The 57,671-nt window shown below is 36.3% G+C and carries 59 protein-coding genes, 1 other RNA gene and 1 pseudogene (1 of these 61 running past the window's edge); 41 read left to right on the top strand and 20 right to left on the bottom strand.

The genetic code is table 11. The annotated features are described in order from the left end of the window. A protein-coding gene (locus HX062_RS12075; RefSeq protein WP_182626960.1) for a hypothetical protein crosses the window boundary here: on the top strand, positions 1–5 show its end. It extends 232 nt beyond the left edge of the window; the window shows 5 of its 237 coding nt (coding positions 233–237); its start codon lies beyond the left edge, outside the window; its stop codon occupies positions 3–5. 787 nt (positions 6–792) lie between these two features. Continuing rightward, complete coding sequence (locus HX062_RS12070; RefSeq protein WP_182626958.1) at positions 793–1,566, top strand: hypothetical protein; 774 nt, start codon at positions 793–795, stop codon at positions 1,564–1,566. A gap of 41 nt (positions 1,567–1,607) precedes the next feature. Here the strand turns inward: HX062_RS12070 and HX062_RS12065 are convergent, their stop codons facing one another. Further along, positions 1,608–2,594, bottom strand: a complete 987-nt coding sequence (locus HX062_RS12065; protein ID WP_182626956.1) for a PhoH family protein — start codon at positions 2,592–2,594, stop codon at positions 1,608–1,610. 96 nt (positions 2,595–2,690) lie between these two features. On the opposite strand from HX062_RS12065, the gene HX062_RS12060 reads away from it, so the two are divergent. The 6 genes from HX062_RS12060 (at position 2,691) to rfbB (ending at position 8,588) form a co-directional block, all read left to right on the top strand. Then, complete coding sequence (locus HX062_RS12060; protein WP_182626954.1) at positions 2,691–3,518, top strand: SAM hydrolase/SAM-dependent halogenase family protein; 828 nt, start codon at positions 2,691–2,693, stop codon at positions 3,516–3,518. 16 nt (positions 3,519–3,534) lie between these two features. Continuing rightward, positions 3,535–3,831, top strand: coding sequence for a putative quinol monooxygenase (locus HX062_RS12055; RefSeq protein ID WP_182626952.1), 297 nt, complete (start codon positions 3,535–3,537; stop codon positions 3,829–3,831). Between the two features lie 13 nt (positions 3,832–3,844). Further along, entirely contained in the window at positions 3,845–4,564 is a 720-nt protein-coding gene (gene gldF / locus HX062_RS12050; RefSeq protein WP_182626951.1) for a gliding motility-associated ABC transporter permease subunit GldF, read from the top strand. Continuing rightward, the gene (gene gldG / locus HX062_RS12045; protein ID WP_182626949.1) at positions 4,564–6,252 is read left to right on the top strand and encodes a gliding motility-associated ABC transporter substrate-binding protein GldG; all 1,689 of its coding nucleotides are present in this window, start codon (positions 4,564–4,566) and stop codon (positions 6,250–6,252) included. The genes gldF and gldG overlap by 1 nt, the downstream gene beginning before the upstream one ends. An 80-nt stretch (positions 6,253–6,332) precedes the next feature. After that, complete coding sequence (gene dnaN, locus HX062_RS12040; protein WP_182626947.1) at positions 6,333–7,451, top strand: DNA polymerase III subunit beta; 1,119 nt, start codon at positions 6,333–6,335, stop codon at positions 7,449–7,451. Between the two features lie 111 nt (positions 7,452–7,562). After that, positions 7,563–8,588, top strand: coding sequence for a dTDP-glucose 4,6-dehydratase (gene rfbB, locus HX062_RS12035; RefSeq protein WP_182626945.1), 1,026 nt, complete (start codon positions 7,563–7,565; stop codon positions 8,586–8,588). A gap of 4 nt (positions 8,589–8,592) precedes the next feature. Here the strand turns inward: rfbB and rfbA are convergent, their stop codons facing one another. Beyond that, entirely contained in the window at positions 8,593–9,474 is an 882-nt protein-coding gene (gene rfbA / locus HX062_RS12030) for a glucose-1-phosphate thymidylyltransferase RfbA (RefSeq protein WP_182626944.1), read from the bottom strand. Between the two features lie 145 nt (positions 9,475–9,619). Beyond that, positions 9,620–10,024: a hypothetical protein gene (locus tag HX062_RS12025; protein ID WP_286467585.1), complete on the bottom strand. Its 405-nt coding sequence runs from the start codon at positions 10,022–10,024 to the stop codon at positions 9,620–9,622. 130 nt (positions 10,025–10,154) lie between these two features. Between HX062_RS12025 and HX062_RS12020 the strand changes: the two genes are divergently transcribed. Both HX062_RS12020 and HX062_RS12015 read left to right on the top strand, forming a co-directional pair. Further along, positions 10,155–11,633 (top strand): hypothetical protein, encoded by a 1,479-nt coding sequence (locus HX062_RS12020; protein WP_182626940.1) that lies wholly within the window; start codon positions 10,155–10,157, stop codon positions 11,631–11,633. Between the two features lie 15 nt (positions 11,634–11,648). Further along, the gene (locus HX062_RS12015) at positions 11,649–12,620 is read left to right on the top strand and encodes a DUF4421 family protein (protein WP_182626938.1); all 972 of its coding nucleotides are present in this window, start codon (positions 11,649–11,651) and stop codon (positions 12,618–12,620) included. Here the strand turns inward: HX062_RS12015 and HX062_RS12010 are convergent. The 4 genes from HX062_RS12010 to HX062_RS11995 form a co-directional block, all read right to left on the bottom strand. Then, on the bottom strand, positions 12,617–13,573 hold the full coding sequence (locus HX062_RS12010; protein WP_182626936.1) for a metallophosphoesterase: 957 nt from the start codon (positions 13,571–13,573) through the stop codon (positions 12,617–12,619). The genes HX062_RS12015 and HX062_RS12010 overlap by 4 nt on opposite strands. 167 nt (positions 13,574–13,740) lie before the next feature. Next, positions 13,741–14,574, bottom strand: coding sequence for an OmpA/MotB family protein (locus HX062_RS12005; protein ID WP_182626934.1), 834 nt, complete (start codon positions 14,572–14,574; stop codon positions 13,741–13,743). A 74-nt stretch (positions 14,575–14,648) separates the two neighbouring features. Further along, entirely contained in the window at positions 14,649–15,656 is a 1,008-nt protein-coding gene (locus HX062_RS12000; protein WP_182626932.1) for a glycosyltransferase family 2 protein, read from the bottom strand. Between the two features lie 4 nt (positions 15,657–15,660). Then, positions 15,661–16,119 carry a type I restriction enzyme HsdR N-terminal domain-containing protein gene (locus tag HX062_RS11995; protein WP_182626930.1) on the bottom strand — a complete coding sequence of 153 codons (459 nt, stop codon included), beginning with the start codon at positions 16,117–16,119 and terminating at the stop codon, positions 15,661–15,663. A gap of 52 nt (positions 16,120–16,171) precedes the next feature. Between HX062_RS11995 and holA the strand changes: the two genes are divergently transcribed. Next, entirely contained in the window at positions 16,172–17,176 is a 1,005-nt protein-coding gene (holA, locus tag HX062_RS11990; RefSeq protein ID WP_182626928.1) for a DNA polymerase III subunit delta, read from the top strand. A gap of 6 nt (positions 17,177–17,182) precedes the next feature. Next, complete coding sequence (locus HX062_RS11985; RefSeq protein WP_002986661.1) at positions 17,183–17,371, top strand: CAL67264 family membrane protein; 189 nt, start codon at positions 17,183–17,185, stop codon at positions 17,369–17,371. A 182-nt stretch (positions 17,372–17,553) separates the two neighbouring features. Here HX062_RS11985 and HX062_RS11980 read toward each other — a convergent pair whose 3' ends face one another. Beyond that, positions 17,554–17,742 (bottom strand): hypothetical protein, encoded by a 189-nt coding sequence (locus tag HX062_RS11980; RefSeq protein WP_182626926.1) that lies wholly within the window; start codon positions 17,740–17,742, stop codon positions 17,554–17,556. A gap of 447 nt (positions 17,743–18,189) precedes the next feature. Continuing rightward, the gene (locus HX062_RS11975; protein WP_286467582.1) at positions 18,190–19,404 is read right to left on the bottom strand and encodes a hypothetical protein; all 1,215 of its coding nucleotides are present in this window, start codon (positions 19,402–19,404) and stop codon (positions 18,190–18,192) included. Positions 19,405–19,805: 401 nt separating this feature from the next. On the opposite strand from HX062_RS11975, the gene ettA reads away from it, so the two are divergent. The 5 genes from ettA to HX062_RS11950 all read left to right on the top strand — a co-directional run bounded on the left by ettA (position 19,806) and on the right by HX062_RS11950 (position 24,887). Further along, a complete protein-coding gene (gene ettA, locus HX062_RS11970; protein ID WP_182626922.1) occupies positions 19,806–21,494 on the top strand; it encodes an energy-dependent translational throttle protein EttA in 1,689 nt (562 codons plus the stop codon). 308 nt (positions 21,495–21,802) lie between these two features. Next, the gene (locus tag HX062_RS11965; protein WP_286467581.1) at positions 21,803–22,228 is read left to right on the top strand and encodes a hypothetical protein; all 426 of its coding nucleotides are present in this window, start codon (positions 21,803–21,805) and stop codon (positions 22,226–22,228) included. Between the two features lie 126 nt (positions 22,229–22,354). Beyond that, entirely contained in the window at positions 22,355–22,753 is a 399-nt protein-coding gene (locus HX062_RS11960) for a hypothetical protein (RefSeq protein ID WP_182626919.1), read from the top strand. 287 nt (positions 22,754–23,040) lie between these two features. Further along, positions 23,041–24,291 (top strand): site-specific integrase, encoded by a 1,251-nt coding sequence (locus HX062_RS11955; RefSeq protein WP_286467580.1) that lies wholly within the window; start codon positions 23,041–23,043, stop codon positions 24,289–24,291. A 95-nt stretch (positions 24,292–24,386) separates the two neighbouring features. After that, the gene (locus tag HX062_RS11950) at positions 24,387–24,887 is read left to right on the top strand and encodes a GNAT family N-acetyltransferase (protein WP_286467578.1); all 501 of its coding nucleotides are present in this window, start codon (positions 24,387–24,389) and stop codon (positions 24,885–24,887) included. A 94-nt stretch (positions 24,888–24,981) separates the two neighbouring features. On the opposite strand, the gene HX062_RS11945 is transcribed toward HX062_RS11950, so the two are convergent. From HX062_RS11945 to HX062_RS11935, 3 genes are all read right to left on the bottom strand, one after another. Next, positions 24,982–25,263 (bottom strand): helix-turn-helix domain-containing protein, encoded by a 282-nt coding sequence (locus HX062_RS11945; RefSeq protein WP_286467577.1) that lies wholly within the window; start codon positions 25,261–25,263, stop codon positions 24,982–24,984. Positions 25,264–25,311: 48 nt separating this feature from the next. Further along, on the bottom strand, positions 25,312–25,608 hold the full coding sequence (locus tag HX062_RS11940; protein WP_076752779.1) for a helix-turn-helix domain-containing protein: 297 nt from the start codon (positions 25,606–25,608) through the stop codon (positions 25,312–25,314). Between the two features lie 386 nt (positions 25,609–25,994). Then, the gene (locus tag HX062_RS11935) at positions 25,995–26,489 is read right to left on the bottom strand and encodes a DUF3408 domain-containing protein (protein ID WP_286467576.1); all 495 of its coding nucleotides are present in this window, start codon (positions 26,487–26,489) and stop codon (positions 25,995–25,997) included. 517 nt (positions 26,490–27,006) lie between these two features. Between HX062_RS11935 and mobA the strand changes: the two genes are divergently transcribed. Further along, complete coding sequence (mobA, locus tag HX062_RS11930; protein WP_286467574.1) at positions 27,007–27,441, top strand: conjugal transfer protein MobA; 435 nt, start codon at positions 27,007–27,009, stop codon at positions 27,439–27,441. Between the two features lie 4 nt (positions 27,442–27,445). Then, on the top strand, positions 27,446–28,708 hold the full coding sequence (gene mobB / locus HX062_RS11925) for a conjugal transfer protein MobB (protein WP_286467573.1): 1,263 nt from the start codon (positions 27,446–27,448) through the stop codon (positions 28,706–28,708). Between the two features lie 21 nt (positions 28,709–28,729). Here mobB and HX062_RS11920 read toward each other — a convergent pair whose 3' ends face one another. After that, positions 28,730–29,362 carry a response regulator gene (locus tag HX062_RS11920; RefSeq protein ID WP_286467572.1) on the bottom strand — a complete coding sequence of 211 codons (633 nt, stop codon included), beginning with the start codon at positions 29,360–29,362 and terminating at the stop codon, positions 28,730–28,732. Further along, complete coding sequence (locus HX062_RS11915; protein ID WP_286467571.1) at positions 29,355–31,316, bottom strand: tetratricopeptide repeat-containing sensor histidine kinase; 1,962 nt, start codon at positions 31,314–31,316, stop codon at positions 29,355–29,357. The genes HX062_RS11920 and HX062_RS11915 overlap by 8 nt, the downstream gene beginning before the upstream one ends. A 163-nt stretch (positions 31,317–31,479) precedes the next feature. Here HX062_RS11915 and HX062_RS11910 point away from each other — a divergent pair, with 163 nt between their 5' ends. The 10 genes and pseudogenes from HX062_RS11910 (at position 31,480) to HX062_RS11865 (ending at position 39,985) form a co-directional block, all read left to right on the top strand. Beyond that, entirely contained in the window at positions 31,480–31,941 is a 462-nt protein-coding gene (locus HX062_RS11910) for a hypothetical protein (RefSeq protein WP_286467570.1), read from the top strand. Between the two features lie 54 nt (positions 31,942–31,995). Next, the gene (locus HX062_RS11905; protein WP_286467569.1) at positions 31,996–33,003 is read left to right on the top strand and encodes an OmpA family protein; all 1,008 of its coding nucleotides are present in this window, start codon (positions 31,996–31,998) and stop codon (positions 33,001–33,003) included. A 168-nt stretch (positions 33,004–33,171) separates the two neighbouring features. Further along, positions 33,172–33,711 (top strand): hypothetical protein, encoded by a 540-nt coding sequence (locus HX062_RS11900; protein ID WP_286467568.1) that lies wholly within the window; start codon positions 33,172–33,174, stop codon positions 33,709–33,711. Between the two features lie 56 nt (positions 33,712–33,767). After that, positions 33,768–34,709: a hypothetical protein gene (locus tag HX062_RS11895; protein ID WP_286467567.1), complete on the top strand. Its 942-nt coding sequence runs from the start codon at positions 33,768–33,770 to the stop codon at positions 34,707–34,709. Between the two features lie 11 nt (positions 34,710–34,720). After that, positions 34,721–35,011, top strand: a pseudogene (locus HX062_RS11890) (YggS family pyridoxal phosphate-dependent enzyme); the annotation flags it as partial. 319 nt (positions 35,012–35,330) lie between these two features. After that, positions 35,331–36,008, top strand: coding sequence for an RteC domain-containing protein (locus tag HX062_RS11885; protein WP_286467565.1), 678 nt, complete (start codon positions 35,331–35,333; stop codon positions 36,006–36,008). Positions 36,009–36,338: 330 nt separating this feature from the next. Further along, complete coding sequence (locus HX062_RS11880; protein ID WP_286467564.1) at positions 36,339–37,133, top strand: HipA family kinase; 795 nt, start codon at positions 36,339–36,341, stop codon at positions 37,131–37,133. Further along, positions 37,120–37,494 carry a DUF3037 domain-containing protein gene (locus HX062_RS11875; protein ID WP_182626915.1) on the top strand — a complete coding sequence of 125 codons (375 nt, stop codon included), beginning with the start codon at positions 37,120–37,122 and terminating at the stop codon, positions 37,492–37,494. Before HX062_RS11880 ends, HX062_RS11875 begins: the two co-directional genes overlap by 14 nt. Before the next feature lie 2 nt (positions 37,495–37,496). After that, a complete protein-coding gene (locus HX062_RS11870) occupies positions 37,497–39,287 on the top strand; it encodes a TrkH family potassium uptake protein (RefSeq protein ID WP_286467562.1) in 1,791 nt (596 codons plus the stop codon). Positions 39,288–39,301: 14 nt separating this feature from the next. After that, positions 39,302–39,985 carry a potassium channel family protein gene (locus HX062_RS11865; RefSeq protein WP_182626911.1) on the top strand — a complete coding sequence of 228 codons (684 nt, stop codon included), beginning with the start codon at positions 39,302–39,304 and terminating at the stop codon, positions 39,983–39,985. Between the two features lie 187 nt (positions 39,986–40,172). Here HX062_RS11865 and HX062_RS11860 read toward each other — a convergent pair whose 3' ends face one another. Further along, entirely contained in the window at positions 40,173–41,357 is a 1,185-nt protein-coding gene (locus tag HX062_RS11860) for a serine hydrolase domain-containing protein (RefSeq protein ID WP_286467561.1), read from the bottom strand. Between the two features lie 313 nt (positions 41,358–41,670). On the opposite strand from HX062_RS11860, the gene HX062_RS11855 reads away from it, so the two are divergent. Together HX062_RS11855 and rnpB are read left to right on the top strand one after the other, a co-directional pair. Next, a complete protein-coding gene (locus tag HX062_RS11855; RefSeq protein ID WP_182626907.1) occupies positions 41,671–42,510 on the top strand; it encodes a 1,4-dihydroxy-2-naphthoyl-CoA synthase in 840 nt (279 codons plus the stop codon). A 63-nt stretch (positions 42,511–42,573) separates the two neighbouring features. Next, an RNA gene (gene rnpB / locus HX062_RS11850) (RNase P RNA component class A) lies at positions 42,574–42,889 on the top strand. Positions 42,890–43,126: 237 nt separating this feature from the next. On the opposite strand, the gene rsmD is transcribed toward rnpB, so the two are convergent. Together rsmD and HX062_RS11840 are read right to left on the bottom strand one after the other, a co-directional pair. Further along, a complete protein-coding gene (gene rsmD, locus HX062_RS11845) occupies positions 43,127–43,699 on the bottom strand; it encodes a 16S rRNA (guanine(966)-N(2))-methyltransferase RsmD (RefSeq protein WP_182626905.1) in 573 nt (190 codons plus the stop codon). Further along, a complete protein-coding gene (locus tag HX062_RS11840) occupies positions 43,696–44,487 on the bottom strand; it encodes a DUF3822 family protein (protein WP_182626903.1) in 792 nt (263 codons plus the stop codon). The genes rsmD and HX062_RS11840 overlap by 4 nt, the downstream gene beginning before the upstream one ends. Before the next feature lie 132 nt (positions 44,488–44,619). On the opposite strand from HX062_RS11840, the gene HX062_RS11835 reads away from it, so the two are divergent. Continuing rightward, a complete protein-coding gene (locus HX062_RS11835; protein ID WP_182626901.1) occupies positions 44,620–46,071 on the top strand; it encodes an ATP-dependent DNA helicase in 1,452 nt (483 codons plus the stop codon). An 80-nt stretch (positions 46,072–46,151) separates the two neighbouring features. Next, on the top strand, positions 46,152–46,877 hold the full coding sequence (kdsB, locus tag HX062_RS11830; protein WP_286467560.1) for a 3-deoxy-manno-octulosonate cytidylyltransferase: 726 nt from the start codon (positions 46,152–46,154) through the stop codon (positions 46,875–46,877). Positions 46,878–47,514: 637 nt separating this feature from the next. On the opposite strand, the gene HX062_RS11825 is transcribed toward kdsB, so the two are convergent. The 3 genes from HX062_RS11825 to HX062_RS11815 all read right to left on the bottom strand — a co-directional run bounded on the left by HX062_RS11825 (position 47,515) and on the right by HX062_RS11815 (position 50,054). Next, complete coding sequence (locus HX062_RS11825; protein ID WP_286467558.1) at positions 47,515–48,666, bottom strand: SRPBCC family protein; 1,152 nt, start codon at positions 48,664–48,666, stop codon at positions 47,515–47,517. A 29-nt stretch (positions 48,667–48,695) separates the two neighbouring features. Next, a complete protein-coding gene (locus HX062_RS11820) occupies positions 48,696–48,881 on the bottom strand; it encodes a hypothetical protein (RefSeq protein ID WP_182626897.1) in 186 nt (61 codons plus the stop codon). A 99-nt stretch (positions 48,882–48,980) separates the two neighbouring features. Next, positions 48,981–50,054 (bottom strand): branched-chain amino acid aminotransferase, encoded by a 1,074-nt coding sequence (locus HX062_RS11815; RefSeq protein WP_182626895.1) that lies wholly within the window; start codon positions 50,052–50,054, stop codon positions 48,981–48,983. A 319-nt stretch (positions 50,055–50,373) separates the two neighbouring features. Between HX062_RS11815 and HX062_RS11810 the strand changes: the two genes are divergently transcribed. The 8 genes from HX062_RS11810 to HX062_RS11775 all read left to right on the top strand — a co-directional run. Next, on the top strand, positions 50,374–50,511 hold the full coding sequence (locus tag HX062_RS11810) for a hypothetical protein (protein WP_182626893.1): 138 nt from the start codon (positions 50,374–50,376) through the stop codon (positions 50,509–50,511). Positions 50,512–50,813: 302 nt separating this feature from the next. Further along, positions 50,814–51,329, top strand: coding sequence for a DUF4920 domain-containing protein (locus HX062_RS11805; protein WP_286467557.1), 516 nt, complete (start codon positions 50,814–50,816; stop codon positions 51,327–51,329). Between the two features lie 10 nt (positions 51,330–51,339). Further along, complete coding sequence (locus tag HX062_RS11800) at positions 51,340–51,807, top strand: hypothetical protein (protein ID WP_286467556.1); 468 nt, start codon at positions 51,340–51,342, stop codon at positions 51,805–51,807. Between the two features lie 4 nt (positions 51,808–51,811). After that, positions 51,812–52,480 carry a tRNA (5-methylaminomethyl-2-thiouridine)(34)-methyltransferase MnmC2 gene (gene mnmC2 / locus HX062_RS11795; RefSeq protein WP_286467554.1) on the top strand — a complete coding sequence of 223 codons (669 nt, stop codon included), beginning with the start codon at positions 51,812–51,814 and terminating at the stop codon, positions 52,478–52,480. Positions 52,481–52,904: 424 nt separating this feature from the next. Further along, positions 52,905–54,218: a T9SS type B sorting domain-containing protein gene (locus tag HX062_RS11790; protein WP_286467553.1), complete on the top strand. Its 1,314-nt coding sequence runs from the start codon at positions 52,905–52,907 to the stop codon at positions 54,216–54,218. Between the two features lie 11 nt (positions 54,219–54,229). After that, complete coding sequence (locus tag HX062_RS11785) at positions 54,230–55,162, top strand: PorP/SprF family type IX secretion system membrane protein (protein WP_430530247.1); 933 nt, start codon at positions 54,230–54,232, stop codon at positions 55,160–55,162. Positions 55,163–55,173: 11 nt separating this feature from the next. Continuing rightward, entirely contained in the window at positions 55,174–57,135 is a 1,962-nt protein-coding gene (locus HX062_RS11780) for an OmpA family protein (protein ID WP_286467551.1), read from the top strand. Between the two features lie 36 nt (positions 57,136–57,171). Then, the coding region (locus HX062_RS11775) for a phage tail-like protein (RefSeq protein WP_502888506.1) at positions 57,172–57,671 on the top strand (500 nt) is incomplete at its 3' end.

Below are 57,671 nucleotides of genomic sequence, written 5' to 3'. Positions count from 1 at the left end.
TATAGCGATGGCATCACTCCTGTATTTTAAAAGACATAATTTATTGTTTTAAACTGTTTCTCCCTTTGGTGCAAACAGTTTTTTTTATTTTATAATAAACTGAAAAAGCAAGCACAACATAAAATAGCAATGTTGAAGAACGAAAAAAAACTTTGCTTTTGAGTATATTATTTCCCTTTTTAACTGTTTGATATCTTGTGTTCTATTACTGCTATATTCTTGCTACAGTTGAGAACAACTGTATTGTTGTTTTCTTCTTTTCTCCCTGGGGCATTCTGACATAAAAACATTATGCACACCCAATACATCGTAAAAAGGCTTTCTTTTATTCAAATAAAAAAAATGATGAAGGTGAAATAATAGCAAGTAGTTCTCGTTATATAAAAAGAAGATTACCCCAACTCCTCTGTTTTAGTTTTTAGTAAAAAATAGTGTAAAATGAGAACTTTGCTTTGCTTTTTTCCCTGTTTTGTAGAAATGCAACAGCTGCCTTAAATAAAAAGAGGATTTCCTTTTTGATTTTATTAAGGGGAACCGTTATAAGCTACGTTAAAATTGTTAATTAGCTAAGAGAGTGGTTTTTTATACTCGTTTACAAGTATTTGTTAAATTATTGATTTTATCTTTTATTTTTAAGTAATATTATTTTTTTATTTACAATAATTTATTTAATTTTATACTTGAAACTCTAAAATAATGAGTAATAAAAGTTAAATTATTACTAAATAAAAAAAGTTGGTTTTTTTTGGTATGTTGTTTGGGTTTATCTTTGTAACGTAAAAGATTGAGAATATGATATTGGCTTTAACTGTTTCGTTATTTCCCTCTTGTGGAAGTGATAATTTAACTGAAAAAGGGCAGAAAGAAAATGATACAAAGCAACTGGATCTCTTGAAAAAAGAAGATTCAGAGGGAGTGTTTTTTAAGATACTAGCACAAGATTCGTTGCAAACGATTACCATCAGTAAAAAGGGAATTGTGTACGCTAGTTTAAAACCCAATGTAAAAATTGTTTTTCCTTATGAGGAACCACTGATTGAAGGTGAGGGTAGGGTGTACCGTTCAGCTAGTGCGAATGAAAAAATTGAGATCGTCATTTACAAAGACGATAGTGCTCGCTCTTTTTTAGACGGTAGATTTGATCATTCGGTGGCCGTGAGTTTAAGTAAGAAAGACGGAATTGAAACTGACTTTGCATGTTTTGGACACTACTTATACGATAAAAAATTATCGGGTAACTGGGTGTTCAAAGCCTTTGAAAATAAGAAAATTGAAGAACTGGGTATTAATCAAATTCCTTTAGTGTGTATTGATGTCAATACGCGTAGTTTTTCTGGCAGCGGTGGCAATCACATGATTTATGGTGATCTGCGCTGTGAAGGCGATAACATCGCTTTCAAAATTGTACTCTCCCCTGATTATGTTTCATTAAACGAGAGCAGAGAAAAAGAATTGTTAGAAATTCTTGAAGAGTGCGATCGCTATGAATTAGATGGAGATGATTTGAATTTATTTATAGGAGAAGATCTAAAATTGCAGTTTTTTAGAGATACCTATAACGTATAACATTGGGAGTAAATAATTTGTAATAAGAAAAGGTTGAAAACTTAATTGTTTTCAACCTTTTTTATATCCTCTGGTTTAACCGCATCTCTTCGGTCTTCCACTATTTTATAAGCATTGACAATGCGCTTCACTAATTTGTGACGAACAATATCTTTATCGTCTAAGTATAACATACCAATTCCTTCAACATCTTTAAGAATTTCGATGGCTTCTTTTAATCCAGAAGAAACTTTGCGCGGTAAGTCGATCTGACCGGGATCTCCAGTAATGATGAATTTAGCGTTTTTACCCATACGCGTTAAAAACATTTTCATCTGAGAATGGGTTGTATTTTGTGCTTCATCCAAGATTACAAAAGCATTGTCCAAGGTTCTACCTCTCATAAAAGCCAAAGGTGCAATTTGAATCACTCCTTTGAAAAGATAGTCTTCTAAGGTTTGAGGGGGAATCATATCGCGCAATGCATCGTATAAGGGTTGCATATACGGATCTAATTTTTCTTTCATATCCCCAGGTAAAAAACCAAGGTTTTCACCTGCTTCTACTGCGGGTCGAGTTAAAATGATTCGCTTGACTTCTTTGTTTTTTAAGGCGCGAACGGCCAAAGCAACACCCGTATATGTTTTTCCAGTACCCGCTGGGCCTATGGCAAAAACCATATCGTTTTTCTCTACAAATTTGACTAGTTTTTGTTGATTGTCTGTCATTGCCTTGATTAGCTTTCCGCCAACGCCGTGCACTAAAACATCATCTAGTGCTGTGGTTTGCTGTAAATCGCTATCCATCACAATGCGCTCAATCGCATTCTCATCAATTTTATTATATCGAGTAAAGTATTTTATCAGACGCACAAATTTGCGTTCGAATTCATCTAAAACCTCTTCTTCTCCATAGATTTTTAACAAAGATCCTCGTGCGATGATTTTAACACGTGGATAAAGCTTTTTTAAGACGTCTAAATGTAAGTCTTGTGGTCCCCAAAACTCTTTAGGGCTAATTTCCGAGAGTTCTATTATTCTTTCGTTCAATACTAATACGAATTAATTAAAAAAATAGTCTAATTTTGTATTTCAAATCTACTATAAAAATTTGATTTTTCTTATAAAAACAGAGACTAAAAAATAATGCAGCGAATAATTACATTAACAACTGATTTTGGATATACCGATTATTATGTAGGAGTTTTAAAAGGGAAGATATATTCTAATATTCAAAATTGTAATGTAGTGGATATCTCGCATGGTGTGAGAAATTATCGAGTGGCCGATGCGGGATTCGTACTTTCTATGGCCTATAGCCATTTTCCGAAAGGAAGCATTCATATTTTGTCTGTTGCATCTGCTATCTTGCCTTTTTCCCCCGCTATTTGCGTAAAATATCAAGATCACTATTTTATTGGAACGGATAATGGCGCAATCGCAGTTACGTTGGGAACACATCAATTTGAACAAGCAGTTGCCATTAATCACGTCGAAGGGATGAGTACTAATGACGTCTTTGTCTATTGCGCTTATCAATTGTGCGAAGGAAAAGAATTACACGCCATTGGTCAGCCTATTGACAGCTTGTATAAAATGAATCTCCTGGTTGAAAATCTAACGATAAAGCCCAATCTGATTATTGGAACCTATGTCTATGAGGATAAGTTTGGTAATCTTGTGAGTAACATATCTAGAGAGGTATTTGAACAAGTTGGGCGTGGAAGAAACTTTGGTATTCGAATAAAAAATCGTACAATTACAAAAATAAATGAATACTATGCCGATTTTAATGCCAATGATCCTAGTGAACTGAGTGGAAAAGCAGGAGAATTACTCGCTTTGTTCAATGAAGTTGGGCAATTGGTAATCGCCATTATGTATTCTACAACTAATGAACCTGGTGGTTCTATTCGAACGCTCTTGGGTGTGAATCTAGAAGATCAGTTGTTTATCGAATTTAGTGAAGCCTAATCTAAAGTAAAAAAATATGTTTGTACGTATAGTAAAACTTACCTTACAAGAGGATAAAATCGATGATTTTTTAAATCATTTTGAAAAATATAAAGATCAAATTCGCAACTTTCCCGGTTGCCAATTCTTAGAAGTCTACCGTGATAAACACCAAACGAATATCTTTTTTACCTACAGCTATTGGTCTGAAGAAGCTGATCTAGCAACCTATAAAAAATCGACGTTATTTGGCGAAGTATGGCCTTATTTTAAAACGTTGTTTAAGGAAAAAGCAGAAGCCTGGAGTGTGGACAAATATGCTACATTAAAATAATCGCATTTACGATATGAAAGCACTGTGTTTGCGCGAAATTAAATCCTTCTTTGGATCGCCCATTGGCTACTTAGTCATCATTGTTTTTTTGATTATTAATGGATTGTTTCTTTGGGTGTTTGACGGAGATTACAACATTCCCCAAAGTGGTTTTGCTGATTTATCTCCTTTTTTCTTTTTGTCTCCTTGGGTATTTTTATTTTTAATTCCCGCAGTGACTATGAGAAGTTTCTCAGAAGAGATCAAACAGGGAACCATAGAATTGCTATTGACCAAACCGTTGTCCCCTTGGCAAATCGTCTTGGGAAAGTTTTTTGGTGTATTGGTGCTGGTGATTTTAGCTATTCTGCCTACACTGGTATATGTTTGGGTGTTGCAAAATAATCTATTAGCAGGACAGACTTTTGATATGGGGAGTGTTATAGGTTCGTACTTGGGACTAGTATTCCTCGGAGCTGCCTATGTAGCTATGGGGATTTTTGCCTCCTCGCTTACTAGTAATCAAGTGGTGTCGTTTATTTTAGCTGTTGTATTCTGCTTAATCGCTTCTTACGGATTGATGATGTTAGATCGCATTCAAGCCATACACGGTATAGGGAAATTTGGAATTAACGCCCATTTTAGCAGTATTTCTAAAGGGGTAATCGATACAAGAGACCTTCTTTATTTCCTCTCTTTCTCTGCTGTATTCTTGAGTTTAACCGTATTTCGAATTAATCAATTGCGCAAATAATGAAAAGAGAAACAAAGAAAAATATTGTTCAGCTCGGAATTTTTATTGCAGGAATTGTACTGTTAAATGCAATTGGAGCTTATGTATATCATCGTTTTGATTTAACGCAAGACAAGCGTTATACTCTTTCGCCTATTACCAATGACATTATTGATCAAGTCACAGAACCAATTTTAATAGAGGTCCTGTTAGAAGGTCAGTTTTCTCAAGAATTTGTGAAGTTACAAGGTGAAACTCGCCAGCTATTGGAGGAGTTTAGTGCTGAAAATCCCAATATTTTATTTCGATTTGTCAATCCTTTAGAAGAAGGAGGTGCAACGGAAGATCAAATTGTCAGTAATTTATACGAACTCGGTGCAAAACCGGTGACTCTCACCGTAAACAATAAGGGAATCCAATCACAAGCATTAGTTTTTCCTTGGGCTTTTGTCAGCAAAGGGGAACAAATGGTCAAAGTGCAATTGTTGAAAAATATGATTGGCGCTAATACAGAAGAAAAAGTATTAACGTCGATTCAACACTTGGAGTATGCTTTTACCGAGGCTATTGCAAAAGTCAACCTACCTAAGTCGAAAAAGATCGCCATTTTAAAAGGCAATGGTCAACTAGAGGATCCTTATCTGGCTGATTTTCTAATTAGTGCCAAAGATAATTATCACCTTGCGCCCTTCACGTTAGATTCGGTGGCTCAATCACCACAAGCAACTTTAGCACAATTGCAAGAATTCGATCTAGCAATTATGGCTAAACCGACGAAGGAGTTTGACGAAAAACAAATTGAAGTGTTGGATCAATTTATAATGAATGGCGGTAAAACGCTGTGGTTGTTGGATCAGGTTCAAGCCGACTTCGACAGCTTACGCGCTAAAGGATCTCTATTTGCTTATCCCAAAGACCAATCACTTGGAGAGATGTTGTTTAAATACGGGGTGAGGATTAATCCCTTATTAGTAAAAGACGAGGTAGCTACTCCTATTAAATTGGCGCTAGGTCGTCAAGGAAGTGAAACGCAATATGGAGAATTTATTTGGAAGTTCGCTCCATTTGTGTATCCAGAATCTACGCATCCAATTGTAAAAAATATAGAAGGCGTTCGCTTGGATTTTGTATCTCCAATCGACACCTTGAAAAATGATATCAAAAAAACAGTGCTGTTGCAATCTTCTGCTTATTCTTTAACCGTGGGTACTCCAACGGAAATTAATTTGAATATGATCAATGAAGAAACTTCGCCTGAACACTATAAAAATAAAGGAAATTACATCTTAGGTGTTCTGTTAGAAGGACAATTTAAGTCTGTTTTTGAAAATAGAATCTTGCCATTTGCATTACCAAATGCGAAAAAAAGAAGCGAAGAAACCAAAATGATTGTCATCAGTGACGGTGATATTATAAAAAATCAACTCGATCAAAACTACCAACCCATGGAATTAGGCTATGATAAATGGACTAATAAATTGTATGGAAATAAGGAGTTTTTGTTTAATGCTGTAAACTATCTTTTGGATGATTCAGGACTGATTAATCTTCGTACTAAGGAAGTTAAAATTCCAGTGCTAGACAAGATGCGTGTTTTTGAACGTTATTCAACGATTCAAATTATTGTTTTAGGAATTCCAATTCTCGTAGTACTCTTGATTGGATTTTTGTTTTCTTTCTTCAAAAGAAAGGCTTTTGTTAAAAAGTAGTGTAGATTCTGCTTTTATTATTGAAGTTAAACGAATATATTTGTAGGTGTAAAGCCTTTTACATATAAAAATATTTTAATATGAAGTTTATAGTATCGAGTTCCTATTTATTGAAGCAATTACAGGTGTTAGGAAGTGTTATTAGTAGTAGTAATACATTGCATATTTTAGACAATTTCTTGTTTGAATTAGATAATAATATCTTGAGAGTTTCAGCTTCTGACTTAGAAACAACAATGTCTGCTAGCCTAGAGATAGAATCAACTAGTCAAGGAAGTATCGCTGTTCCTGCTAAGTTATTGTTGGAAACATTGAAAACATTTCCTGAGCAACCATTGACTTTCTCAGTAAAGGAAAACAATACGATTGAAATTAGTTCTGATGTTGGTAAGTATGTGTTAGCTTATTCAGCAGGAGATGAATTCCCAAAAGCAGAAAGCTTAGAAGATCCATCGAGAACAGAAGTATCTGCTGGCGTATTGGCAACAGCGATCAGTAAAACGATATTCGCAGCAGGAAATGATGATTTAAGACCTGTTATGTCTGGAGTATTCTTTCAGTTTGCTCCAACAGGATTGATTTTCGTTGCTACAGATGCACATAAATTAGTGAAATATTCTCGTACAGATATTACTTCGCCAAGTGAAGCAAGCTTTATCATGCCGAAGAAACCATTGAATATTTTGAAAAATATCTTAATGGCCTCAGGTGCGGATGTTGTAATTGAATTTAATGATTCAAATGCGAAGTTTACCTTTGATAACTACGCTTTAACTTGTCGTTTAATTGACGGAAAATATCCAAACTACGAAGCTGTAATTCCAAAGGAAAATCCAAATAGATTATTGCTAAACCGCGTTCAATTCTTGAATTCTGTTCGTCGTGTGGCAATCTATGCCAATAAAACAACACACCAAATCAGATTGCGTATTGCTGGTACAGAGTTGAATATTTCAGCAGAAGATATCGACTACTCAAACAAAGCGGACGAGCGTCTTACTTGTGATTACCAAGGAGATGATATGCAAATCGGGTTTAATTCAAGATTCTTGTTGGAGATGTTGAACAACCTTCAGTCTGATGAGATTCAATTAGAAATGTCATTGCCAAACAGAGCAGGGATTCTAACACCCGTAGATGGTTTAGAAGACGGAGAAGCAGTTACAATGCTTGTTATGCCTGTTATGTTAAATAACTAATACAAAAGGTCTATGTTTATAGGCCTTTTTTGTTTATATAAAGCTGCGCTTATCTAGGTATGCGTAGTTTTTTTATACCTATATTTGTGATCAATCGCTAGTAAAAAAGGCATGAAAGATTCAAAACGCATATTAATTACCGGAGGCGCAGGCTTTATAGGAAGCCATGTGGTTAGAAACTTGATAGAAACATATCCCGAAGCAGTAATCGTCAATTTAGATTTGTTGACGTATGCAGGGAATGTAGCCAACCTAACAGGACTTGAACAAGCTCCGAATTATCAATTTGTTCAAGGCGATATTCGCGATGAAGCCTTTATTAACCAGTTATTTGCCACATACCAGTTTACGCATATCGTTCATTTGGCAGCCGAATCTCACGTGGATCGATCCATTGTCGACCCGTTGGCTTTTGTCACGACAAATGTTTTGGGAACGGTTGTTCTGTTAAACGCCTTTCGTCAACTGTGGGAAGGTAATTGGAAGGGGAAAGTATTTTATCACATTAGCACAGATGAGGTGTACGGCACTTTAGGCACTGAAGGCTTATTTGTTGAATCTACAGCCTATTCGCCAAATTCTCCCTATTCCGCTTCAAAAGCTAGTTCTGATCACTTTGTCCGCGCTTATGGTGAAACCTATCAAATGCCTTATTTGATTAGTAATTGTTCTAATAACTATGGGCCTAATCAGTACCCTGAAAAGCTGATTCCCCTAACCATCCAATGTATATTACACCAAAAACCAATTCCAGTGTACGGCACAGGCTCTAATATTCGCGATTGGTTGTATGTAGAAGACCACGCTCAGGCGATTCTCTTTATTCTTGCCCACGGTAAATTAGGAGAAACCTATAACGTTGGTGGGAATAACGAAGTGACAAATTTAGAGATTGTTCAACTCTTGTGTGATTTACTAGACACCGCCTTGATGCGCGAAGCAGGAGACAGTAGAAAGCTTATCCATTTTGTGGAAGATCGCAAAGGACACGACTTTAGATATGCCATAGATGCTAGTAAATTACAACAACTCGGATGGATGCCCCAAGTAACACTCCAAGAGGGATTGCATAAAACAATTGATTGGTACTTAGCGAATCAAGCGTGGATTGCTGCCATTGAAAATCGTAGAGCCTAAGGTATTATTTTTGATGTATGCGCAGATTCTCTCGAATGTAGTCGTAATACTCTCCTTTGTATGAGGCAATACTGTGTTCAAGAGTCGCAGCAGACACCCATTGCTTAGAAAGTGCGATTTCTTCTAAACAACCTATTTTAAGTCCCGTTCTCTTTTCAACCGTTTTTACAAATTCGGTAGCTTCAACCAGTGATTCATGGGTACCGGTATCGAGCCAAGCAAATCCTCTACCCAAAAGCTGAACAACTAGGTTGTTATGCGCTAAATACAAGTTGTTTAGGCTTGTGATTTCCAACTCACCTCTTTGAGAGGGAGTTAAGGTTTTAGTATATGCAACGGCGGTGTTGGGATAAAAATACAAACCTACGACCGCAAAGTTAGATTTGGGTTTTACTGGTTTTTCTTCTATTGAAAGCACTTGATGGGAATCGTCAAATTCAACTACGCCATAGCGTTCCGGATCTTTTACAGTATAACCAAAAACTACGGCTTTTTGATCTTGTTCTACGAGATGTATCGCTTGTTGTATTTTCTTTTGTAAGTCATTGCCATAAAATATGTTATCGCCAAGAATTAAACAAACAGGGTCTGAACCAATAAAATTTTCAGCAATGAGTAAGGCTTGGGCGATGCCCTCTGGTGCGGGTTGTACTGCGTATGAAAGTTGTATACCTAGTTGTTCTCCTGTACCGAGGAGTGATTCAAATATCGGCAAATCACGTGGCGTGGAAATTATTAAAATCTCGCGAATACCAGCTAACATAAGTGTCGACAATGGGTAGTAAATCATCGGTTTGTCATAGACAGGTAGCAGTTGTTTTGAAATCGATAAAGTAAGTGGATGTAGTCGAGTTCCTGAACCACCGGCTAGTATAATTCCCTTCATAGTATGGTTTTTTTTGGGAGGGGATAGCTATTGCTCCCCATACAGTGTTGAAAGATAAGTAAAGATTTTTGTTTTAGGTACACCAGCGTTAAAAATATTAGACGAAAAGAACTGTACATTGTCCCGCAGATTGCTGTGATACGCCCTATACGCAATTGATTTGTTTTAAAATGCGTTCAATTTCCTGTCTGATGTGCGCCCTATCTTCAGGACTTTGTCCTATAAAACGCGTTTGCTTGAGAAATTGTTTGTACGTTGTCGTTTGTATTTGGAGTAATATACCTAGTTTTTCCAAGTCTTCTAAGTTGTGTTGAAAGGAGACCTGGTGTTGTAAAGCCGCCAAGCCCAATTCACATAGAATTGACAAGGAAATTTTTTTGATGCTCGTGAGATCGTCAATTGCTAAGTTATCCAAGAAAATGTAAAATCCCAAGGGGGTCATATGCGGATGCTCTAAATAAGTTAAAAGGTTGTGGGTGAACGTGCAATTTGATGTTTCTCTTCGTAGATTGGAAATATTTTGTCTGAATTTGTTAGAAAATAAAGGCATAAATGTGTGAATATTATAATTAAATTTGTATTGAGCTGTTTTTTTAAATAGATGCTCAATTAGTATGCCTTCTATTGTTAAATATGGCACTCGTACGGAGAAAAAATAGTTTTTTTAAAAAAGATAAAAAATGCTAGATATTAAAGTGAGGTCACATGATGCATTTACTTTAGAAATGAAGGTTGGTTTTATTAAAGCCAAAGAGGAGCATCAAAGTGATTTTACCATCAATACTTGGATTTTCGTTCCAAATACGCTAGATCTCAATCAGTCGAATTACTCGAAAGATCAATTCTATTCAGACGTTAAATCCAAGGTTAGATTTATAACACCCATTTACACGCTATCGGCTATTGTAAATGAGGGGGCTGTTCCTTTTAATAATTTGAGCGCTGCAACACATCAATTGCTAGAAGCAGAAACCGAACAGCAAGTAAGGGAAGTCGAATATCAGCTGAAGATGTTTATGGCTATTTTTCGCTCTGCCTTGCGCAATGCAGTTGCGGAGTGCAAACACGCAAAGCCTGGGGATCAGACTCATTTAATTCAGTCGTATATCGAGTCGTGTACCGCCATTCGAACAAAGTTTAGAAGCTTGAAAGAAATGCTGATGGCGAATGAACAAGTTGCAGAAAAAGAGTATTTGAACTACTTTATTTTTGCCGATGAATACTTTTCCTATACCTTATTGCGTTATAGCTTTTTATTACTCGATCGGTTAATGCTTGTCTCTGATGAACAGTTTCAATTATTACAGCAACAAACAAAAGAATTGATTCTATCTGAACAAGCTTATATGAAAAACAGGGGCTATAGTTTTATCAAAGCAAATGAACACGCGACAAACCAGGCCGTAATTTATCGGTATGCCATGCTCAATAAATATGTAGAATCCGATCTGTTGTTGGAATCAAATAAAAAGAAAGATGGGGATGGTGTTTTTGTTCAACAAGTGTATTACAGTATTGCTGCAGGTATATCCATGGTATTTGCTACGATTGTAGCCTTTTCCTTCCAACAGAAATACGGCAATTTTACCATGCCTTTGTTTGTTGCCTTAGTGGTGGGCTATATGCTAAAAGATCGGATCAAAGAACTGATGCGTTTCTATTTTGCAGGAAAGCTTGGAGGAAAGTATTTTGACAACAAAACCTCTATAAGTATTAAAGGAAGAAAAATTGGATGGATCAAAGAAGCCGTTGATTTTATTACCGATGAAAAAGTACCCTCTGAGATTTTAAACATAAGAAATCGATCGGTTCTGTTAGAAGTAGAAAATCGCATTCACAACGAAAAAATACTGCTATATCGCAAAAAAGTTTCGTTGGATCGTGGAGAAATGTTGAAAGATAGTACGTATTTCTTTAAAGGAGTACACGATATTTTTCGTTTCAACTTAACGCGATTGATGCAACGCATGGATACGCCTAAAGTACCGGTTTTGAGTTTAGATGAACAGAACAAACAAGTAATCAGTTTTGATGCAGATAAAGTATATTACATCAATTTTATCTCGCAAATTGAATACGGAGATCATACCGAATACAAGCGCTATCGCATTATTTGTCAACGCGATGGTATTCAGCAGATTGAAGAGCTATTGTCATAGTGTAAAATCAAAGAAGTGAGAAACAAAGTTCGATTTTTTTTAGGAAGTAGTTTGCTTTATTGTACTTGTGGATTGGCCCAAGTCGATTCACTCTACATTGAAAAGTACGCTCATACTTATGGAGCGACGCTTAGTTTAAATCAAGATTTCTTGTCGCTCAAGTATGAACAAGAAAAAGAAGAGTTGGTTTTTGAGCCCAATCGTCCCGTAAAAATAGGGGTAGCCTTTGCGTGGAAGAACTCCTCCTTGAGCTATAGCCATGGATTTTCGGGAATGAGTGATAAAGAGAAAGGGAAGAGCTCAACAGTTGATTTCCAATACCACTTAATTGGCAAGAAGTTTATGGTTGATTTTTATTTTCAACAGTATAAGGGCTTTTACCATTTTAATGAGGAGATGGATATGTATCAAAGTTACAGTGACTTGAGAATCAATTTGTACGGAGGTCGATATACATACGTCTTTAACTCGGATAGGTTTTCCATCGGTGCGGCTCAAAACAAGAACAGCAGACAAAGGAAGTCTGCGGGTGCTCTGTTAATTGGAGGGTCGGCTTTTTTGAGCATCATTAAAAATACGCCAGAACTAGCAGAAGGCGTGCGTGAGCACGACAGTAGACGTTATATTTTTGGACCAACTATAGGGTATGGCTACAATTTGGTGATACGCAAGAAATTCTTAGCTTCCTTATCAGTGAATGTTGGGCTCAACGGTATTTTTGATGAGAATTTAAGCAATAAACACACAGCGTTTTACGTCAATGGACAGATAAGGAGTGACATCAATCTGAGCTATCAAGGTGATGAATGGGGGGGCGGAATGAAATCGTCCCTGAGCGGTTTGTATTTCAACAAAGTCGAAGATTATTCCTCTCAACTGTTGAATACAAGCCTAGTCTTTTTTGTGACGAAGCGATTTTCATTAAAAAAAGATCCAAAAATCTTGCAATATGACTTGATTGATTTGTTGGATCCTTCTATATATTAATTGTACTCTTTGATATAGTTGATTGAAGCGGAATCGAGTTGTTGCTCTCCGCTGTAACGATAGCAAACCAGATGACCATTTTTGGCTACACTGTAATCGAGACAGCAGGTGTTGGGTGTTAATATTTGCGGTTGACCGCCTGTTTGGACTTTCATCCAATAATGGCCAAAGAAGACGGGTTTATCCGTTGGAGGGTAAAAATTTAAGTGCTGAATATCTATAGCATCATTTGCTTGATGCTTGATTACAGAAGCGCTAATGCTATGTAGGGTAGGAGGTAGCTGTGGTTTTTCCCACCATTTTACGCGAAAGGAATGACGTATGATTCCGTCCTTGTCAATAAAGGATTGGTTGTTGGGAAGATCGAGCTCCTTGCCCTTTAAGATAATTTCTAATGCCTCGTATAATGCTGTTCCTGTTGTACTAGCTTCTTCAAGTACTGCACTGTTTAGGCAATGATTGGGGAAACGCGTTTTTAGGTAGGTTACACTATCTTGATCCCAACACGCGTGTATAGCGCGAAAGGTGTCATTTTCATAAAAAAGAGGCAGTGTTTTAAACCATTCTACATACATTTTATACAAGTTGGGTTTTTGCATAAAAGCCGCCATGGTGATGGCGTGTTGATTGAAGTTTTTTTTGCTGTGTTCGCGCAAATAAGTTCCATCTTCCGTTAGGGTGTTGTAACAAATAGCATTGTATTCGTGGTTGCCCATTAAAGCGATGGCTTGACCATTGTCGACCATATTTTTAACTATTTCTAAAACTTCAACTACATTGACACCTCGATCAATGTAATCGCCTAAAAAAAGCACTTTTCGCTCGGGATGATGATAGTAATTACCTTTTAATTTGTAGCCTAGCGCGCCTAATAGTTTTTTTAAGTCATTGCTGTGCCCGTGAATATCGCCGATGATATCAAAATTGTTGAAGTTTGTTGGAATTTCGTTCATAGGTTTGGTAAGAGAAAAGGGTTAATATTGATCTGTAATAGAACAATAAAAATTACTAGTTTTTTGTGAATTAAGCAAAAAAAAAGAAGTCTATTTTGCGAATAAAAGAAGATAGGTATAAAAAAAGCCGTTTGACAAATCAAACGGCTTTTCTTGTATCTAAATGATTATTTTTTCATTTCTTTCATTTCCTTTTCGATCATATCGTAGAACTGATCAATTTTCGGCATTAAGATGATTCTAGTTCTTCTGTTTCTAGCTTTGTTTTCAGCTGTATCATTGTCAACTAGAGGCACATATTCTCCACGTCCTGAAGCTACTAATTGTTTAGGATCTAAACCTAAATCTTTTTGTAACACACGTACAATAGAAGTTGCTCTTTTCACACTTAAGTCCCAGTTATCTTCAAACATTGTGTTTTTGATTGGCACGTTATCTGTGTGTCCTTCAACCATTAATTCAAAATCAGGTTTGCTTTTTGCAATCTTAGCTACTTTTGCCAATACAGCTTTTGCTTTATCATTTACTTGGTAGCTAGCAGTTTTGAATAATAATTTGTCGGCAATGGAGATATACACAACTCCTTTTTCAACGTTTACTTCAATATCTGGATCGTCAAACCCAACTTCTTTTTTCACACTCTTAACTAAGGCTAAGGTTACAGAATCTTTCTTAGTAAGGGCATCTTGTAATCTGGTAATTTTTAAATCTTTTTCTTTTAAACTTTCTAAAGATTTCTCTAAGTTGTCAGCACCTTTTGAAGATAGCATAGTTAAGTTACCTACGTTGCTAATTAAGTCAGAGGTATTTTTCTTTAAGTCATGTACTTGTTCTGAAAGAACTTTCTTTTCAGCAAGTGCAGAGTTCAATTGAATAGTACAAGTATTTAACAAGTCTTGTACTTCTTTGTTTTTTGCTTCTAAGTCAGCAATTTTTTGTTTTGTACCACATGACGTAAGTGTCAGAGCTAAAACAGATAAACCTAAAACTACTTTTTTCATATAAAAAAATGATTGAATTTTGAGTCAAATATACCAAAAGCATTGAAATTCTAGTATACTTGAGTATAAATTATTTATTGTTTATTGTGAATTGTAATGAAATTCTTTTTTCTACAGACAAAGTACGTAAAAATTATGGATTTTTCAGTGAAATAATTGTTAATGTTTGTAAATTCAATTTTGTTTTTCATTTTTGAGAGGCGTTTGTAGAAGGCAAAATGGGAACGAATAATTGCCCAACAGTGCTTTGGTTGCAACAAGAATAAGTGGTAAATACCCGCAAGGCCATCTAGGCATAAACGAATAAAAATGGTGCTAAACTTATGATGAGCAGGGAGGTTTTTGTAAAGCATCATCAACGAGTTTCTGAAGTTTAGATAAGTCTTCTGGGGATTGGCGTAGTTTAAGGTAGCCCCTCCCACGTGATAGACGGTTGAAAAACCGCAATATTTGATGCGGTAGCCTCTATTTTGGGCACGCCAACACAGGTCTATTTCTTCTTGGTGAGCGAAAAAGTCTTCATCAAAACCATTTAGTATTTTAAAAACGTCGTTTTTAATAAAAAAACAAGCGCCACTTGCCCAAAAAATTGAGGCAATATCATCGTATTGTCCTTCGTCTTTTTCAATGGTAGAAAAGATGCGTCCTCTGCAATAAGGAAAACCGTAGCGATCAATATAACCGCCACCAGCCCCCGCATATTCAAAATAAGCTTTGTTCTTGTAATCGAGTATCTTGGGTTGTACTATTGCTAATTCGGGATCCTCTTCGTATAATTCGGCAATGGGAACCAACCAATTTTCCGTTACTTCAATGTCAGAATTGATTAAAATTAGAATCGGCTCTGTCAATGCTGCTACCCCTTCATTATACCCTTTGGCATAGCCGTAGTTTCCTTTATTTTGTATGAGTCGTACACTGGGATAATCGCGTTGTATCAGCTCCTGACTCCCATCTGTAGAGTTGTTGTCCACAACGTATACATTAGCTTGCGGAGAATAAGCTACCAACGTTGGTAAAAAAGTCTCCAATAATTTCTTTCCATTCCAGTTTAAGACAACTAAAGCAAATTGTTTTCCCATGGGGTTATTCGGTTTTTAAAGAAGAGTAGTTGGGTAGTGCACGCAAAAAGAAATAACTTTCTTTCTCATAATCCATTTGACAAAAATAGTGTTGCAAGCCGTTAGTCACGTAAAGATGTGTGGCGCGCAGCTGAAAATTATAGCGCGCAATTTGATCAAAGGTTTGTTGTGTAATAGCAACGGAAGGAGCTTTGCACTCCACCAAAACTTCAATTTCGCCATTGGGTCTAAACACAACAACGTCATATCGCTTGTTCATGCCATTGATTTTTACGATTTTTTCAACGCTAATTAGTGAGATAGGATATCCTTTAACCACCATCAAATCGTGGACAACATGTTGTCGAACCCATTCTTCAGGAGTTAGAAGAATAAATTTTTTACGGATCACATCAAAAATAGATATCTTATTTTCACTATTTTTGAATCGGAAATCAAAAGATGGAAAGTTTAATCTTTGCATAATACAAAGATATTTGTTTAAGCGGATACTACAATTTTAAGTAAATTATATTTTGGAACAACTCAAAGAAATCGTAAGAAATATTAAGAATAAGACCATAGCTCCTGTTTATTTTTTGATGGGGGATGAGCCTTATTATATTGATAATGTTGCGGATTATATAGAAAGTAATGTATTGACTGAAGAGGAAAAGGGGTTCAATCAGATGATATTATACGGTAGAGATGTGAGCATTCAAGATATTGTTTCCAATGCTAAGCGCTTTCCATTGATGGCTGAAAAACAAGTGATTATTGTCAAAGAAGCTCAGGATTTGGCCAAGACTATCGAGCAACTAGACGATTATGTCAACCAACCACAGCCATCTACCGTACTGGTGTTTTGTTATAAATACAAGACGATAGACAAACGTAAAAAGTTGTATAAGAGCCTCCAAAAACACGCGGTTCTCTTTGAGAGCAACCGACTAAAAGATTATAAATTAGAAGGGTGGTTGCAACAAACGGTGAGCAAGAGAGGGTATGGTATTGATCCTAAATCGGCAGCCATGTTAATTGAGTTTTTGGGAAATGACCTCTCTAAAATAGTGAAGGAATTAGATAAATTGACTCTTATTGTACCCAAAGGTCAGCCTATTACAGCTGAGATTATTGAAAAGAATATTGGTATAAGCAAAGATTACAATAACTTCGAGTTAATGAAAGCGATTGTCGATCGCAATCAGTTACAAGCGTATAAAATTGCAAACCACTTTGCACAAAACCCTAAAAACAACCCTTTTGTGGTAACCATAGGTATTGTGTATGCGTATTTTTCTAAATTGCTGTTGTATCACGGGTTGCAAGACAAATCGCCGCAAAATGTGATGAAGAGCTTAAAAGTTGTTCAATATGCAATAAAAGATTATGAATTGGGGTTTAAAACCTATCCTATGAAACGCGTGAGTCAAATTATTGCGCATTTGAAAGAGGTGGATTTAAAAGGAAAAGGAGTCGGAGCGACTCAACTACCACAGGGAGACTTGTTAAAGGAAATGTTGATGAAAATCTTTAATTAAAAAGAAATGGCAAATAATTTGAATAAAAATAAAATATTGGGATATGCAACCTTGATTATGATTCTGATGGGAATCGTACTCATTGCCTTGGGAACGTTAAAATACTACGAGATTGCTGGTTGGGGATTTGCCGCTGTAGGAGTGGGCTTCTTGGCTATTGCCTGGGTATTTAACGCGCTAAAAGGGCGCGTCTAACTGATCCTTACTCCGATTAAGGTCTGGGTTTAGATAAAAAAATGTAAGGGTTATACGTTGTTTTAATCTATACTCAGATCCAATATTCTTAACGTAAGACAAAATAAGGTAAAAAAAAAATCTTGTAATTGATTATTGTTTTTATTCAAAAAACGGATAATCAGTTACAAGATCCTACATACTTAAATTCCCAAGTGTTCTTCGTACTCATCATAATAATTTTTTTCTTCCTCCTCTAGCTCTACGTACAGTCCAGCTGGTATTTCAGCTTCGCTCAGTGGGTAATTTAAATTTTCGCCTACAGATTGGTTTGTTTCCACATCCTGCTCTTGTAGGTCTTTAAAACGGATCGTTTTCAAAAATATTTCCATACAATTCATGTGTTTTTTCTTACTTTAAATATAGTAAAAAATATTTGATTATTTTGGGTGTTTTTGATTAATTGATTGATATTTTTAAAAACTTTAACATATCTAAGGTTTTCGTTTGCTGAATAGGTGCTGATTTAACTCTTTTTAAGTGTTATTGTGCTTTTGAACCTTCTATGGGAGCTGTATGGAACAATAGCCTAGATGCTTTGTGCAGCAGTGGACTGTCTTGGATTGCAATAGGGGTGATCTGACTTTTGTTCTTATCAACTATTTTGTCTTTTTCAACGAATATCTGTTTGTCTCTTGTCTTGGAGTATGCTAGTTAGCGATAACGCGATGTTATTTTGAAGACCTTAGTGTCGGGAGACAGTATGCGAGTACAACCACATATATCAAAAAAAAGAAGCTAACGGATGTAGCTTCTTTCTTAAAATATAGTAGAATCACTTATATTTTGTTTAAAATTAGTGCATTCGATTTTTGAGGGTACATTACATATTCAAATAAAGTTGCACCTAACGCTGTAGAAGATGTGAATTCTTCAATGGTTAAGTAATAAGTATATGCTCTGTTTCTATTTTCTAATATCAAGGTGTTATTTGAGTACTTCTCGTATTTAGTTAAGTATTGAATAGATTCGATATTAGGAATATTCGCGGTGTTCTCTGCCTTTGTAATTGCACAAGTGCCATTTTCGTTAAAAGTAATGGTGAAGATTGGTAGTCCATTTTGTTCTGCTTGCCACGTTCCGATGAGCTGTTGGAGATTTAAAGAGACATCTTCTTTTTGGCGAATTAAACGCCCGTGTTGCCCTTGTTCGTGAATACCTGATACAGTTAAGACAACATCCAATTCATTTAAAGATAGGTATTCTTTAATTGTGATAATAGAATAATCAGTCATTTTGAGACCAGATGAAATAACGTCTAGGTGAATTTTATCCCCTACTATGCGGTAATCCCCTTGCATTAACATTCCAAAATAAACAAAGTCGAAGGTATTACCCTCGTAGAAGTTGTAAACAATATCGTGTGAAGTAGCATTGGTTAACTTCCATTTTCCGCGGATGATTTGATCGAGTTTCGGCTGAACTTGTTCTTCCTCTTTTTCGATTTGAACAGAAATTTGGTTTGATTTAACGTTATCTTTAACTGCGTAAAAGGTGAGGTATTCTTCGTCTGAAGCTTGAACAGTATAGATATTTCCTTCTATAGGTGTATTGTTTACGTAAAAAATTGCACGGGCTGTAAGGTCTTTTTGCTCGCTATTTGTTGCAGAAAAAGTAATTTTTTCGTTGACTTTTGCCTTTTCTTTATTTGCTTTAATGGTTAGGGTTTCTGTTGCCACCGTTATGGTTAAGGCTTGACTGTTGAGGTAATTTGCCTTCGTAGCTACAACCTTATAGCTGCCAACTGCCGCTGCTTTAAACGTATTGCCAACAATTTTCTGATCGTCGACTAAGAGGGTGGCGTTGCTAACTGGTTTTCCCTTGTTGTCAGTAATTTCAAAAGATACTTCTTCGCCAAGTAATACGCGATCTGCATCGGCTTTTAGTATTAGAGTAAGTTCTTCTTTAGTGGAGGAGTCATCACTACTACAGCTAAAAACAAAAGTGCTTAGCAGTAAAATTACTGCAAAATGGATAATTTTTTTCGTAAACATAATTGATTATTTAATGATATCGCAAATATATAGCAATCTATTTTTATTTAGATTAAATATTAATAAAAATATAATAAGGTTGTATTTTATTGATAATTAATCTTTTGTGTTGTGTATTGTTTAGAACAGGAAGAGAATTATAACTTTTGTTTTCTTTTATAAGGAGAATAAATCGCTAAATGAGAATGCAAGGGAAGAGGAAATTAAGAATAAGAAGAAGGGAGCTACGTGAGCCTTTTAGATAATAGCAGGGAAAAGCAAATAAGGAGATAGGGGGAGGATGAAAAATATTTCTTATCTCCGTAATAATGTGTATTTTTGGGGTATTCGATGGTTCTAGGGTTACTCAGGGTGAGTAACAACGGTGGCATCACATCATTATTCAATCAATTTTTTACTTTATGTCAGACGATAAAAAGGTAATTTTTTCCATGTCGAAGGTGAGTAAAACGTACTCATCAACAAACAAAACAGTTTTAAAAGACATTTATTTGAGCTTCTTTTATGGGGCTAAAATTGGTATTTTGGGTCTTAACGGTTCAGGTAAATCTTCGCTATTGAAGATTATTGCTGGAGTGGATAAGAACTACCAAGGAGATGTTGTATTTGCACCAGGGTATACTGTGGGGTATTTAGAGCAAGAGCCAGAGTTAGATGAAGAGAAAACGGTAATCGAAATTGTAAGAGAAGGTGCAGCTGAAGTTGTGGCTATTCTCGATGAATTTAATCAGATTAACGATATGTTCGGTTTGCCAGAGGTGTATGAGGATGCGGATAAGATGCAAAAGCTCATGGACAGACAGGCTGAATTACAAGATAAGATTGATGCGGTAGGCGGATGGGAGTTGGATACAAAACTAGAAATTGCAATGGATGCGTTGCGCACACCAGATCCTGATACGCCAATTAAAGTGTTATCAGGAGGAGAGCGTCGTCGTGTGGCGTTGTGTCGTTTATTGTTGCAAAATCCAGACGTATTACTATTGGACGAGCCGACCAACCACTTAGATGCAGAGTCTGTGCATTGGTTGGAGCAGCACTTACAACAATATGCGGGAACGGTAATTGCAGTAACCCACGACCGTTACTTCTTGGATAACGTAGCAGGGTGGATCTTAGAATTAGATAGAGGAGAGGGAATTCCGTGGAAAGGAAACTATTCTTCTTGGTTGGATCAAAAAGCAAAACGCTTAGAACAAGAGGAGAAAACAGCCTCTAAACGTCGTAAGACCTTGGAGCGCGAGTTGGATTGGGTTCGCCAAGGAGCAAAAGGAAGACAAACCAAACAAAAAGCAAGGTTACAGAACTACGATAAGTTGTTGAATGAAGATCAAAAACAACTAGAGGAAAAGTTAGAGATATACATTCCAAATGGACCTCGTTTAGGAACGAATGTAATCGAAGCTAAAGGGGTGGCGAAAGCCTTTGGAGATAAGTTGTTATACGACAACTTAAACTTTACCTTACCTCAAGCGGGGATTGTGGGGATTATCGGGCCAAATGGTGCGGGTAAATCGACAATTTTCCGCATGATCATGGGAGAACAAACGCCAGATGCAGGAACATTTACTATTGGAGATACGGTAAAAATTGCCTATGTCGATCAGTCGCATTCCAATATTGATCCGGAGAAATCTATTTGGGAAAACTTCTGTGATGGTCAAGAATTGATTATGATGGGAGGACGTCAAGTGAATTCTAGAGCGTATTTAAGTCGCTTCAATTTTGGTGGATCAGATCAAAACAAAAAGGTTGCTACACTATCAGGTGGAGAGCGCAACCGCTTACACTTAGCCATGACTTTAAAAGAAGAGGGGAACGTTTTACTACTGGATGAGCCTACGAACGACTTAGACGTAAACACGCTACGTGCCTTAGAAGAAGGGTTGGATAACTTTGCAGGATGTGCTGTAGTAATTTCCCACGACCGTTGGTTCTTAGATCGTATTTGTACGCATATCCTTGCGTTTGAAGGAGATTCTCAAGTGTACTTCTTCGAAGGGTCTTTCTCTGAGTATGAAGAAAATCGCAAAAAACGCTTAGGTGATGTTGCACCAACGCGTTTGAAATACAAAAAATTAGTTCGATAAACACATGGCATAAAGCACATGCTGAAATATCAAAGAGAGGGTGTCCCAAAAGGTCACCCTCTTTTGTCTTGTATAGCACTAGACTTTTTATCCCGTACTGAAATAAGGATATACAACTTGTATAGGAATCGGATGATTCACCATTACTTCATCGTTGTAGTAGTTTTAGCGTTGACGGTTGACGGTTGACCAAGGTGATCCGAAGCATGGGGTAATAAATTAATAACATTTTCGCTATCTTTTAGTAAAATAAAAAGCAAGGATGCAAAAAAAATAGGGATTAACTTTAAATAAAAAGAAGTTAGTCTATGGAAAGTCTTTATATCATACTGGTGTTACACGCTGAAAATCAGCAAGCGTTCACCTCGGAGTTGCGCACTTTGTTTCCCTTTGGTACGATAAAATTTGTAGCCCATCAAAAGGAGACATTACTTCTTGTTTCTATTGATATGGAGGAGATTTGCTGGACGAATTTTGATGTTTCTGTACTTTTTTTGGAGGACAAGATCGCTGCATTTAGTCATAAACATCCCTATTTAAAAATAGGTGTTCTCAATAAAATAGGGCATTGGCAAATGTGCTTTTACGATGGTTACATCATGAAAAATAGGCAGATCATTTTTGAGCATGCCGAATTATATCAAGGACATGCTCCCTTGTTGAAACAATTGTTGAACTCCAATGAAGTGGCACAAGAAGATGTATTTACTACTTTTTTTGCCAAAGAAATCTAGATGGACATGAGGCGAATAGTGATGAAATTAGGGTAAAGAATCTTTTGTCAAAAGGTTAAAAAAAGCACTATTTCAGACTTAAATACGTAACTTTGCAGGATTGAAAAAAATCAAAAAACGATCGCTATGGTATCATTTAACAATGAAACAAAACAACTGTTGATTCAGGATAATTACAAAGGGAGATTAACTTCTTCTCGATTGATGTCATCTGTTATTTTGGGAATGTCTTTGATTCGCTTGTTTATGGCGGATTGGAACGCTCCGAAAGAGATGGATTATGTTTTTTGCATTATCGCTGCTGTTTTTTTGTTTTTAGTGTACAAGAACTTCATCAAGAAAACAGCGATAGAACAAATAGACAGAGTGAACATCAAGGTGGTCAAAATGCCAAGAGGATTGGCAACCAAAGCAGAGGTGCGTTTAAACAGTGGCAAAGTGAGAGAAATCTTCAACTTAAAAACAAAAGAACAACAAAATGCGCTGCGCAAGATATTGACAAATGCGAAGATAACGATGAAGTAATCCTATAAGGATTGTACTTTTTTAAAATAAAGTTTCAGTAAAAATACATCAAAGATTAATAACAGGCAAAACGGTTGTAAATAAAGACTTTACAGCCGTTTTATGATTTTTGGTAATGAGGTAAAAAGCAGTAAAAAGCGAGGTTTGGCAAAAGTAAGGTTACTAAAACGTTACTTTTAAATATTAGAAACAATCGTTTTAAAATACTGTATTTCAGCTTTCTGCATAGTTTTTCATATTGTTCCGTAGCTCACATAAGTTTAATTTTATCATTAAGAATTGTGAGTATGGAAACGACAAAAAAATCAACGTTTAAGGTATTGTTTTACCTTAAAAAGAACGCTCCAAAGAAAAACGGAAAAGTTACGGTTATGTGCAGAATTACCGTAAACGGCAAACAGTCTGCATTCAGTACAAAGCTGGATATTTCCGCAACAAATTGGGATTTGAAGTACGGCAGGGTTTTAGGTAAAAGCCGAGAAGCCCAGGGCACAAACAGCAAACTTGACAAAATTCGTTCGGGTATCGAGGAATGTTATTCCAAAATCCTGAAAAACGAGGGGGCTGTAAACAGTGCTAAACTTAAAAATGCCTTTCTTGGAATGGAAAGCGGAGAACTAACCTTTTTCAAATTCTATGAACAGTTCCTGTCCGACTACGAGAAAAAGGTTAATAGCGGACTTCGGGTAAATGGCACACGCAGTAAATACAAAATACTTTTGAAACATCTTCGAAATTTTGCACTTACAAAATATGGTTATTCCGATCTGTCCTTTAACGACCTTACACCTGATTTTGTGCAGGACTTTGATTACTACCTGCGTGACGACCAAAGTTTAACACACAACACCATTTGGCTGTATATGATTGGATTTACTACGCTTTGCCGATTGGCAATGAGCAGAAAACATCTTGCTTTTAATCCATTCAGCGAATACAAGAATACCAGAAAGGACAAAGACAGAGGTTATCTGTTGCGGAACGAACTGGAACAGCTCGTAACGTTCAACTGCGAGAAAAAGAAAGACGAATTAGTTAAAGACCTGTTTGTTTTCAGTTGTTTTACGGGACTTTCCTATTCGGATATGAAAGGACTTAAAAACAGTAATATTCAGGATTTCTTTGATGGTAACCAGTGGATTATTGTACGCAGAAAGAAAACGGCTACATCGTCAAACGTGATGCTCTTGGATATTCCGAAAATGATTATTGAAAAATATGCAGGATTGTCAAAGAACGGAAAGGTATTTCCTGTACCATCAAATACGGTTTGTAATGACAGCTTAAAGAGAATATCTAAACTGATTGACTGCCTTGTAGAAAAGAAAGTAACCTTTCATTTGGCACGTCATACGTTTGCTACGCTATTTTTAAGCGAGGGTGTTCCGTTGGAGAGTTTGAGCAAGATGTTAGGGCATAAAAACATTGCCACTACTCAGATTTATGCTAAGATACTCAACGAGAAAGTAGGAAAGGATATGCAAAAGGTATCGCATAAATTTAAGGGATTGGAGCGGTCTTTTGTGGCACAGCTCTGAAGCCAATAAAGTAATTATCGAAAGCCAATGTTATTTACGTTGGCTTTTTTGTAATTTGGCTGTTTAGATAGATTAATCTTGTCAAGCCGTTATATATGAAACAAATTTTAGAAACAAATCGTTTGATATTAAGAGAGTTAAATCCAATTGATGCAAAAAGCTTTTATGATTTAAACTCAAATCCCAATGTAATAAAATATACGGGAAATTCAGCTTTTGAAAATGTGGAAAAAGCAAGAGAATTTCTTGAAAATTATCAGGACTATAGGCTGAATGGTTATGGCAGGTGGGCGGTAATAGAGAAGACAACTAATGAATTTATTGGTTGGTGTGGATTGAAATTTGGCGAAATGGAAAACGAAACTGATATTGGATTTCGTTTCTTTGAAGAAGAATGGAACAAGGGTTATGCAACAGAAAGTGCAGTTGCTTGTGTGCGGTATGGCTTTGAAAATCTAAAATTGAAATGTATAATTGGGCGAGCAATGAAAGAAAACATTGGCTCTATAAAAGTCCTTGAAAAAATTGGTCTTAAGTACGAAAAAGATATAGAATTTGACGGAAAGGAAGCTGTAATCTACAAAATCGAAAAATAATTGATATTTATTCCATAAACAACACAACCCACCGTTTTTAAGCGGTGGGCTGTTTCTTTAATTGACCGATACGGTTACAGTTTCAAACAATCGGCTAACGCTGATAGTTATCTTCCAATACCTTGATAATATCGCTTTCACGAAAAATAATTTTGCGTTCGAGCTTAATAAAAGGTATAAGTCCGTCATCTCGGTACTGTTGCAATGTCCGTTTGCTGATGTGTAGCATCTCGCAAACCTGTTCGCCTGACAGGTAGATTTCCCCTTTTAGTAATGGGTGGAAATATTCTTTGATATACAACAGTTCATTTTTGATGCCTACCACAGCTTCGAGCAAGGCAAGCATATCTTCGTTTGAATTTCCAATCTGTTTCATCTGTTCTTTTTATTTGTTTTTTAATGGTCAAATGGAGTCTTTCAGGGTTCATTTCTTTTGCTTTTTTAATGGTCGCTCTCCCTGCATAAGTAACTCCACTTCGGATAATCTGAAATAAGTTTTCCGATTGATTTGCGTTGCCCCAAGAATGCCCTTTGCCCTGTACGTCTGCAAAGTTCTTTTGCTAATGTTCAGTAGCTGACAGGCTTCCTGTTGGTCGAGCCATTTAGTTGCCTGTTGCAGTGCTTTGTAGGGTGCAGTCATTTCCGCTATCAAATTGGAAACTTCCTTAACTTCCCTATGCAGTGCTTTTAAAATCTGAATGTCTAAAACTGTTATTTCCATATCTACATCATTTAAACCTCTAAAATAAAAGCTATTCACATAGGTCATTTTAATGTTGCATCCGATGGCGGTATTTGGCTTGTAGTTGCTAAATACAATGATAGAAGTATTTGAAAATATTGCCAAAAAAGAATAAAAAGGTAGCAAAGGTAAGGCGGACAGCCACCGCACCACCCACCCAAAAGCTTACGGCATAATGACAGGGCAAAAAGGTGGCTTCGCCGAGTTTGTTCTGTTGCCCTGCCCCCTTCGGGACTTATTCCGTTTCCTTTTGGTTTTACCGCTTGTCCGCCTTGTTAAAATGGCTTTCTTTTTTTTCTGTTTTTTTCTTTTGGAAAATATTTTTTGAGAGAGAGCAACGCATCGCACCTGACAACACACCATAATCAGAACAACGGCTTATGTTTCTCGTTATAGATTTCCTTAATCAACTCCCCGAACTCCTGAAAGTGGTATTCGATAATGTTATCCAAATAGGCGTAAATCGTAAGCTTGTCGATGCCCATAATGTTTGTAAGTCTGTTGAACATTTCGTGGTGTTCTTGCCGTACATAGACCGATTTGCCCCTGCTTGCTGTTGTCGTAGGGATTTTAAAGAACTGTCCGCAGTAGTCCTCTTTGGTCAGCTTCTTTGGTTTGGAAGTACTTTTTTTAGTATTGTTCGCTGACAGTCTTGTACGCTCCACTTCAATTTCAGCAGGTTTTTCTCCTGCCATTACCTGCATAATAGCTTCTTCGTCTACTTGGGGTTTAGCAGAGTCTTCCCGATGTGTTACTGCTTGTTGTTCCGTAGAAGGTTGCTTCTTTTCATCAGTCAAGAAATTTTCAATAGAAAAATCCGCTGTTTCAGGTTGGTGATTTTTGTTTTCTTCGTGTGTCATATCTATCGTTTTTAATGTTATCTCAAATTAGCTGTTTGGTTAGCTGAACAGTCAGTTGTATATATCATTGCACCTATGCACCTATATATTTCCAATTAACTAAAAAAGCTAATGGATTGCCTGCAATCACGCACGCTGATTTGCCATCTAAATTGATGCTGTTTAGTTACTTCTTTAAAAGCATAACTAGTCAGCCAGCCAGCTATACACAAAGGAAATAAAAGCGACCTCAATCTCAATTCAGGTGGCAGTCAGAGGCACTATTTGGAGTTCATTGTCATGGCTTTAAATAGCTGTTATTCAAATACTCTTACCGAAATTTGTAATGGAAGCGATGGGTTTTTCCTACTAACTACAATCCGTTTGCAAAACGGATTTTTCTGAACCCTTGTTCAGAGCAAGTTATCTTTTGAGGTACTCGAAATAAATTTCGGCACCTAAAAAGCACTTGCCCTTGCAGGTGGGCTGGAAACGGCTCCGAAGTCGCACGTTTATTAAAAGTTAAAAATGGATTATTATGGAAGAGAAAAACAGAAAACAGATTAGAAAAACAGGAAGAAAACCAAAGATTGACCCTGCCGTCAATCGGTATTCCATCAACCTAAATGCAGAAGACAATGCTAAATTTCTTGCCCTTTTTGACCAATCAGAAATGAAAGTAATTGCTCATTTTATTACAGCCTGCATCTTTCAGAAGACGGTTAAGACCGTTAAAATTGATATGGATGCAATAGAATATCACGAAAAGTTGACTCGATTTTTTAGTCAATTTAGAGCAATAGGAACAAATTATAATCAGATTGTGAAAATATTATACCGAAATTTTTCAGAGAAAAAAGCAGGAACGTACCTATTTAAATTGGAAAAAGAAACCATAGAATTGGAAAAAGTCACGAAAGAGGTCATCCGTTTAACACAGGAATTTGAAGAGAAGTATCTGAAAAAAGATTAAAAATATGATTGCAAAAATTGGAAAAGGAAGCAATATGTACGGTGCAATTTTGTACAATCAACAAAAAGTAGATAAGGAAAACGGAGCGGTTTTATTACTGAACAAGATACCCGATACGGTGGACGGCAGGTATTCTGTAGCCTATTTTAATAAGTGTTTTGAACCATATTTATCAGCAAATATCAAAACAGAAAAAACAGTAAGGCACATATCACTGAATCCAGATCCTTCAGATAAAGTCAGCGATGAACAATTTACAGATATGGCTCAAGAATATATGGAACGTATGGGCTACGGCAATCAGCCGTATATCGTGTTCAAACATACAGACATAGACCGCACGCATATCCATATCGTTTCGACCTGCGTGGGAATTGACGGCAAGAAAATCCCTGATGATTACGACCACCCACGCTCAATGGCTATCTGTCAGGATTTGGAAACTAAATATAACCTGAACAAAGCCACCGAGCAGGAGAAGAAACAAGTCAACAAAGTTTTTAAGCCTGTAAATTATAAATATGGAGACATAAAAAGTCAAATTGCTTCGGTGGTACGTCATCTGCCCAAGTATTACAGCTTTTCTACGATGGGTAGTTACAATGCTTTACTATCACTTTTCAATATCACAGCAGAAGAAGTCAAAGGCGAACGGAACGGTCAGTCAGTAAACGGATTGGTGTATGTGGCATTGGATGAAAACGGAAACAAGGTAAGCAATCCGTTCAAGGCATCACTATTTGGAAAAGATGCAGGCGTTGCAGAACTTCAAAAACATTTTGAGCACTCCAAAGAGAAAATGAAAACCAACCCTGCGAGGTCAGTATTAAAGAATACCATCGAATTGGCTATACATACTACAAACAGCGAAACGGATTTTAAAAAGCAACTTGTAGAACAAGGTATCAATACCATTGTCCGCAGGAACGACAGCGGACGGATTTATGGTATAACTTTCATCGACCACGAAAGCCGTACCGTTTGGAACGGCTCACAATTAGACAGAAACTTGTCGGCAAACGTATTCAACGATTGGTGGAAAAACGGTAATAAACCCGAATTGAAGATACAAGATAACCCTATTTCTAAAGCAAATGATATAGACAACCTACCGACAAAAGACCTTTTTGAGTTTCTTTCACAGGAGCATTCACCTAATACCTATATAGGATTGTTCAGCCTGTTATCCGATGCACAGGGAGAGGATTACGAGGAAGAACAGTTTGCTAATCGGATGAAGAAAAAGAAGAAAAGCAGGAGATTGTAATTTTGTTTGACCTGAATTAATTTAAATCAATTGATTTTCAGTGGCTATTTTAATCAGCTCGATCATATTTCTTACTTTAAACTTTTGCAATAAATTCCTTCGATGGGTTTCTACCGTTATCACAGCTATAAATAATTGTTCGGCTATTTCAGCTGATGTACTTCCTTGGGCAATTGCTTGAAGAATCTGTTTTTCTCTTTTGGTTAATCTAGGCAGCTCAAAATCTGTAACTGAGCTTCTCAGCATAATTTCTTGTACTTCTTTACTCAAAGCCAAGTCACCAATCAATGCCTTTTCTATGCCTTCAATTATTTCTTGGGAATCGGCATTTTTTAAGATATAGCCATTTCCTCCATTTTCTAAAAAACGAAAAATAATACTTCGTTCAGCTTGATTGCTTAATGCAATGACGATAGATTTTGGCGCTTTTTGTTTGATTATTTTGCAAAAATCCAATCCGTTTCCATCGCTCAAAACAATATCCAGCAAAACGACATCTATTTTGTTTTCCTGAATAAAATCTATGACAGCAGCTCCTTTGGTAAAAGAAAAAACGTGAAACTTCGTATCTTTTTCTAATAGTGATTTCAATCCTTCTAAAATCATTAGATGGTCATCAACTATGGCAAGTTTTATCTTATTTTTATCATACATAGCATTCCACATTTATGGTAGTTCCTTCTCCTTTATTCGAAGCAATTTCAACCGTTCCGTTAATCAATTGAACTCTATTTTGTATATTCATTATGCCTAATCCGTATACGATTTCAGATTTATCAAAGCCTATTCCGTCATCTTCAATGGTTAAATTCAGTATATTCTTATTTTGGCTGATTTGCACAATAACATTGGTTGCCTGAGCATATTTTGTAATGTTGCTAATGCTTTCCTGTGCGATACGATACAACGCCATTTGTGTTTTAAATGGAATGTTTTCTGATAAATTAAAGGCTTCAAACTGAATGGCAAACTGTTTTTGTGTCATCGCTTCGCACAATTCTTTTAGAGCGATTTCCAAACCAAGGTTTTTCAGTGTTTCGGGCATCAGATTCCTGGAAATACGACGCATTTCAACAATAGATTTATCTAATTTTTCAATTACCTTTTCTTTATTAAACGAATCATTAGCCGAAATCGTCATTCGTATATTTGCTAACATACCGCCCATGCTATCGTGTAAATCCTGTGCAATTCGTTGTCTCTCCTGCTCTTCACCTTGTAATATGGCTTGTGTTGCTTCGTATTTACGTTGATTTTCTATATGAAGTAAATCCTGCTCATGACTCAGACTGATTTGTTTGTTTAACTTTTGTTGTTTCTTGTAATTGATAAAAATTAAAAAAGCAATAATCAAGCTTAATATAAGAGCAATAACCAAAATAGTCATTCGTAGATTTTTGTTTTTACTCAATAATTCATTTGCTTTTTTCTCTTTTTCTAAATCGTTTATTTTTTGTTGTTTATCAGCTGTTTGATGCAAAATTTCCAGTTCGTTCATGTTTTCTAACAACTTGTTTTGTTGTAAGCTATCACCTAACAAACTTGCTTTTTTCATCCATTGATAGGCTTCTTTATATTCGCCCAAAACATCGTTAACCGCTGCCAATTGGGTATAAGTTATTCTGCGATTTACAGCTTCTTTAGCCAATACTTTTTCAGCTAAAATATGCTCTAACTGTGCTTTTGCTTTACGATAATCTTTTTGCATCAAATACACATTGTACATTCTAAAATACAACATGTGCAATAATTTCGTTTGATTGCTCTCTTTGGCTAATTTGGCTCCTTTACTTAGGCTGGCTAATGCATTATCAAAATCCTGAATAGTAGTATAATACATAGCTTCCTGATAATAATAATTAGGATAATGCTGTGATTCAGGAAAAGGCTTCATAAGTTCTTTTGCCTGATCCAAATATATTTTAGCCGTTTTACTATCGGGTTTGTAGCAATAATTACTTACCAAATTAAAGTAAGTAATCAGGTGTACACTATTCTTGTTTTTTATTTTATCAAGCTGTTCTAAGGCTTTTTTATGATACTCTTCAGCCGTGTCAAATTGCCCAACCGACATAAAGGTAAGTCCTAATTGCGTATAATTGTACGCTAATAATTCGGTATTATTACTTTTTTCGCTCAACGGAATACAATATTCTGTAAGCGTTTTAACCATATAATCATATCCTTTGTCTTCTACTTGTATATAAGCATAATTATACCATGATTTAATTAAAAAAGCGATGTTGATCGAGTCGTTTTCAAGAGCTTTTATAGCTTGCTCGTAATATGTTTTTGCTTGTGATTTACTACCTTGGTTAGCATAGAAAACCCCTTGATAGTATTCTAAAATTCCTTTAGCTAATGAGTTTTTTTGAGAAGATGATAGGACTTTATCAAGTGCTTGTTTACTTTTTAAACTATCTGTTTGTGCCCAATATTCAGATAGTAAAAGCGTATTATAAAAGCGAACACTATCACTTTTCGTATTTTCAATGATACGATTAATTTGTTTTACATAAGCTACTTCGTCTAAAGGAACAAGTTGTTGGGCTTGTAACATATTGCCTAAAAACAGCGTAACTATTATGATCAGAGAGTTTCTATACATCACTAAATAATTAAACCGCAAATATCCAAATAAAAGAGCTGTCATTTTCTGTTTCCACAAAAAATCATTGTAAACCATTAGAAATAATATCAAGGTTTTTGATGATTGTTCATAGATTACTATTTATATATATTTGCTTATTATAATAAAATTGAAAATAATCATGAAAAAAGTAAACACAAAATTTGCTCTTTTAGCACTTGCCACAGTATTAGCATTAGGAACAGTAACTACAAGCTGTAGTAAAGATGATGACAACGGACACGAACAACCAGTACAAGGTACTATTGATGCTGCTGTGGGAACGTATAAAGGAAAGTTAAACACAAGTGATACAAATGGTGTATATGAATGGTTCGATGCTATTGTAATCGTTACAAAAGAAGGAAGTAATAAATTAAAAATTACCGCAAAATCAGGCGAAGAATATTCGTATGTAACTCCTAAAACTTTCACTGTTGAAACTTGTGCTTGTTTTGGCGAAAATACACAGGATATTGTTTCCTTAACAGGTAGTTTAGAAGGTATCTTTCATTATTATGGATCTAATAAAAACATTAGTGTGAGCACAGATGAGCAATCCGCAACAGATGTTTATTTTCATTTTGATGGAGTTAAACAATAAATCAGGTTCTAATTGAAATTATTATCTTTAGCTTATCAAAAAAAATATATAAAAATGAAAAAAAAAGCCATTATTCTTGGGGTGTCAGCATTGATTGTCTCTTGTAATCAATCGCCAAAACAACAGGAAAGCACATTAGATTCTACAGAAACTACCGTTGAATCGAACGAAGCAAAAACAGCAGATACCAATGTCTCTGCTGATTTCAATATAGAAGACATTCCATTTTCTACTACCGATATTGGCGATTTTCCTTTTATTAATTTACCTAAAGGATTAGAAGCTCGAAAAGGTGCCATACAAAAAAACTTTGATGTTTGTTTCTTTCCTATAAATGGTGTAATGACACCTTTTGAAGGTAAATTGTATAAAGCAAATGTTACTGCAGTTCAAGGCGAAGAATATTCGCAACGCTACTTTGAGAAAAGCATGGAGGATTATTTGCTTTCCGTCGGAGCGGTTAAGGTTTTTGATGGCGAAATCACCAAAGAAGAATTCGAACGTTATAACAAACAAGACCCTAATAAAGGTGGTTCGGGAGATATGGGGTATTGGAATCAAAATATGAAGTTTTATGTTATTCGTTCCCAAGAAAAAGGAAACATTTATATTCAATTCACTTCCAATAATGCGGGAGGAACATTAAATGTATTACAAGAAGAAGCTTTTAAACAAACGATTACCAAAGTAACGGCTGATGAAATTGCGAAGGATTTAAGTGAAAAAGGGAAATCGATTTTGTATATCAACTTCGATGTGGATAAATCTAACATCACAGGTGAAGGAAAGGAAGTGGTAACACAAATTGCAGAAGCTTTGCAGAAAGATAAAAGCTTGAAGATTTCGATTGAAGGTCATACGGATAATACAGGCGATGCTACACACAACAAAACGCTATCAAATGACCGTGCTATGGCAGTGTTAAACGCATTGGTAACTGATGGAATAGATAAAACTCGTTTAGCGGCTAAAGGTTTGGGCGCAGAACAGCCATTGGTTGCCAATGATACAGAAGAAAATAAAGCTAAAAACAGACGAGTAGAACTTGTGAATGTTAAATAATTTATAGTAAATATTATGGTGAAAATCTCAATCAATTATTTCTTGATACTTTTAGTAACTGTATTGGCATCTTGTAGTAAATCCGAAGACAATGGATCTCCAATTGACAACGGAGGAGGTCCGTCGAGTAATACATACTGGCCATTAGCCGTAGGTAATATATGGAATATGGTTAACACAGATGATCCAGGGGATAAATCTGAATATTATCTTCATAAGACATTAATCCATGAAGGTAAAACCTATTATCAATTTAAACCCGAAGGAACAGATCTTGATGTTCATTTAAATATTGGTATTAGAGAAGACAATGGGGTCTTTTATGAGTATCATGGCGCTTCATCGCAGATGGGAGTTAATACTTCGGCAGGAGTCATCACTTCCCTAAACACGAAATTAGCAGTGGGTGAAGTATGGACCGATCAAGTAACTTTAAATATTTCTGGAGCAGCATCTGGCACATTAAAGCACACTAATGAAGGTAAAATATTAGCAAAAACAACTAGCGTTGCAGTAAATGGTAAAACGTACAAGGATGTAATAAAAACAGAAACCAAAAAAACTGTACGAAACAGTATCACTGGCTATTCATTGACAATAATTTACGAAGCGTGGCTTGCCAAAGGGGTAGGTCTTATTTATGAAAAAAACACCTATGATAATGAGGTAGTTGAACAGCACCAATTAACTAGTTATTCTCTTAATTAATCCATAAAACACAGGCTGCTTCTAAAAAAGAAACAGCCTTTTTAAATATTTAATCTATGAAAAAAATAATAACAAGTATTTTTATAACAACTATCTTTCTTTTTTATAATTGTAATTCGTCAGACGAAATCAAACCGACGGAAGACAATCATACAGTTATCAATAAACCTTTTACCGAAGGTATTGTTGAAATGGGCATTTTTAGCAAAGATGTAGATTTAGGAAAAATCATTGGTAAAATAGATTTTTCACGAGAAGATATTACACAGCAATATCAGGATTTACTAACAAATGATGCGGAAGCCAGAGCCATTTTTGAGGTTGTTGAAGACACGAGCAATCAAAATCCATTAGTTGCCTGGGCGATGTCAATGAATATTTCAGAATGTACTTATTTTATAAAAGACAAGGTAGTTTTGGGAAATGTTCGTGGTTTTGGTTGGAATATGCATAATTACCATAATACAGCTGAAGACAAAGGCAGTATCTATTTAGAAACAGTTACCCAATTGGATAAAATTGCCGAACAAGACAGAAAAATATATACCGAGTTCAAGCCTTCAGAGAATGCAGGTGCAAATGCCACAAATACGATTGATTTTAGCGAGTTTAATCGTCAAGTTGAACCTAAAAAACAAAATGTTCTGGGTTATGAATGTGATGTCATTATTTACACACCAAAAAAAGTAGATAACACAATGCCTATGCAGTTGCAAAAAATAGCTGTTTACACTTCGCCGTTATTTAGCAATACCATCAATTTTACACACCCGTTCTATTTAGAAGAAAATAATGGGATTTTGCGTTTAGATATTTATTACCTAAATAATGAAGAACCAACGTTAGTAATGAAACCAAAAGCCATAAAAGAACAAGTCATAAATCAGCAAGATCTAATAAGTAAAACGAGTACACCTATCTATTCTTCTGATGACATGAATTGGGGTTTTAAAGCTTTAGCTATTATGATGAGCGGTTGGGGAGCTGTTGAAAACTAAATTTCATATGGCCCGACAATGTCATTGAATTGGTAAAGCAGGTTGCACAGTTGGAAACCTTGAAAATTAAGGGGCTGATAACAATAGGGTTATTCAGTACCGAAAACGTGCGTAAATGTTTCCGATTGCTTAAAGATATTCAATAAGAAATTATTACTCTAAACATTCCTAACGTAGAAATGCAGGAATTATCAATGGGAATGAGTGGCGATTTGGAAACAGCCATTGAAGAGGGAACAACCATTATAAGAGTGGGTACGGCTATTTTCGGGCAAAGAATTTATCTCGATAGTTATTATTGAGATGAAAACATAAAATACTGTATGGATATATTTTAGAACGAAACACCGAATAAGTCAGAAATGGCAATCAGCAAATTAGAGATTTATGTTGATAGCCCTATACAACACTTATTTTTTGGTGTTTTAGCGTTTTCAATGGTCATCCTACGAGAAGTATAATAAATAAACTAACAGAAATGGCATCTTCATTAAATCATATTAACGCTATTTCGCTGTCTGTACCTAATATCATTGAAGAAGCGTATCAAATGACCATATACCTGCAAGAATACTTGAGGTCAATAAGATAGGATGTTACAACAAAGGGCTTTAAAAACCATTGGGAAGAAATCAATTTCTTTCGGAAATTAAGTCACACATCCTCTCTAAACTCATTTACCACAATAAGATATTCCGCATGCAGACCGCTTGCCCAGTTGACGGAGGGAAAATGTACGCAAGTTATTTTTCAGAGCAATTACGGGAATTAAAACAGGAATACAGAGAGCATATCTACAATTCAGATCTTTACAGGTATTATCGTTCAGGAAGAACCGACCGTGATGAAACTTACTTTAGGTTGAGTAACGTCAATTTCCACGATGGACTGAATAGTTTCGTCTTTGAAATTAACCCGCTGTTTTCTACCTATTATGATAATAAAGTGGCTCGGATAATAGCCAACGAGTTACTCTATACCTACATACTCCAAAAAATCAACGATGATGAAATTGCAGGCTCTCTTTCAGCAAGGGATATTTCATCTGATGGCATTCTTTGGACGGACACCAAAAATGACTTGATAGAACTGATTTATGCGCTTTATGCGAACGGTTCCCTTTCCTACGGTAAGGTAGGGATACGAAAAATCAGTTTGGTTTTAGAAAAATTGTTTCAGATTAGCTTAGGAGATGTTCATCATTCTTTTCATCGAATGAAATATCGTGCAGGTTCCCGAACCGCATTTTTAGATCAACTGAAATCTTCTTTGGAAGAATATATGGACAAGGATTTATAGAGGTATCAAAAACAAAAAGGGAAGGGCATTAAAAATCTTACTGTATTTTAAAAAACTTTTTTTTATATTTGCTATGAGCTAACGGAAACACGTTGAAAAGCAAAGCAATAAGCACCATTACCAAATCGTTACCTGACTTCTTTGATTATCTCTATAAAAGCTTAGTATTCAATCTATACAGCTTTTTCCTGAAAACTTTAAAATATAAAATAGAGGTGTAAAGAAGGGATTTATCCCTTTTTTACTTTTAAGCGGATGGGGTTGCTAGAAACAAAGAGAAAGCTTACTTTTAATAGACCCAATCTTTTGAACTAAATTGAATACACAAACATGAATAAATCACTTGATTTGAGAAGTGTGGTGGTTACACGCTATGTAACTCCTTTGCGCGAAGGGGGATCATTACCTGCTTTGGCCGATGCGGATGATGGTTTTAAATACGTTATTAAGTTTCGAGGAGCAGGACATGGAGTAAAAGCTTTAATTGCGGAATTACTAGGGGGATTACTAGCGAAAACGCTGGAATTACCTGTTCCTGAATTGGTATTCGCGACTTTAGATGAAGCTTTTGGGAGAACAGAGGGGGATGAAGAAATTCAAGACTTACTCAAGTTTAGCCAAGGCTTAAATTTGGGCTTACACTTTCTTTCCGGTGCATTGACATTTGACCCACAGGCCTTCGAAGTAGATGAAATGTTGGCTTCGAAAGTGGTTTGGTTAGATGCATTTATTACTAATGTAGATCGCACTTTTCGCAATACCAATATGTTAGTTTGGCATAAGGAGTTGTGGCTGATTGATCACGGAGCCTCTTTTTATTTTCACCATTCATTTACCAATTGGGAAAAAAGTGCAGTCACGCCTTTTGCGTTGATTAAGGATCATGTATTATTGGCAAAAGCCTCTAAATTAGATCAGGTTAATCAAGTGTTTACCCAGGTATTGACGGATGAGGTATTGCAAGATATTGTGAACCAGATCCCCGTAGATTGGTTACTGTGGGAAGAATCCACCTTGGAACCTGAAGAAATTAGAGCGATTTATTTTCAGTTTTTGCAATTGAGAAGAGAGCAGGCGAGTGTATTTGTTAATGAAGCAAAAAAATTACGCGATGTTAGTTTATGAGTATGCAGTGATTCGATTTGTTCCTCGCGTTGAACGCGGTGAGTTTATCAATATTGGACTTTTGCTTTTTTGTAAACAGAAGCGAATGGTTCAGGGACAGTATTATTTGGATCGCGGAAAACTATCGTGCTTTCGTACGGAAGTGGATTACGATAGCTTAGAAACACATGTGAAGGCGTTTATTTCCATAGCAGAAGCAGAAGCTAAAACAAGCCCTATTAACAGTTTTGATGCTGCAGAGCGCTTTCGCTGGTTAGCTGCGACAAAGAGCTCTTGTATTCAAGTTTCGGCTACACATTGTGGCTTAACAGCGGATATAAATCAAACGTTTGAACAACTTTTTGACGAACTTGTCCTGTAGTTATGCCGTTATTTTATTTCAAAACAATCGTTGTAAATAAGGTGAAGTACTTTTTGGTGCGTTTGCCTTTTGTGCTTAGTTTTATTTCACTTCTAGTTCTGATTTTTGATTTGGGCTTCAATACGCTCAACGACTATCACAGTCATCTACACCATTTGTACAATGTGTGTTTGACTATAGGGATGGTGATTATCTTTTATCGGTATTTTAGTGCATTTCGACAGAAAAAACAGCCCAACTTAGGAGTAAAGATTTTCGATGCGTTTAGCGTTTTACTTTTTTTGACGCTGGTTGTCGTGCGTTGGCAACCTGAGCATACGCTTCGTTTTTTCGATAGTAATGCTGTGATCTTTTTTGCTGTATTCTTGATGGTTGTTCGCGAGTTTTCCATGTTACAGCTCAACTTGAAGAAAACTAAACTCACGCCACCTCAGCTGTTTATTGTCAGTTTTTTATTGATTATTTTCATAGGGGCCTTTATGTTGTCTTTTCCAAAAGCAACAGTTACCCCTGGTAGTCTACGTTATATTGACGCTTTGTTTACTGCTACTAGTGCTGTCTGTGTGACGGGATTATCTACGGTGGATATTGGTAGTCAGTTTACTATATTTGGCAAAACCGTAATGATCTTTTTGATGGAATGTGGAGGATTGGGAATCATGACCATTGCGAGTTATTTTAGCTATTTCTTTAGAGGAAAGGCTTCCTATGGCAATCAATTGGTCCTCAAGGATGTTTCCTCTATAGATAAATTAGGTGATGTTTTTGCCACGTTAAAACGCATCATTATTATTTCTGGCATTATTCAAATAATTGGGATGATTGCCATTTTTATCAGTATTCGAAATCAAGTTTTTGACTCGCTGTTTGACCGCATTTTTTTCGCTGTCTTTCACGGCGTATCTGCTTTTTGTAATGCGGGCTTTTCAACACTACCCGAGAATTTATACACGCTTGAATATCGCTTCAATTACCCGTTGCAATTGATTATTGCAGGGTTGTTTATCATGGGGGGATTGGGCTTTCCGATTGTCTATAACGTCTATAAATACATCAAGCACTTGATCGTCAATCGACTGTTGCCTTTTAGTATAAAAGAAGCGAGTATATACATTCCACGGGTAATTAATTTGAGTACTAAGATTATATTGATCACCACGGCCAGTTTGATTGTGGGGGGGACTGTTATGATATATTGTTTAGAATATAACAATACGCTGTCAGAGCACCACGGCATAGGAAAAGTGGTTGTGGCTTTTTTTACGGCTACTTCTCCGCGTACTGCTGGATTTGCATCGGTAGACAATAATTTATTTACGCTTCCTACCTTTTTGATTGTGATACTGTTGATGTGGATTGGAGCTTCTCCAATTTCGACAGGAGGGGGGATTAAGACAACAACTTTTGCCATTGCCCTATTGAATGTATGGACGCTGATGAAAGGAAAAACAAGAATTGAAGTCAACCGTAGAGAAGTAGACGAATCAGCAGTAAGACGTGCGTTCGCCATTATTTTTCTATCGTTGTTTATTATAGGAATTGCTCTTTTTGCCCTTACTTTTTTTGAACCTAAGATCGATATTATTCGGTTGTCTTATGAGGCTTTTTCAGCCTATAGTACAGCGGGTTTGAGTACGGGTATCACTACTGATTTAACAGATTCAAGTAAGGTAACGCTCATTATGCTTATGTTTGTTGGACGCGTGAGCATTCTAACGCTTTTAATGGCAATTAGCAAAAAGGAAACCATGACAAACTACAGGTATCCAACAGAGGAAATATTGATTAACTAAGTAAGAGGACTAAGATGAAATATATAATTATAGGTTTGGGGAATTTTGGCGCTTCTTTAGCGCAAAAGTTGACGGAGCAAGGCAATGAAGTAATCGGAGTGGATAAAAATATGGCTCGTGTTGATGCCAATAAAGACAAGGTTTCACATACTATTTGTTTGGATTCAACCGATCAGTATTTGGTTGCTGGTCTTCCGTTGGGAAATACGGATATTGTTATCGTAGCGATTGGAGAAGATCAAGGGGCTAATATTATGACAACGGCAGTATTAAAAAATCTCAATGTCAAGCGATTAATTAGTCGTGCCATTACACCTTTACACGAAAATGTCCTACAGGCGATTGGTGTAGATGAGATTGTACATCCTGAAGAAGAAACGGCCGAACGTTGGGCAAAGAAATTATGCATCAAAGGTGTGGTAGACTCCTACGAGATCAACGGGCGTTATAGTATTGTAGAAATTACCATTTCCGAGCGTTTCGCCAACAAAACTTTGGGAGAGATCGGATTCAGAACCAATTATAATTTAGTAGTGTTAACGACCTTAAAAGTGCGTGAAGAACGCAACTTCTTTGGTGCTCAGCGAAAATTTCACGAAGTACAAGGGATTGCTTCCTATGATACTATTTTGCATCAAGGAGATATTATGGTGATTTACGGTGACAATAAGGACATCAAACGCATTTTGAATGATTAAAGGAAATGGATGGGAGAGAATGGGGGAATTATCGAATACTAAGTGTAAAAAAAGGTTCGATTGTTTTTAAACAATCGAACCTTTTTTTATTAGAAATTCCCTTGACGAGTGATGAGATGAGTTCCCTTACAAAGCGCAATGAGCAATGAGCAAAGAACAAAAAGCAAAGCGCCATTTCCCCCCTCTCTTATAACTCTACATTTCCAACGGGATAATCTCCTAGATAATGCGATAAGTCGATTGTTTTATACGTTAATTTGGAGTACTTGTTTGAAAAGAGAATAATACAGGCATTTGAATCGGCTAAGCGAATGTAGGAGGATGTATTTCCTCTCCACCAACCGTTGTGGTAGGTGTAGTTTTTATCGTTCTTCATTTTGATCAAGCGCATGCCCAGTCCATAATTGCGTGTCCCTTTACTTTCAAAACTGTAACCCTCTGTCATTTGTCCTTTAAGATCTGCACTTAAGAAATCATCTGAATACATGGCAGTATCTAATTTCAGCATATCTCTAGGTGTGGTATAAATATTTTTGTCTCCATAAGTACCATCCATATAGTCCCAATGCATCTCGCGATAATTGGAGTTATACGATTGAGTTACTTGATTTTTATGTGTAATATCGTCAAACACAAAACTGTGATTCATCTCTAGCGGATCGAAGATTAAATCGCGTACAGCTTGTTTAAATTTTTTACCAGTTACTTGTTCAACAATAGAAGCCAAGACTACGTAATTGGTATTACTATAAGTAAAACGCGTATCGGGCTTGAAATCCAACGCTACGGATTTGCTTTTAATTACCTCAATTACTTGATCGTTGGTAATTACATTTTGGCTGTTCCATTTGTTGGGATAGTATCCGTAGTATTTCAAACCACTACGGTGGTTTAGCAGCATTCGAACTGTAATTTCATCATAGGGAAAACCGTCGATAATTTCCGAAACGGATTGATCCAAGTAAATGAGGTTTTCTTGTACCAGTCGCAAAACCGTTACGGCTGTTATTACTTTTCCAACAGAAGCAACGTGAATAGGTGTATTTTCTGTAATGGATTCATTTTGTTTTTTATTGGCATAGCCTGAATAGTGTTCGTATAAAACTTTTCCATTTTGAGCCACTAAGAAGCTACCTGTATAGCCGCTTTTTTTAATATATTGATTGTAAAAATCTTCAATTTGCTGGCCTTTTTCAAGGATATATTCTGGTTTTAGCTCTTGAAATGACGACTCATATGGTTTGTCAATAAACACATTGTGTTCTTTGATGATAGGCATATTCAAGGCTAAATCCATAGTAGTTTCTTGCTGTTGTTTGCAAGAAGCTAAAGCTAATAAGCTAACTAAAGCGAGTGTGAGTTTGGTATTCATTAGTCTTACTGTCTTGTAGGGATTTTTTAAAGAAAAAACCAAATTAGTAAAAGTTATTGAATATCAAAGGAATTTCTCACGAAACTTTCATATACTACTTAATAAATTTGAGAAGTATACAAAACGTTCTTTTTTAGGAGATGTAAGAAGGGGGGGGATTAATTTACATTTCCTATCTCATGAGCAGAGGGTATAGCGGACGATGTTTGGCAAGTAGAGGAGAGGAGAAGAGATCGATCAGCAGGGATTCTCTAGGTCTTTGTTTAGAAAAGAGATAAAAAAGCAGTAATTTTACTCACAAATAAGAAAAGATATGAGTAAGATAGAATGGAAAACGGCGATCGAGTTTGAAGATATTACCTATAAAAAGTGTAATGGAGTGGCTCGAATAGCGTTTAATCGTCCGGAAGTTCGAAATGCTTTTAGACCCAAAACAACAAGTGAGTTATATCGTGCTTTTTACGATGCACAAGAAGACACTTCTATTGGCGTAGTATTATTATCGGCAGAAGGTCCGTCACCTAAGGATGGGGTGTACTCTTTTTGTAGTGGTGGAGACCAGAAGGCTAGAGGGCATCAAGGCTATGTAGGTGAAGATGGAATGCACCGATTGAATATTTTAGAGGTGCAGCGATTAATTCGCTTTATGCCTAAGGTTGTCATTGCGGTAGTTCCGGGATGGGCAGTTGGAGGAGGACACAGTTTACACGTGGTTTGTGACATGACTTTAGCGAGTAAAGAGCACGCTATTTTCAAGCAAACAGATGCGGATGTTACGAGTTTTGATGGGGGCTATGGATCTGCGTATTTAGCTAAAATGGTTGGACAGAAAAAAGCGAGAGAGATTTTCTTTTTAGGAAGAAACTATTCTGCACAAGAAGCTTTTGAAATGGGGATGGTTAATGCGGTGATTCCACATGCTGAGTTAGAAGATACAGCTTATGAATGGGCACAAGAAGTACTAGCGAAATCTCCAACGTCAATTAAGATGTTGAAATTTGCGATGAACTTGACAGATGATGGTATGGTAGGCCAGCAAGTATTTGCTGGAGAAGCAACCCGTTTAGCTTATATGACAGAAGAAGCAATTGAAGGGCGCAATGCATTCTTAGAAAAACGCAAGCCGAATTTCCCTAAGAAATGGATTCCATAATAGATATAAAATAAAGTAAATAGTTTGTTCGCCTTTTCGCGGAAAGCTGTACTTTTGCAATCTTATGCAGATCGCCTTATCGCTGGTTTAGCAATAAACGAGAGGAAAGTCTGGACACCATAGAGCGGTATAGTGGGTAACACCCATCCGCGGAGCAATCCGTGAGGACAAGTGCAACAGAAAGGATGTACAGGTAATGCTGTAGTGAAATCAGGTAAACTCTATACGGTGAAATGCCATGTATATTTAGCGTTTGAGGGCTGCTCGCCCGATGCTTTAGGGGTAGGCAGATAGAGCCATTGAGTAATTGATGGCCTGGATAAATGATAAGGATGCATTTCGGTGCATACAGAATCCGGCTTATAGATCTGCATTTATTTTTAAATCAATGTATTAGAATAAAAAAGATTGACTTATATCCTAAGTCAATCTTTTTTTATGTAAACGTTAGATTTTGATGTATAAATTACTTAATCATATACATATAAAATACAAATCACTTGGTTTATTCGGTTTTAAATCAAATCAATGTATTTTTTTACTCTATTTTTTAGCCCTGAAATAAGGTAGTTTTAAAAAACAATGCGTTAGGAAGAAGCGAAGTGTACGTTTTTTACTATTCTTCGTCTGTATCTTCGTCCTCTTCTTCTGATGCGTATTCAAAAAAGGTGAAGACAGATCCGCCGTAGTTTTTCTCAAAAGAAAAATGAGGCAAATGCTCTAATTTAGTGAATTTTGAATGTTCAACAACAAGCATTCCTTCTTCGTCTAGGATGTTGTTGGTCAAGATATCGGTTACTATTTTTTCAAACTGTTCTTGCGTAAAGTCATACGGAGGGTCAGCAAAAATAATATCATAGGTTCCCTGGTGTTTTTCAAGGAATTTAAACACGTCTGATTTATAAGGTACGATGTTTAGCTCAAAGTCTTTCGCTGTTTTCTTGATAAAGTTAACACAACCATAATCAGCGTCAATGCTGACAATATTTTCCACGCCTCTTGAAGCAAACTCGTAACTAATACTTCCTGTTCCCGCGAATAAATCTAACACTTGTAGTTCAGAGAAATTGAAGTGATTGTTTAGAATATTAAACAAAGCTTCTTTACTCATGTCAGTAGTTGGGCGAACCGGTAGGTTTTTAGGTGGACTTAGTTTTCTTCCCTTTAATTTTCCTGAAATAATTCTCATAGATGGAATAAAATATAATGTTGTTTAGGTACTTGATAATGTAGGAGGAGAGAAGGAGCAATCCTAGTATTTTCCTCTATAAGGTCTAGGTGACGAATGTACGTATAGACTTGTTCAAACAAAGCATCTTCTTTTTCAATGCGACTCATCAAATTTAATCGAATGGTTTCTGGATCGAGTTTGAGTTGTTCGTATACGAAGAGCAGATAATAGATAAAATCTTGAGGGGTTGTGTATAAAAAGGAGTTGAACAGTATTAGTTGTGCACCTTGGGTAACAACCAATTCGAAATGATCCTTTTGCACATAGGCATATACTTCAATATTCGTATTATTTGCTGCTCGTTCTAATACGTGATCTACCAAAGCAGTATTGATGTTTTGATAGGTAAAAGAGCCTAGTTTGTCAAAGAGAACGTTATTGATTTGTACATAAGGGATGTAGACGTTGTTGATGGTTTGATTGGCTAACTCATCAAAGGCAAAGAAATCGGACGAAAAAACTTTGGTATTGTACTGTAAGTAGGATCCCAATGCGTTTTCATCGAATATAGCTGTTGGAACAAAAGTATTGAGATTATTGTCGTGTAATACAACGATATCCTCAAAAGCATCTGATAGGATTTCGTGTTTAGCAAAGAGCGCCTGCAACTGATCTTCAATTGTTCTATTTTGGTTTAAGGCTTCAGAAACGAAATGGTGAATCTGTTTGGATTCAACCTCTTGTACGATGAATGTAAATTTCTGTAGGGAAACCTGAATGATAAGTTTGTTTAAGCTTTGCTTCATTGTTTGTTGCGCTATAAATTTCTGACTGCGAATACAAGAGACAAATTTAAACAATTTTAAGGGAGTATATTAGTCTTGGGCTAAAAAGCTTAGTATCTTTGGTGTTTTAGGTGTATTTTGGAGAAAACTAGCATGAGAGGAACTGAATTTTATAAAGTATTACGACATCAATTTCCGTATGAACTCACGTTAAAACAAGATATTTTCTTACAGAAAATAGCAGAGTTTATTACGAAGGATCAGCAGGATGAGTTATTTGTTTTGAAAGGATATGCGGGTACGGGAAAAACGACCTTGTTGTCGGTTGTAGTAAATCAATTGCGTTCGATCCAAAAATATGCAGTTATGCTTGCACCTACAGGGCGAGCAGCTAAGGTGATTAGCAGTTATGCACAGCGTCCAGCCTTTACGATTCACAAGTATATATATTATCCGAAGCCGTTAAAAAATGGAGGGGGAATGCAATATACGATGCGACAAAACAAGCATAAAAACACGATTTTTATTGTGGATGAAGCCTCGATGATTGGCGATGGTTCAGCAGGAGACAGCAGTATGTATCCCCATGGATCCTTATTGGATGATTTGATTTACTACGTTTATACGGGACAAAATTGTAAGTTGATTTTAATTGGAGATGTAGCACAGCTTCCTCCGATCAATATGACGGTTAGCCCCGCTTTGGATACCGATCAATTGAGCTTTCATTACAATATGCCGATTCATCACATCGAATTGGATGAGGTGATGCGTCAAGAGGAGGATTCGGGTATTCTATATAATGCAACGGAACTGCGTATGTTGTTGGACTCTCATTTTATGGATACGTTTCAGTTCAATTTATACGGGTTTAAGGATATTATTCGTCTAACTGATAGCTATGACATTCAAGATGCTATTCTATCTTCTTATTCCAATGCAGGACCAGAGGAAACGATGTTTATTGTTCGTTCAAATAAACGCGCCAATGCGTATAATCAACAAATCAGAATGCGTATTTTAGATCGAGAGAGCGAAGTAGCAGCTGGAGATTTATTGATGGTTGTTAAAAACAATTACTACTGGTTAAAAGATTCAACGGTAACGGACTTTTTAGCCAATGGAGATATTATCGAAATTCTACAAATTTATAAAACAGTTGAGCTATACGGTTTTCGATTCGCATCCGTGCGCATTCGCATGATTGATTATGATGAGATGACTCCGTTTGATACAGTTATTCTTTTAGATACGTTAAGCAGTGAATCGCCAGCGTTGACTTATGAAGAGAGCAATCGCTTGTATCAAGAAGTACTTCTGGATTATGAGGATGAAATTTCCAAGTATAAAAAGAATCAGAAGGTAAAAGAAAACGAATACTTTAATGCGCTACAAGTGAAATTTTCCTATGCCGTTACCTGCCATAAGTCGCAAGGTGGACAGTGGGAAACGGTTTTTATTGAACAGCCGTATTTACCAGAGGGAATAAATCAAGACTATGTGCGTTGGTTGTATACAGCAATTACGCGTGCCAAGAGTAAATTGTATTTAATTGGTTTTCAAGAGGAGTATTTTGAAGAGGATGTGGACGCGTATTTGGAGTAAAACTTGGGATAAAACAAGGCGATATTCTTGGAAGAGATTCGCGAAATCCCTTATCTTTGATTGAAAATAATAGAACTAGTATGAAAGTAATTGCTGTTATTCCGGCACGTTATGCCTCTACGCGTTTCCCTGCAAAATTAATGCAGGAGTTAGGCGGTAAAACAATTATTCGACGAACGTACGAAGCTACGGTTGAAACAGGACTATTTGACGAGGTATTTGTCGTTACCGATTCGCCTTTGATTTTCGATGAAATTCAGTATTATGGCGGTCGTGTTGTGCGCAGTATAAAGGAGCATGAAAGCGGCAGTGATCGAATAGCAGAAGCAGTTGAAGGAATTGAGGCAGATATTGTTATTAACGTACAAGGAGATGAGCCTTTTGTCAATAAGGATAACCTTGAGAAATTAATTGAAATTTTTAAAGCAGATCAGGAGAAACAGATCGATTTAGCGTCTTTGATGACGCCAATTGACGATTGGGAACGTATAGAAAATCCGAACAATGTTAAAGTAGTGGTCGATGAGCAACAGCTTGCCTTGTATTTTTCGCGTTCAGTTATTCCTTATCCAAGAGACAAAGACACCAAAGTTCAATACTATCAACATATTGGAGTTTACGCATTTAGACGTGAAGCTTTGTTAGAATTCACGACTTGGCCCATGAAATTTTTAGAAGCTACTGAAAAGTTAGAACAGTTGCGTTATTTAGAATATGGGAAACGCATTAAAATGGCAATTACCCAGCATGCGGGGGTTGGTATTGATACACCAGAAGATTTAGCTTATGCCAAAACGCTATTATAGGGCGTGAAAAATAAGGTGCAAATAAAAAAGAGGGTGTCCCAAAAGGACACCCTCTTTGTATGGTATAAAACGGGACTTTTTTCTTTGATTAATTATTCTTGCAAGTAAAACGAATGTTAAACTCTGATCGAGGCGGGCAATTCGTCCCTTTAGCTATTCCGATTGCGTGGATTACTTTTTTTTACAATCGTTCTGTTCTATTCAGGTGCTGCACGAATACGTTACAAAACTACATCAGTCGAAATTAACCTGAAATACACCCTTACGTGTTTTTCCATTATTGGGAATAAAAAAGCACAAAAGGGATTGTTTTTCCTTTAATAAACAACACAAATAGTTGTTATTCAGTTGTTTATTTAGTTTTGTTTTGCTTTTGTTCGGGTCTTCTTCGGTAAACCTGTGTATTTACGGGGGTTTAACCCCGATTTACCGAAGCTGACTCGAACAAGACTCGAACAAGACTCGAACAAAATCCAACCCCCTTTATCGATTTACTGCAAGAAACTAAACACTTCTTTTTCGTCTAAATTCATGTAAAAACAAAAATCTGCGCGATCGGAACAAACAATAAAAAAATCCCGTCTAAAAAAGGCGGGATTTTGTTTTTTAGGCTTTTTAGACAGCCTCTTTTTTATTTTTAGGATGCAGTAGTTGTATCTACAGTTGTATGTTTTTGTTCCTCTTTGGGCGCTACAACAGGTATTGTTGTTTCCACTGGAGGTTTATAGGTGCGCTTACGCGGTTTTATACTATCATTTTCGGTGGAATAACCCGTGGTATAGGCTTGATTTTGAAGGGTTATTGGTTGTTGGTTTTGCGTTACAGGAAGGAGAACTGTTGTTTTCCATGTTGAAGGCAAGCGATTATTTAGGGAAGATTGATTTAATTCAATCAACATTTTTTGAGCCGGATTAGAGGTGAAAACGTCTGATTTATCAACCACTATACGAATCTCTTTCAGTGCTTTTGGCAGGTGAGAATAGTATCCTACAACCGTGCTCTCAAAATAGTCACTGGCTACTAAAGTTCCTTGTTTTACTCTTTCCACTTCATTTAAGAAAATAGAATCTTGTAGTTTAAAACCAAATTGAAACGCTAAGTTTTCCGTCAAAGGGTTGTTGTCAAACAAAAGCAATGGTATTGGTTCAACCTTAATTTTATTGACAGTACAAAAATCCGTAAGTTGTGTATGTAGAGCTTCAATTGTTGCTTTAATATCGGTATAATCTGCTGTGCTATCGAGGTAGATATAGTCAAAAGTATTTCTTTTAGCAGTACCTGAAGTTGTTAGATCATATTCTCTATACTGTTTAATAAAGAAAACAATCAAAGCGTTGATGCTATTATCCAGGGAAGAGCCAACCACTTTATCTGGAGATCCAGAGAAGAAAGTTAGTATTTTCGTTTTTAAGTCAATGGAACCTTCGAAAGTAAAATCAACTTTTGTCTTTTGTCCTTGAGGGTGAAATTTCCAAATGATATTGGACAATTTGTTGTCGTACAGGATATCTTGTGAAATACTGTCGTATGGTTTTTCGTATTCTTTTCGAATTTGGTAAACGCCAATTTTTGGTAGGGTGATACTGTATACTCCGTTGGTATTATTTTCTGTTTCAATCCAATCGTTCCAATTGTTTAAATCTTGTATGTATCGGTATACAATGGGTTGAGGGGCGTCAAGTTCAAATGATTTTGTGATTTTGAAATTACCACTTTGTGTTAATACAAAAACCACTAGCGAAATGCATAGCAAAGTAACGAGAAGCAGGAAATACTTAAGGATTTTCATAGTTAGCAGTAGACACCTAGGGTTAAATATTATTTAAGTACGTTCTTTAGGATGAATAGCGAACCAATAAAGGCTAAAAACGCGAGTAAGATCCACAGTCTATTTTTGTAGTATTTGCGGTGGAGATTAAGATCTTTACGGTACATAATGATTAGAATAATCGTAAATGTGATAATAAAGAAAGCTGCGAATTGAATTTGCCCAGTTGTAAACATAATAAAGATTTTAGCAAAAATAAGTAAAAACCTTCAATTTAGAGCATAAAAAAACGGCAGGATCACTGCCGTTTTATAAAATGTATCCCAAAAGGGTATTTATATTTTTTCAGTCCAGTTGAAAGTATCTTCAATTGCTTTTTGTTGAATACCTTGTAGGTTAGTTTTCAGCATAATAGCGTAAGAATTTTCATCTGTTACATTTGGTAACTCGTAGTATTTTTGTTGGTAAGCAAAACCTTCGATTTGTCCGATTGTTACTGCAGTTCCAGCACCAAAGATTTCTAATAGTTCACCTTTAGCATGTGCATCCAGTAATTCTTGTACAACGATGGATCTTACTTCTACATTGATTCCCTTGCTTTTGGCAATGTCGATTAAACTTTTTCTTGTAACACCATCTAAGATACGCTCACTAGTAGGGGCTGTGATTAAAGTATCTCCAATTCTGAAGAATACGTTCATTGTCCCAGCTTCCTCTAATTTTGTATGGGTAGCATCATCTGTCCAGATTACTTGTTGGTATCCTTCTTTTTGAGCTAATTGCGTAGGGTAGAATTGCCCACCGTAGTTTCCAGAACATTTTGTGTATCCAACACCACCATTTGCTGCGCGGCTGTAGTGTTCTGCAATTTGTACTTTTACTTTCCCTGAGTAATACGTACGTGCAGGAGAACAGATAATACAGAACATAAATTCGCTAGATGGACCAGCAACAACACCTTCGTGTGTTCCAACCATAAATGGACGTAAGTACAACGAGTTTCCTTGTCCTTTTCTTACCCATTCTCTATCTAAATCTAATAGTGCTTTTAAACCGTCAATAAATCTTTCTTCATCAATGTGTGGCATAGCCATACGCTCTGCAGACTTATTAAAACGCGCCCAATTTTCGCGTGGTCGGAATAACCATACATCATCATTATCGTCTTTGTATGCTTTCATCCCTTCAAAAATCGCTTGTCCGTAGTGGAAAACATTAATTGAAGGAGCAAAACTCATCGGCCCATAAGGTTTGATTTCCACTTGTCCCCATTTACCATCTTTATAATGACAAACCAACATATGATCCGTGAAAATAGATCCAAATTTTACATTCTCGAAATCAATTGAATCGACTCTAGACTTTTCTATTTTTTCAATAGAAAGTTCAAATTTTGTTTCTAAACTCATTTTATAGTGTTTTTTTAAAAGTTGTTGTTGTATAAATTAAAACGTATACACTGTATTTTTTAAAATACTGCCTTACAAAAATAGCAAAAAAACTCACTATTTATCAATTTAATTTAAAGAATAATTACGTAGCTGAATAAAATTTTGTATTATCAAAAAAAAACTTGAGAAAATATAGAATACTTTGAATTTGTTTGTGTAAACTCTTTGTTTTTAGTTTATTTTTTTGATTTAGTGAGAAACTCTTTTTTCTTGGGTAACTGTTGATTAGTGAATAAATGATTCTTTTATGCTTGATTTTTTTTAAACTCAACAGTAAATGTTACTATTTTTTGCCGGGAATATAAAAGGCTTAGCGATAAAAGTGCTTTATGTGTTCTATAGCAATTCGATTGGTTTAGGCGATGGTTGTGGCTGGGACGTTTTAGAACTAGAACATATCAAGAAGTTGAAGTAACTGAATCGAAATATGCTGTCCTAGGGTATTTTTAACTTTTTGTATTTTAATAGGATAAAGTGGATGTTAAAAAATAAAAATAGAACAAGGTGTTTTACCTTGATTATAAGTGATATACTGCTGTGTTAATAGCAGGGATTTGCTCTAAGTATGTTGGTTGTCTAACCTAAATTACCTCTGTTTTTTTCGCCTGAATCACCAGATTGTTAGGTGTTTGAAAAGGAAGTACAGCTGCAATAGTTTATGTATTTCACTTTGTTTTTTACTTATCTTTGAGCAATTAAAAATTTTAACAGAAATTCATGAAATACGTTGGACTAACACTAGGATTAGCAGCTTTATTGACTGTTAGTTGCGCAAAAAAACAGGAGGCCACTAGCGAAACAGCACCTGTAATCTCCGCAATTGAAAAAGAATATGAAACTTTTGGACAAGCGCTGGATGCCAATCAAGAAGTATGGACTAAAGAAGCCATGGGAAAAGCATTTGATCAATTGAAAGAAGGAGATACACTACGCGTATCCTTTACTTCTACTATTAAGGAAGTCTGTCAAAAGAAAGGTTGTTGGATGCAAGTAGCGTTGGATCAAGATAAAAGTAGCTTTGTCCGTTTTAAAGACTATGGTTTTTTTGCACCAATGAACGCAGGAGGTCATGAGGTTGTGATGCAAGGAAAAGCTTTTGTGTCTGTAGTTTCAATAGATGAATTAAAGCACTATGCGAAAGATGCAGGAAAGAGCGAAGACGAAATAGCTGCTATTACAGAGCCTAATGTAACCTATGCTTTTGAAGCAGACGGTATTGCAATTGTCAAATAGAAACTAAAAGATGATTCGATTCACCATACTCTTATTGCTCTTGTGTGGAAGCGTCAGCTGTCAGCAGGTAAAAAAACAAACGAGCAAGGACGATCACCTCGATCAAACGCCGACAGCACAGCAAAAAAGCAACACATTTGAGCTGTATGAGCTTTCTGAAATGGCTGTATTAATGGAGCAAATGCACGTTGATAATAAGCGTATTCGCGATCGCATACTGGCTGGGATGTCAATCACAGACAGTATGCCGAGTTTACATCAACGTTTATTAACAGCGGTTATGACAGATCCTACCGATAGAGATCTGTTTTTTGAAACACAAGCTCGGGCTTTTATTCAGGTGGAAGAAGCTTTTTATGCAGATCCCAACCACCAAACCAAAGAAAAGTTCAATGCCATTGTAGAAGCTTGTTTAAGTTGTCATCAAAAGAAATGCGGAGGTCCGATTCCCAGAATTAAAAAATTATTGATTCCTTAATTCAATGAAGAGAAAAATTATTGTTACCTCAGATGGGTCACATTCCTTAGAAGTAGAAGATTGGGGAGAAACTTACCACTCGATTCACGGCGCAATACAAGAATCTAAACACGTCTACATTGAGCAGGGGTTAATGCGATTTATTAAACAAGAGGAAGTAAAAGTCTTAGAATTTGGTTTAGGAACAGGATTAAATGCTTTTTTGACCATGGCGACCTTAGTTCCCCTACAAAAAAAAGTCGTTTATCACGCAATCGAAGCCTTTCCCTTGACAAAAGAAGAATATAGTGTGTTAACCTTTCCTTCTCTTTTACCGGAATTTCAAGAAGGGCAATCTCTTTTTTCAGCTTTACACGAGGCTATTTGGGATGTAGAACTCGCCTTGCATACGCAGGTAACCGTACAAAAGATTCACGCAACTTTCGAAGATGTAGCAGTCAAAACCAATTACTTCGACTTGGTCTATTTCGACGTTTTTGGCTATCAATATCAACCGCATTTATGGACAGTAGAGATCTTTCAAAAAGCGTATGATAGTCTAAAAGAAGGCGGGATGTTAGTTACTTATGCTTGTAGAAGCGTTATTAAAAAAAATATGATCGCTGCAGGATTTACCCTTGAAATCGTAGCAGGACCACCTGGAAAAAGAGAAATGACTCTCGCTCATAAATAGGAAAAAACACAAATAAATTAGCACAAAAGCTCCCAAGAAGTACCTACTTCTTGGGAGCTTTTTTTTATAGACCTGGTTAAACTGGTTTATTTCTACTTGTTTACTTTTTTTAAAAATAAATGAAATTATCATAATATTATAATTTTGATCTATATGTGATTTTTTTCGTTAAAAAATGATATTAAATATTTATTTATCTTATTTTTTGGTTAAAAAACATATATAATTTAATGTTATTATTAAAAAAATAAGCCTTGTGTTTTTTTAAAATATTTTTTATCCTGATTTTTTTATTTAATTTTAAGTGAAATTTAAGACATAAGTATTTTAAATTAAGAGATATTTTACTAATTGTTTATCGGCTGGGTGCAAGCTGTACGGCTAGAAAATAAAAGGGAATACAAACCTTTAAAATTGAAATTTTATGAAGCAGCATTATCTAAAATTTACCTTTTTACTGCTCGTCAGTGTTCCATGTTTATCCTATGGACAAGAAGAATCTGAAAAAACACAGCTTATTAATACAGGAGTATTGACGGTTCGCCCTGAAACAAAGCTCTCCACGCGATTTGATTTTGTCAATACCGAAAAAGGGGATGTCGTTAATGATGGTGAAGTGATTTTTTATAAAAATTTCTCGAATGAGGGATATTACGGCTTAACACCCACCAAGAAAACATCTTCTACCTATTTTGTGGTGCATAAGGATACGCAAGCCAAACAAATCAAAGGGGGAGGTTTAACTTCCTTTTATAATGTGGAATTTGATAGCGAATGGGAAGGGGTTGCCTTTAACTTGCAAAATAATATAGATATCTATGGTTCTGCACATTTTAAAAAGGGGATCATAAAAATAGATCCCACTATAAAAGAACAAGGATTGTCTACCGGGATGATGAGTTTTATGCCTAATGCGCAACATAAGAATGTTGGCGATCACAGTTTCGTCGATGGGGAAGTGGAAAAAGTAGGTCGGGATGGTTTTGAATTTCCAATCGGGAAAGAAACGTATTATCGCCCTGCTTTTATCGAAGCTCCAGACAATGTCAAAGCTGTTGTTTTAGCTGAGTATTACCACAATGATATTCCTTTTTTTGAGACACATAAAAATACAGCTGGTGTCGTTCAGTTGCTAAATACAAATGAATATTGGCGATTGAACGGCAAAACAGGAAATGAACATACGGTAATACTAAGTCTAAGCTGGGATGATCGTACAACACCTGCCGAATTGCTAAAAGATCCAGAAAGTGAACTGCACATTGTTCGCTGGGATGAACAAAAACAGCTTTGGGTTGATGAGGGGGGCGTAGTGGATATGTCTACAAAAAGGATTACAACTCCTATCGCAATTAAAGACTTTGGCTATTTTACCTTAGGGACAGTTAAACAAGACTGGATTTTGGAAGGAGACGTGGTAATTTACAACTTGGTAACACCTGACGGAGATGGCAAAAACGATTACTTTATTATTGATAATATCAAAAAATACCCCAATAACCGCGTTGAAGTTTACAACCGATGGGGGGTAAAAGTGTATGAAACTACGGGCTATGACCCAAATGGAGACGGCAGTACCAATGTATTTAACGGCTATTCAGGAGGTAAAATTACAGTAGATAAAAGTAAAAAACTACCTAGTGGAACCTATTATTATATAGTGACTTACGAATATACCGATCAACATGGTAGTCGCATGATTAAGAAAGCCGCGAATTTGCATTTAGAGACTAATTAAACCCACGTAAAATGAGAATAGGAAGTACAATCAAAATAATGATTCTTGGAAGTGTAGGTTTGTTTTGCACGACGCCAATTCAGGCCCAACAAGATCCACAATATACCCATTATATGTATAATCACTCCATGATTAATCCAGCTTATGCTGGAAGTAGGGAAGGACTGAATATCTTCGGTTTATACCGCACTCAATGGGTAGGATTAGAAGGGGCTCCTAAAACGGCAACCCTTTCGATGACTACGCCTCTAGGAGAATCTGGTTTAGGATTAGGCGTTAGTTTTGTTAATGATCACCTCGGAGTGATGGATGACAATACACTTGCGGTAGATTTATCTTATGCTATCGATTTGAATTACAGCTATAAACTTGCATTTGGTTTGAAAGGATCTGCCAATTTACTCGATGTTAATTACAGTAAATTGAGCATCTATCATCCAACCGATCCTGTAGCGGAAGAGGATGTTAGTAACGAATTTACTCCAAATATAGGCGCTGGATTGTTTTTGTACTCAGACAAAGCCTATGTAGGTTTGTCCATTCCTACCTTACTTACGCGTTCGCGTTATGATGATAACAACCTCAAAACACTCAGAGAAAAAATGCACGTCTATCTAACTGGGGGTTATGTTTTTGATCTGAATCGAGATATTAAGTTTAAACCAGCTACTTTGATCAAAATGGAGCAAGGCTCTCCCTTACAAGTCGACCTAACTGCCAATTTTATGTTTGTTGACAAATTTACTGCTGGAGTTGCCTACCGATGGGATGCCGCTGTTAGTGGAATGGTTGGTTTTCAAGTATCTGAAAATATCTTAGTCGGATACAGCTACGATGCTGAAACTTCAAAATTAGCGCGATATAACTCAGGCTCACATGAAGTCTTCCTTCGATTTACGTTGTTCAACAGCTTTAAGCGGGTGGCAGCACCGAGATTCTTCTAAAACAATGCAGTATGATTAGAAAATTACTACAAGCAGGAATGGTCTGCCTCACCCTTAGTGTCACTACAACAGCATATAGTCAAGCTAGAAAAGAAAAACAAGCGGATAAAAATTTTGATCGCTTAGCCTATGTTGACGCTATTAAAATTTACGAACGCATGGCAGAAAATGGCTATGTCAATACCTCTATCCTACAAAATTTAGCCGATGCGTATTACTTCAATGGTAAATTAGTAGAAGCTCATAAGTGGTATGCCGAGTTGTTTGAAGGCAATTATGAAGATAAAAATACTTCCAAATTGCCTTCGGAATACTATTATCGCTATGCACAATCATTAAAGGCTGTTCAGGATTATCCGAAAGCGCAGCAACTAATGGATCAATTCTCTTTGCTTGAACAACAAGATTCTCGCTCAGTTTTATATAACAAAAACCGAGATTATCTCACCCATATTGAAAATCGTTCCGATCGCTATGATATAAAGCTGTTGGATTTTAATACGAGTTATTCCGATTATGGTGCAACTCTATTGGGCAATCAATTTGTGTTTACCTCTGCTCGAGCAAGGGATCACCAACGGGCAAACCAAATTCACGCCTGGACTAATGAGAGTTACACTAGTTTGTACAGCTCGACAATTGGTCAAAACGGATTCGAAGAACCAGTGTTATTCGCTCCAGAGATTAATTCTGATGTCAATGATGCAACAGCCGTATTTACACAAGACGGGAATACCATGTACTTCACGCGAAATAATGCGAAGCCAAGTGGCAAAAGCAAACAAAACAAGGATAAAACATCGCTGTTGAAATTATATAAAGCTGTTAAACAGTTGGATGGGTCGTGGGGACAGGTAGAGGAATTACCATTTAATTCGGATAATTTTAATACAGCCCATCCAGCTTTAACACCAGATGATAAATGGCTGTACTTTTCTTCTGATCGCCAGGGTACAATCGGACAATCCGATTTATATCGTGTAGCTCTATATGAAAATGGGGGATATGGAACGATAGAAAACCTCGGTAAAGCCATTAATACTGAAGGTAGAGAGAGTTTTCCTTTTATCTCCTCCGATTTTCAATTGTATTTCTTCTCTGACGGACACCCCGGTTTAGGAGGATTGGATGTTTTTGTTGCCAAACTCTATCCTAATGGAAGTTTCGGTCCTGTAGTGAATATGGGCACTCCAATTAACAGTAGCTTGGACGACTTTGGATTTTATCTCGATACCAAGCAAAATAAAGGTTTTGTCAGCTCAAATCGCGCCGGCGGAAAAGGAACGGATGATATCTATTTCTTAGTAGAAAAACCATGCATGCAAATACTTGAGGGAATTATTTATGATAAAGATACTAATGAGTTATTATCTAGTGCATTAGTAGTTGTTTCTGATGCGTTCTATCAAAAATCGGATACCCTATATACAGATAGTAAAGGATTTTATCGCACCACCTCTCTAGCTTGTGGGGTTAAATATCGCATCAAAGCAGAGAAAAATGCCTACAATACGGTTGAAGTTGTCTTTAATGTCAATCGAGAACCTGGTGCTAAAACAGTGAATATCGGATTGGAGAAATCAGAAAAACCATTGGGATTACAGGATGATTTATTTAAACGACTCCAATTACAACCCATTCATTTTGATTTTGATCAATCCACTATCCGCAAAGATGCGGCGATTGAACTGATGAAAATCGTCGAAGTGCTGAAAGAATATCCTACCATGAAAATTGATGTTCGTTCGCATACTGATAGTAGAGGAAATGATGCCTATAATACTAAACTGTCTGATCGTCGTGCTCAAGCAACAGTACAATGGATGATTGGACAAGGGATTGATCCTAGTCGCTTGACAGGTAAAGGATATGGTGAAACTCAATTGTTGAACCAATGTGAAAATGGTGTTCCTTGTACTGCTTCGGAACATCAGGTAAACAGACGCAGTGAATTTATTATCATAGCAATGTAATACATAAGAAAACATATAATCTAAATCACGAACCACATGAAAAAAAGATGGATTTTACTCAGTGCTTTTTGTACTGGGGCAATGTCGTATGCTCAAGTTGGAATAGGTACGGGTACTCCTAATCTATCTGCTCAACTTGAAATATCGTCTGACAATAGAGGGGTTCTTATTCCTCAAGTACCTTTAAAAGGTGCGTCTGACACAAAAACAATTGAAAACGGAAATGTTGAAAGTTTGTTAGTGTATAATACAACAACAAATAATGAATTGCAACCTGGTTATTACTATTGGAAAGATGCGAGTTGGCATCGATTATTGACAGATCTAGATCGTAAAGAATGGGAATTACCTGGTAATAAAAGTTTTGTTGTTGAAGATGGATTATTGAAGTTGTACGATAGTCAAGATAATTTTGTTTTTATTGAAATCGAACAGCTGAATATTGTTACCACCTTAGTTAAAGACGCCAACGGCAATGGGCAGTACACCTACACAAACGAGGAAGGTACAGCAGTTGTCATAGACGTTCAGGCCGA

The sequence above is a fragment of the Myroides sp. DF42-4-2 genome (assembly GCF_030326445.1).
In the GTDB taxonomy this organism is placed as follows: Bacteria; Bacteroidota; Bacteroidia; order Flavobacteriales; family Flavobacteriaceae; genus Flavobacterium.
The sequence above is the reverse complement of the archived record's forward strand: the minus strand, read 5'-3'. Positions and strand labels throughout refer to the sequence as shown.

Bases quoted from the DNA above. Each gene is read 5' to 3' on its own strand.
- HX062_RS11985 (WP_002986661.1), top strand. From the start codon at position 17,183: ATGGCAAATAATTTGAATAAAAATAAAATATTGGGATATGCAACCTTG.
- HX062_RS11920 (WP_286467572.1), bottom strand. From the start codon at position 29,362: ATGTATGATAAAAATAAGATAAAACTTGCCATAGTTGATGACCATCTA.
- HX062_RS11895 (WP_286467567.1), top strand. From the start codon at position 33,768: ATGAAAAAAATAATAACAAGTATTTTTATAACAACTATCTTTCTTTTT.
- HX062_RS12010 (WP_182626936.1), bottom strand. From the start codon at position 13,573: ATGAACGAAATTCCAACAAACTTCAACAATTTTGATATCATCGGCGAT.
- HX062_RS11915 (WP_286467571.1), bottom strand. From the start codon at position 31,316: ATGTATAGAAACTCTCTGATCATAATAGTTACGCTGTTTTTAGGCAAT.
- HX062_RS11780 (WP_286467551.1), top strand. From the start codon at position 55,174: ATGATTAGAAAATTACTACAAGCAGGAATGGTCTGCCTCACCCTTAGT.
- HX062_RS11875 (WP_182626915.1), top strand. From the start codon at position 37,120: ATGTTAGTTTATGAGTATGCAGTGATTCGATTTGTTCCTCGCGTTGAA.
- HX062_RS11870 (WP_286467562.1), top strand. From the start codon at position 37,497: ATGCCGTTATTTTATTTCAAAACAATCGTTGTAAATAAGGTGAAGTAC.
- HX062_RS11860 (WP_286467561.1), bottom strand. From the start codon at position 41,357: ATGAATACCAAACTCACACTCGCTTTAGTTAGCTTATTAGCTTTAGCT.
- HX062_RS11785 (WP_430530247.1), top strand. From the start codon at position 54,230: ATGAGAATAGGAAGTACAATCAAAATAATGATTCTTGGAAGTGTAGGT.
- HX062_RS11965 (WP_286467581.1), top strand. From the start codon at position 21,803: ATGGAAAGTCTTTATATCATACTGGTGTTACACGCTGAAAATCAGCAA.
- HX062_RS11980 (WP_182626926.1), bottom strand. From the start codon at position 17,742: ATGGAAATATTTTTGAAAACGATCCGTTTTAAAGACCTACAAGAGCAG.
- rfbB (WP_182626945.1), top strand. From the start codon at position 7,563: ATGAAAGATTCAAAACGCATATTAATTACCGGAGGCGCAGGCTTTATA.
- HX062_RS11960 (WP_182626919.1), top strand. From the start codon at position 22,355: ATGGTATCATTTAACAATGAAACAAAACAACTGTTGATTCAGGATAAT.
- HX062_RS11950 (WP_286467578.1), top strand. From the start codon at position 24,387: ATGAAACAAATTTTAGAAACAAATCGTTTGATATTAAGAGAGTTAAAT.
- HX062_RS11855 (WP_182626907.1), top strand. From the start codon at position 41,671: ATGAGTAAGATAGAATGGAAAACGGCGATCGAGTTTGAAGATATTACC.
- HX062_RS11910 (WP_286467570.1), top strand. From the start codon at position 31,480: ATGAAAAAAGTAAACACAAAATTTGCTCTTTTAGCACTTGCCACAGTA.
- HX062_RS12025 (WP_286467585.1), bottom strand. From the start codon at position 10,024: ATGCCTTTATTTTCTAACAAATTCAGACAAAATATTTCCAATCTACGA.
- HX062_RS12005 (WP_182626934.1), bottom strand. From the start codon at position 14,574: ATGAAAAAAGTAGTTTTAGGTTTATCTGTTTTAGCTCTGACACTTACG.
- HX062_RS11880 (WP_286467564.1), top strand. From the start codon at position 36,339: ATGAATAAATCACTTGATTTGAGAAGTGTGGTGGTTACACGCTATGTA.
- HX062_RS12000 (WP_182626932.1), bottom strand. From the start codon at position 15,656: ATGGGAAAACAATTTGCTTTAGTTGTCTTAAACTGGAATGGAAAGAAA.
- HX062_RS11905 (WP_286467569.1), top strand. From the start codon at position 31,996: ATGAAAAAAAAAGCCATTATTCTTGGGGTGTCAGCATTGATTGTCTCT.
- HX062_RS11955 (WP_286467580.1), top strand. From the start codon at position 23,041: ATGGAAACGACAAAAAAATCAACGTTTAAGGTATTGTTTTACCTTAAA.
- gldG (WP_182626949.1), top strand. From the start codon at position 4,564: ATGAAAAGAGAAACAAAGAAAAATATTGTTCAGCTCGGAATTTTTATT.
- HX062_RS11810 (WP_182626893.1), top strand. From the start codon at position 50,374: ATGTTACTATTTTTTGCCGGGAATATAAAAGGCTTAGCGATAAAAGTG.
- HX062_RS11995 (WP_182626930.1), bottom strand. From the start codon at position 16,119: ATGCAAAGATTAAACTTTCCATCTTTTGATTTCCGATTCAAAAATAGT.
- HX062_RS11825 (WP_286467558.1), bottom strand. From the start codon at position 48,666: ATGAAAATCCTTAAGTATTTCCTGCTTCTCGTTACTTTGCTATGCATT.
- HX062_RS11945 (WP_286467577.1), bottom strand. From the start codon at position 25,263: ATGAAACAGATTGGAAATTCAAACGAAGATATGCTTGCCTTGCTCGAA.
- mnmC2 (WP_286467554.1), top strand. From the start codon at position 51,812: ATGAAGAGAAAAATTATTGTTACCTCAGATGGGTCACATTCCTTAGAA.
- HX062_RS11805 (WP_286467557.1), top strand. From the start codon at position 50,814: ATGAAATACGTTGGACTAACACTAGGATTAGCAGCTTTATTGACTGTT.
- dnaN (WP_182626947.1), top strand. From the start codon at position 6,333: ATGAAGTTTATAGTATCGAGTTCCTATTTATTGAAGCAATTACAGGTG.
- HX062_RS11975 (WP_286467582.1), bottom strand. From the start codon at position 19,404: ATGTTTACGAAAAAAATTATCCATTTTGCAGTAATTTTACTGCTAAGC.
- HX062_RS12020 (WP_182626940.1), top strand. From the start codon at position 10,155: ATGCTAGATATTAAAGTGAGGTCACATGATGCATTTACTTTAGAAATG.
- mobB (WP_286467573.1), top strand. From the start codon at position 27,446: ATGATTGCAAAAATTGGAAAAGGAAGCAATATGTACGGTGCAATTTTG.
- mobA (WP_286467574.1), top strand. From the start codon at position 27,007: ATGGAAGAGAAAAACAGAAAACAGATTAGAAAAACAGGAAGAAAACCA.
- HX062_RS11835 (WP_182626901.1), top strand. From the start codon at position 44,620: ATGAGAGGAACTGAATTTTATAAAGTATTACGACATCAATTTCCGTAT.
- HX062_RS12070 (WP_182626958.1), top strand. From the start codon at position 793: ATGATATTGGCTTTAACTGTTTCGTTATTTCCCTCTTGTGGAAGTGAT.
- HX062_RS11900 (WP_286467568.1), top strand. From the start codon at position 33,172: ATGGTTAACACAGATGATCCAGGGGATAAATCTGAATATTATCTTCAT.
- HX062_RS11800 (WP_286467556.1), top strand. From the start codon at position 51,340: ATGATTCGATTCACCATACTCTTATTGCTCTTGTGTGGAAGCGTCAGC.
- kdsB (WP_286467560.1), top strand. From the start codon at position 46,152: ATGAAAGTAATTGCTGTTATTCCGGCACGTTATGCCTCTACGCGTTTC.
- HX062_RS11935 (WP_286467576.1), bottom strand. From the start codon at position 26,489: ATGACACACGAAGAAAACAAAAATCACCAACCTGAAACAGCGGATTTT.
- ettA (WP_182626922.1), top strand. From the start codon at position 19,806: ATGTCAGACGATAAAAAGGTAATTTTTTCCATGTCGAAGGTGAGTAAA.
- rsmD (WP_182626905.1), bottom strand. From the start codon at position 43,699: ATGAGAATTATTTCAGGAAAATTAAAGGGAAGAAAACTAAGTCCACCT.
- HX062_RS11815 (WP_182626895.1), bottom strand. From the start codon at position 50,054: ATGAGTTTAGAAACAAAATTTGAACTTTCTATTGAAAAAATAGAAAAG.
- HX062_RS12060 (WP_182626954.1), top strand. From the start codon at position 2,691: ATGCAGCGAATAATTACATTAACAACTGATTTTGGATATACCGATTAT.
- HX062_RS11790 (WP_286467553.1), top strand. From the start codon at position 52,905: ATGAAGCAGCATTATCTAAAATTTACCTTTTTACTGCTCGTCAGTGTT.
- HX062_RS11865 (WP_182626911.1), top strand. From the start codon at position 39,302: ATGAAATATATAATTATAGGTTTGGGGAATTTTGGCGCTTCTTTAGCG.
- rfbA (WP_182626944.1), bottom strand. From the start codon at position 9,474: ATGAAGGGAATTATACTAGCCGGTGGTTCAGGAACTCGACTACATCCA.
- HX062_RS11840 (WP_182626903.1), bottom strand. From the start codon at position 44,487: ATGAAGCAAAGCTTAAACAAACTTATCATTCAGGTTTCCCTACAGAAA.
- gldF (WP_182626951.1), top strand. From the start codon at position 3,845: ATGAAAGCACTGTGTTTGCGCGAAATTAAATCCTTCTTTGGATCGCCC.
- HX062_RS11940 (WP_076752779.1), bottom strand. From the start codon at position 25,608: ATGGAAATAACAGTTTTAGACATTCAGATTTTAAAAGCACTGCATAGG.
- HX062_RS11820 (WP_182626897.1), bottom strand. From the start codon at position 48,881: ATGTTTACAACTGGGCAAATTCAATTCGCAGCTTTCTTTATTATCACA.
- HX062_RS12055 (WP_182626952.1), top strand. From the start codon at position 3,535: ATGTTTGTACGTATAGTAAAACTTACCTTACAAGAGGATAAAATCGAT.